Source organism: Paraburkholderia graminis C4D1M (assembly GCF_000172415.1).
Lineage (GTDB): Bacteria > Pseudomonadota > Gammaproteobacteria > Burkholderiales > Burkholderiaceae > Paraburkholderia > Paraburkholderia graminis.
Genome location: NZ_ABLD01000008.1, coordinates 170,166 through 211,074 on the forward strand (window position 1 = coordinate 170,166; position 40,909 = coordinate 211,074).

At 61.1% G+C, this 40,909-nt stretch carries 35 protein-coding genes (1 of these 35 running past the window's edge); 20 read left to right on the forward strand and 15 right to left on the reverse strand.

Features of this window, described 5'->3' with window-relative positions; genetic code table 11:
• The 4 genes in view from BGRAMDRAFT_RS16220 to BGRAMDRAFT_RS16235 are tightly spaced (at most 22 nt apart) and all read left to right on the forward strand, a layout consistent with a single transcriptional unit that may run on beyond the window.
• Nucleotides 1-301, forward strand: partial view of an ArsR/SmtB family transcription factor gene (locus BGRAMDRAFT_RS16220; protein ID WP_006049871.1) — the 3' portion only. Its footprint begins 35 nt before the window's first position; only the last 301 of its 336 coding nucleotides appear in the window; its start codon lies off the left edge, out of view; it ends in the stop codon at nucleotides 299-301.
• Nucleotides 298-858, forward strand: coding sequence for an SRPBCC family protein (locus tag BGRAMDRAFT_RS16225; protein ID WP_006049872.1), 561 nt, complete (start codon nucleotides 298-300; stop codon nucleotides 856-858). The genes BGRAMDRAFT_RS16220 and BGRAMDRAFT_RS16225 overlap by 4 nt, the downstream gene beginning before the upstream one ends.
• Nucleotides 851-1,273, forward strand: coding sequence for a DUF1801 domain-containing protein (locus BGRAMDRAFT_RS16230; RefSeq protein WP_006049873.1), 423 nt, complete (start codon nucleotides 851-853; stop codon nucleotides 1,271-1,273). The genes BGRAMDRAFT_RS16225 and BGRAMDRAFT_RS16230 overlap by 8 nt, the downstream gene beginning before the upstream one ends.
• A 22-nt stretch (nucleotides 1,274-1,295) precedes the next feature.
• Complete coding sequence (locus BGRAMDRAFT_RS16235) at nucleotides 1,296-1,964, forward strand: O-methyltransferase (protein WP_006049874.1); 669 nt, start codon at nucleotides 1,296-1,298, stop codon at nucleotides 1,962-1,964.
• Nucleotides 1,965-1,967: 3 nt separating this feature from the next.
• On the opposite strand, the gene BGRAMDRAFT_RS16240 is transcribed toward BGRAMDRAFT_RS16235, so the two are convergent.
• A complete protein-coding gene (locus BGRAMDRAFT_RS16240; RefSeq protein ID WP_006049875.1) occupies nucleotides 1,968-4,118 on the reverse strand; it encodes a tetratricopeptide repeat protein in 2,151 nt (716 codons plus the stop codon).
• Nucleotides 4,119-4,329: 211 nt separating this feature from the next.
• On the opposite strand from BGRAMDRAFT_RS16240, the gene BGRAMDRAFT_RS16245 reads away from it, so the two are divergent.
• The 3 genes from BGRAMDRAFT_RS16245 to BGRAMDRAFT_RS16255 all read left to right on the forward strand — a co-directional run bounded on the left by BGRAMDRAFT_RS16245 (nucleotide 4,330) and on the right by BGRAMDRAFT_RS16255 (nucleotide 8,713).
• The gene (locus tag BGRAMDRAFT_RS16245) at nucleotides 4,330-4,731 is read left to right on the forward strand and encodes a DUF2946 domain-containing protein (RefSeq protein WP_006049876.1); all 402 of its coding nucleotides are present in this window, start codon (nucleotides 4,330-4,332) and stop codon (nucleotides 4,729-4,731) included.
• A gap of 133 nt (nucleotides 4,732-4,864) precedes the next feature.
• Nucleotides 4,865-7,180: a TonB-dependent receptor gene (locus tag BGRAMDRAFT_RS16250; RefSeq protein WP_006049877.1), complete on the forward strand. Its 2,316-nt coding sequence runs from the start codon at nucleotides 4,865-4,867 to the stop codon at nucleotides 7,178-7,180.
• A 57-nt stretch (nucleotides 7,181-7,237) separates the two neighbouring features.
• On the forward strand, nucleotides 7,238-8,713 hold the full coding sequence (locus BGRAMDRAFT_RS16255) for a PepSY-associated TM helix domain-containing protein (RefSeq protein WP_006049878.1): 1,476 nt from the start codon (nucleotides 7,238-7,240) through the stop codon (nucleotides 8,711-8,713).
• Between the two features lie 59 nt (nucleotides 8,714-8,772).
• On the opposite strand, the gene BGRAMDRAFT_RS16260 is transcribed toward BGRAMDRAFT_RS16255, so the two are convergent.
• The 4 genes from BGRAMDRAFT_RS16260 to BGRAMDRAFT_RS16275 form a co-directional block, all read right to left on the reverse strand.
• A complete protein-coding gene (locus tag BGRAMDRAFT_RS16260; protein WP_006049879.1) occupies nucleotides 8,773-9,105 on the reverse strand; it encodes a DUF2322 family protein in 333 nt (110 codons plus the stop codon).
• Between the two features lie 96 nt (nucleotides 9,106-9,201).
• On the reverse strand, nucleotides 9,202-11,118 hold the full coding sequence (locus BGRAMDRAFT_RS16265; RefSeq protein WP_006049880.1) for an SMP-30/gluconolactonase/LRE family protein: 1,917 nt from the start codon (nucleotides 11,116-11,118) through the stop codon (nucleotides 9,202-9,204).
• A gap of 82 nt (nucleotides 11,119-11,200) precedes the next feature.
• Nucleotides 11,201-11,842: a DsbA family oxidoreductase gene (locus tag BGRAMDRAFT_RS16270; RefSeq protein WP_006049881.1), complete on the reverse strand. Its 642-nt coding sequence runs from the start codon at nucleotides 11,840-11,842 to the stop codon at nucleotides 11,201-11,203.
• Nucleotides 11,843-11,936: 94 nt separating this feature from the next.
• Nucleotides 11,937-12,935: an SDR family oxidoreductase gene (locus BGRAMDRAFT_RS16275; RefSeq protein ID WP_006049882.1), complete on the reverse strand. Its 999-nt coding sequence runs from the start codon at nucleotides 12,933-12,935 to the stop codon at nucleotides 11,937-11,939.
• A 178-nt stretch (nucleotides 12,936-13,113) separates the two neighbouring features.
• On the opposite strand from BGRAMDRAFT_RS16275, the gene BGRAMDRAFT_RS16280 reads away from it, so the two are divergent.
• The 7 genes from BGRAMDRAFT_RS16280 (at nucleotide 13,114) to BGRAMDRAFT_RS16310 (ending at nucleotide 20,693) form a co-directional block, all read left to right on the forward strand.
• Nucleotides 13,114-14,949 carry a thiamine pyrophosphate-requiring protein gene (locus tag BGRAMDRAFT_RS16280; RefSeq protein ID WP_006049883.1) on the forward strand — a complete coding sequence of 612 codons (1,836 nt, stop codon included), beginning with the start codon at nucleotides 13,114-13,116 and terminating at the stop codon, nucleotides 14,947-14,949.
• A 12-nt stretch (nucleotides 14,950-14,961) separates the two neighbouring features.
• Nucleotides 14,962-16,083, forward strand: coding sequence for an enolase C-terminal domain-like protein (locus BGRAMDRAFT_RS16285; RefSeq protein ID WP_006049884.1), 1,122 nt, complete (start codon nucleotides 14,962-14,964; stop codon nucleotides 16,081-16,083).
• 27 nt (nucleotides 16,084-16,110) lie between these two features.
• The gene (locus BGRAMDRAFT_RS16290) at nucleotides 16,111-17,085 is read left to right on the forward strand and encodes a hypothetical protein (RefSeq protein WP_006049885.1); all 975 of its coding nucleotides are present in this window, start codon (nucleotides 16,111-16,113) and stop codon (nucleotides 17,083-17,085) included.
• Nucleotides 17,082-17,747: a gluconate 2-dehydrogenase subunit 3 family protein gene (locus BGRAMDRAFT_RS16295; RefSeq protein ID WP_006049886.1), complete on the forward strand. Its 666-nt coding sequence runs from the start codon at nucleotides 17,082-17,084 to the stop codon at nucleotides 17,745-17,747. Before BGRAMDRAFT_RS16290 ends, BGRAMDRAFT_RS16295 begins: the two co-directional genes overlap by 4 nt.
• Nucleotides 17,737-19,380, forward strand: coding sequence for a GMC family oxidoreductase (locus BGRAMDRAFT_RS16300; protein ID WP_006049887.1), 1,644 nt, complete (start codon nucleotides 17,737-17,739; stop codon nucleotides 19,378-19,380). The genes BGRAMDRAFT_RS16295 and BGRAMDRAFT_RS16300 overlap by 11 nt, the downstream gene beginning before the upstream one ends.
• Nucleotides 19,381-19,451: 71 nt before the next feature.
• Complete coding sequence (locus BGRAMDRAFT_RS16305) at nucleotides 19,452-20,036, forward strand: glutathione binding-like protein (RefSeq protein WP_006049888.1); 585 nt, start codon at nucleotides 19,452-19,454, stop codon at nucleotides 20,034-20,036.
• Nucleotides 20,037-20,081: 45 nt separating this feature from the next.
• Nucleotides 20,082-20,693 carry a hypothetical protein gene (locus tag BGRAMDRAFT_RS16310; protein WP_006049889.1) on the forward strand — a complete coding sequence of 204 codons (612 nt, stop codon included), beginning with the start codon at nucleotides 20,082-20,084 and terminating at the stop codon, nucleotides 20,691-20,693.
• A 3-nt stretch (nucleotides 20,694-20,696) separates the two neighbouring features.
• Here the strand turns inward: BGRAMDRAFT_RS16310 and BGRAMDRAFT_RS16315 are convergent, their stop codons facing one another.
• Both BGRAMDRAFT_RS16315 and BGRAMDRAFT_RS16320 read right to left on the reverse strand, forming a co-directional pair.
• Nucleotides 20,697-21,794, reverse strand: a complete 1,098-nt coding sequence (locus BGRAMDRAFT_RS16315; protein WP_006049890.1) for a lactonase family protein — start codon at nucleotides 21,792-21,794, stop codon at nucleotides 20,697-20,699.
• Nucleotides 21,795-21,833: 39 nt separating this feature from the next.
• Nucleotides 21,834-23,384, reverse strand: a complete 1,551-nt coding sequence (locus BGRAMDRAFT_RS16320) for a methyl-accepting chemotaxis protein (protein ID WP_006049891.1) — start codon at nucleotides 23,382-23,384, stop codon at nucleotides 21,834-21,836.
• A gap of 270 nt (nucleotides 23,385-23,654) precedes the next feature.
• On the opposite strand from BGRAMDRAFT_RS16320, the gene BGRAMDRAFT_RS35865 reads away from it, so the two are divergent.
• Nucleotides 23,655-25,328, forward strand: a complete 1,674-nt coding sequence (locus BGRAMDRAFT_RS35865) for an FAD-dependent oxidoreductase (RefSeq protein WP_006049892.1) — start codon at nucleotides 23,655-23,657, stop codon at nucleotides 25,326-25,328.
• Nucleotides 25,329-25,345: 17 nt separating this feature from the next.
• Here BGRAMDRAFT_RS35865 and BGRAMDRAFT_RS16330 read toward each other — a convergent pair whose 3' ends face one another.
• From BGRAMDRAFT_RS16330 to BGRAMDRAFT_RS16365, 8 genes are all read right to left on the reverse strand, one after another.
• Complete coding sequence (locus BGRAMDRAFT_RS16330) at nucleotides 25,346-26,038, reverse strand: OmpA family protein (RefSeq protein WP_006049893.1); 693 nt, start codon at nucleotides 26,036-26,038, stop codon at nucleotides 25,346-25,348.
• A gap of 45 nt (nucleotides 26,039-26,083) precedes the next feature.
• Complete coding sequence (locus BGRAMDRAFT_RS16335; protein ID WP_006049894.1) at nucleotides 26,084-26,848, reverse strand: flagellar motor protein; 765 nt, start codon at nucleotides 26,846-26,848, stop codon at nucleotides 26,084-26,086.
• Between the two features lie 81 nt (nucleotides 26,849-26,929).
• Nucleotides 26,930-28,165: a Crp/Fnr family transcriptional regulator gene (locus BGRAMDRAFT_RS16340; RefSeq protein WP_044021207.1), complete on the reverse strand. Its 1,236-nt coding sequence runs from the start codon at nucleotides 28,163-28,165 to the stop codon at nucleotides 26,930-26,932.
• A 233-nt stretch (nucleotides 28,166-28,398) separates the two neighbouring features.
• Entirely contained in the window at nucleotides 28,399-29,250 is an 852-nt protein-coding gene (locus tag BGRAMDRAFT_RS16345; RefSeq protein WP_006049896.1) for a carbohydrate ABC transporter permease, read from the reverse strand.
• Between the two features lie 9 nt (nucleotides 29,251-29,259).
• Complete coding sequence (locus BGRAMDRAFT_RS16350) at nucleotides 29,260-30,228, reverse strand: carbohydrate ABC transporter permease (protein ID WP_006049897.1); 969 nt, start codon at nucleotides 30,226-30,228, stop codon at nucleotides 29,260-29,262.
• A 270-nt stretch (nucleotides 30,229-30,498) separates the two neighbouring features.
• Nucleotides 30,499-31,752 carry an ABC transporter substrate-binding protein gene (locus BGRAMDRAFT_RS16355; protein ID WP_006049898.1) on the reverse strand — a complete coding sequence of 418 codons (1,254 nt, stop codon included), beginning with the start codon at nucleotides 31,750-31,752 and terminating at the stop codon, nucleotides 30,499-30,501.
• 89 nt (nucleotides 31,753-31,841) lie between these two features.
• Nucleotides 31,842-33,827: a beta-galactosidase gene (locus BGRAMDRAFT_RS16360; RefSeq protein WP_006049899.1), complete on the reverse strand. Its 1,986-nt coding sequence runs from the start codon at nucleotides 33,825-33,827 to the stop codon at nucleotides 31,842-31,844.
• A gap of 11 nt (nucleotides 33,828-33,838) precedes the next feature.
• On the reverse strand, nucleotides 33,839-34,990 hold the full coding sequence (locus tag BGRAMDRAFT_RS16365) for an ABC transporter ATP-binding protein (RefSeq protein ID WP_006049900.1): 1,152 nt from the start codon (nucleotides 34,988-34,990) through the stop codon (nucleotides 33,839-33,841).
• Between the two features lie 190 nt (nucleotides 34,991-35,180).
• Here BGRAMDRAFT_RS16365 and BGRAMDRAFT_RS16370 point away from each other — a divergent pair, with 190 nt between their 5' ends.
• The 5 genes from BGRAMDRAFT_RS16370 (at nucleotide 35,181) to BGRAMDRAFT_RS16390 (ending at nucleotide 40,798) form a co-directional block, all read left to right on the forward strand.
• Entirely contained in the window at nucleotides 35,181-36,212 is a 1,032-nt protein-coding gene (locus BGRAMDRAFT_RS16370; RefSeq protein ID WP_006049901.1) for a LacI family DNA-binding transcriptional regulator, read from the forward strand.
• 391 nt (nucleotides 36,213-36,603) lie between these two features.
• Entirely contained in the window at nucleotides 36,604-37,608 is a 1,005-nt protein-coding gene (locus BGRAMDRAFT_RS16375) for a sugar ABC transporter substrate-binding protein (RefSeq protein WP_006049902.1), read from the forward strand.
• Between the two features lie 87 nt (nucleotides 37,609-37,695).
• A complete protein-coding gene (locus tag BGRAMDRAFT_RS16380; protein WP_006049903.1) occupies nucleotides 37,696-38,682 on the forward strand; it encodes an ABC transporter permease in 987 nt (328 codons plus the stop codon).
• A gap of 52 nt (nucleotides 38,683-38,734) precedes the next feature.
• Nucleotides 38,735-39,532 (forward strand): ATP-binding cassette domain-containing protein, encoded by a 798-nt coding sequence (locus BGRAMDRAFT_RS16385; protein WP_006049904.1) that lies wholly within the window; start codon nucleotides 38,735-38,737, stop codon nucleotides 39,530-39,532.
• 30 nt (nucleotides 39,533-39,562) lie between these two features.
• A complete protein-coding gene (locus tag BGRAMDRAFT_RS16390) occupies nucleotides 39,563-40,798 on the forward strand; it encodes an ROK family transcriptional regulator (protein WP_006049905.1) in 1,236 nt (411 codons plus the stop codon).
• The last annotated feature ends 111 nt before the right edge of the window (nucleotides 40,799-40,909 follow it).

Sequence of the window (40,909 nt, forward strand, 5' to 3'; positions counted from 1 at the left end):
CCGCCGCGCCATTCTCAGTCTGCTTGCAGCTTCGGAGCAGTCCGTGGGCGATATCGAAGAGCAGCTCAATCTCTCGCAGCCCTCTGTTTCGAAGCATTTGCGTGTGCTTCGTGACGCCGGCTTCGTCGAGTCTCGCGTCGACGCGCAACGGCGCGTCTATCGCATCAAACCGGAGCCGCTCATGGAGATCGACGCGTGGCTCGCTCCGTTCCGCCGTTTCTGGTCGGTTCATCTCGACGCGCTCGAGCGTCATCTCGATCAGACTCATCCCGCACCACGTCGCAAGGAGAAGAAGCGATGAGCAATCGCGATTCATACAGGCCCGGCCCCGCCGCCGGCGCAGAAGTTCAGAAAGACGGAGACCGGTGGACGCTCGTCCTCGTGCGCGAACTGCGTCATTCGCCGGAGAAAGTCTGGCAAGCGCTGACGGACCCGACGAGCCTGCGCGAATGGGCGCCGTTCGATGCGGACCACAGCCTTGCATCGGTCGGTCCGGTCAAGCTTTCGACAGTGGGCACGCCCACGCCGCAAGTGTCGGAGACGCAAGTCACGCGCGCCGACGCGCCGAATCTGCTCGAGTACCGCTGGGGCGAGAACGATCTTCGCTGGCAACTCGAATCGCTAGGCGACGGCACGCGTTTGACGTTGTGGCACAACATCGACCGCAAGTTCATCTCGATGGGCGCAGCCGGGCTGGCACATATGCCTCGACGTGCTCGACCATTTCCTCGCGGGCGATCCGCTGGGACGTATCGTCGCCGGCGATGCGATGAATTTCGAATGGCCGCGTCTGAATACCGAATACGCGAAGCAATTCGGCCTCTGAACCGAACAAGCTCGGGAGAGCACTATGAATAAATCGGCTTCGTCGGAAGCACTGCCGGCCTCGGAACTGATCGACAAAAGAATTGCCGATCTCGCGGACTGGCGCGGCGCCACTTTGAGCAGAGTGCGCAAGCTCATCCACGAAGCCGATCCTGACGTGATCGAAGAATGGAAATGGATGGGCACGCCTGTGTGGTCGCATGATGGAATCATCTGCACGGGCGAGTCGTACAAGTCCGCGGTGAAGCTGACGTTCCTGAAGGGCGCTTCGCTCGCGGACCCCGCAAAGCTTTTCAATTCGAGTCTCGACGGCAATGCGAGGCGCGCAATCGACATTCACGAAGGCGAGGAACTCGACGCGAATGCGTTTAAGGCCCTGATTCATGCGGCAATCGCGCTTAATGAATCGGGCAAGGCATCGAAGGCGAAGCCGAAGCGCGCGAAGTAGTTCACACCATGCGGGAGAAACGATGGACGAGAACCTTTGGAATACGATCGACGAATATCTGACAAGCAGCCTTCTACCCGAAGATGCGTCACTCGACGCCGCATTGCACGCAAGTGCCGAGGCGGGTCTGCCGTCCATCAACGTCGCGCCGAATCAGGGCAAGCTGCTGCATCTGCTCGCGAAACTGCGCGGCGCGCGGCGTATTCTCGAAGTCGGCACACTCGGCGGCTATAGCACGATCTGGCTCGCAAGAGCGCTGCCGCCAACCGGTCAACTCATCTCTCTCGAAGGAAACAGCGACTATGCTCAAGTGGCGCGAGCGAACCTGGAACGCGCGGGCGTGTCGGGCGTTGCGTCGATCGTCGTGGGCGCCGCGGCGCAAACGCTCGCGCAGTTCGTCGCCGATAACGTCGAACCGTTCGACATGATTTTTCTCGACGCCGACAAGAAGAGCTATCCCGAGTACCTGCGCCTGTCACTGCAATTGAGCCGCGTCGGTACGCTGATCGTCGGCGATAACGTGATTCGCCGCGGCCGCATTGCCGATCACGCGAGCAGCGATCCGGACGTAGCCGGCCTGCATGAATTCTTCAGGCTGCTTGGCAGCAATCCGCGCCTCGATTCCACTGCGATTCAAACGGTCGGCACAAAAGGGTGGGACGGCTTTTCGATGACGCTCGTAACCGCGTAGCGGCTACTCGCGCACACCGAATCGCGCGACGCACGCCTGTCTCACTCTTTCGACAACCGCCGTCCACTCCTCGCCCCGCTCGCGGCGAAATAGTCGCAGCGTGTGCGGATACCACGGCGAATCGCTGCGCTCGTGCATCCATCGCCAGTCCACATCTTTCTCCGGCAGTATCACCCAGCAGGGTTTGCCGAGCGACGCAGCGAGATGCGCGATCGACGTGTCGACGCAAATCACCAGATCGAGTTGCGCGACGATCGCCGCGCTGTCGGCAAGATCTGTCACCATCGAACCAACGTGGAGCAACGGCTGATCAGGTGGCGGGTGGCGCGCCTCGTCCTCGCCCTGCCCTTTCTGCAGACTCACGAAGCTGAGACCGGCCACGCTCCACAACGGCGCAAGCGTAACGAGCGACGGAATCGAACGATTGGCGTCGTTATGATGCTTCGCATTGCCCTTCCACACGAGACCGATCTTGCGCCCCGGCGGCAATGCGTCGAGCACAGGCCGCCATTTTTCGACGAGCGACTCTTCGGCCGCGAGCCGGACCGGCCGCGGAATCGTATCGACGGTTGTGCGCAAATGCAGTGGCGCACTCAAGAGACTCGTCCAGCAATCATAATCGGATGCACGCGCCGCTGCCCTCTCGTGATCCAGCACAGAGTCCACACCGTCGACGCGAGTCATCAGCCGATGCAACGCGGGCGCGCAGGCAAACGCAATATGCGCGGCGCCCTGCGCCTTCAGTAACGCGAAATAGCGGCTGAATTGCAGCATGTCGCCGAGACCGTCTTCCTGCCAGACGAGCAACGATCGTCCCGAGAGCGCGTCGCCCTGCCACTGCGGACACGATAGCCGCTGAGCAGTCTGCCGATGCACGAAACCCGTCTGCTGATAGCGGCATTCATAAAGCGGCCAGCCTTCCTCGAAACGTCCCATGCTCAGCAGCAATGTCGCGAGCCCGAAGCGCGCGTCGTCGTAATCGGCGCGTAGCGAAAGTGCGCGACGGTATGCGCTTTCCGCCTCGGGCAGACGCGTCAATTGCGCGAGCGCGGCGCCGAGGTTGTAATGCGCTTCGGCCAGATCGGGATCAGTGGATAGCGCCTGTTCGAAAGCCTCGACGGCCTCGGGCAAACAGTCGAGCAGGCGCAGCACGCAGCCGAGATTGTTATAAGCGGGCGCTATGTCGGGACGCAGGCGAACCGCTTCGCGATAAGCGGCCGCGGCTTCCTCCATGCGTTCGAGTTTGAAAAGCGTGATGCCGAGGTTGTAATGGGCCTCGGCGTAATCGGCGCAAAGCGCGATTGCCTTGCGATACGCGGACTCGGCTTCGGGCAGCCGTGCAAGATCGGTCAGCGCCGCGCCAAGATTGACGTGAGCCTCCGCGTAGTCGGGGCGCATGGTCAACGCAAGCCGGCAAGCGAGTTCGGCTTCGGTCAGACGCTGCGCAGCCTTCAACGCGCCGGCGAGGTTATTCAATGCCTCCGGATAATGCGGCTGGATGCTGAGCGCGTCGCGATAAGCCGCGTCCGCTTCGTCGACACGACCGAGATCCATCAACACGTTGCCCAGATTGTTGTGCGCTTGCGCGTGCGCCGGTAATCGGCGCAGCGTCTCGCGATATGCGGCCTCGGCTTCATGCAGGCGTCGCAACGTTTGCAATACGACGCCGTGGTTATAGTGCGCCTCGGCATGGTCCGGGCGAAGGGAAAGCGCACGCCGATACGACACCTCGGCCTCTTCATGATGGCCTTGCGCATGCAGCACTGCGCCCAGTTGATTGTGAGCGTCCGCATGCTCGGGCCGCATCGCGATGAGTTGCCGATAAATTGCTTTGGCCGCCGACAGGCGACCGCGCGCTTTCAGCAACGCGCCGAAGCTCTCATACACTTCGACATAACCTGGCGCGATACGCAGGCATCGGCGCCAATGGCGCTCTGCATCGTCCGCGTGACCGAGACGGCACGACGAAGCCCCGGCGATGTTCAGCGCGTCGGCCATTGCGTGAATCGCTGCATCGTCGAGCGTGCTTTCGTCGTGCTCGATCGCGGGCATTACCGTCGATAATGCCGCGGCAAATTCATCCGCCGAGTAGAGCGCTATCGCCTGCTGGTTGAGTTGTGCAATTGAAGAGGCGAGCGTCTGCGTGAAAGTCATGAGTCCAGTAACGTTGCGAGTGCGGCGTCCACGCGCGGGATCGCCCATGTTGCACAAAGGCCAACATGTACCACGCAGATTAAGCGATGCGGCCGCGTTGTAACGGCGGGAAATGAGCGGATTTCCGGCTTCAATCCGTCGTTATGCCGGACATCGGGCAGAAAAATGTGCGTGGCAGTGCTAGAATCGCCGCGTTTTCCTGCTCATCGCCATGACTCCACACTCCCGCAACCGTCTGACCGCCTGGCTTGGCCTCATCGCCATGTGGCTCGTCGTGTTTGCGCCGGTCGTGAGTCAGACGCTGGTCTCCAACCGCGCGCAGGAGCCGATTGCCGCGCTATGTTCGGCGCTGCAAACCGTTCAGCCCGGCGCGATGCAGCACGCCAGCCGCGCCGACACATCGGCCGTCCACCTCAGTCACGACGACGCCTTCGGCGCTTGCGGTTACTGTCATCTGTTGCAGCATCATGTGGCCATGCCCACGGTTGCGGCCGCGCAGCCGCCGGTTGTCATCGTCATGACAGGCACGGCGCCGCCCAGTCTCTCCACCCGCTTCACACCACTCGGCGCGTTCCCTTCGGGACGCCCTAGAGCACCGCCCTCCGTTTCCTGATCGTCGTTGTTCCTGATCGCCCGCGCATTGCGTGCATTGACCACATGTGGCCGCGTTAGCCACATGCGGCCGCATTTGCCGCATCTGTCGATGGCGCGCGCGATCGTCCGTTCAATGCATGAAGGAAACGCTCATGTCGATCTTCTCATTGCGAAGGCTGCGCGCCTTCGTTCCCCCAGCCATGACCGCGTTAGCGGTCGCGCCGGCTCACGCCGACACGGCGAGCGCCGACACGACGCTGCCCGCCGTTAGCGTGAGTGCGAATAGCGCTGCAAACGAAAGCGTCGCGCCCCGCGCCGTCGATCCGAATCTGCCGGCTTCGGTCGAAACAGTCACGCGCGAGCAATTCTCCAACTGGAATGTCGTGAACACCGAGGACGTGCTGAAGTACATGCCGAATCTCGCGGTTCGCAAACGCTTTATCGGCGATCTGAATTCGATCATCGCAGTGCGCGGCACGAGCAATACGCAAAGTGCGCGCGGTCTGGTCTATGCGGACGGGCTGTTGCTGAGCAATCTGCTGGGCAACAACTTTTCTTTTCCACCGCGCTGGTCGATGGTGTCTCCCGACGAGATCCAGCAGGTCGATGTGATTTATGGCCCGTATTCCGCGCTCTATCCGGGCAATTCGCTTGGCGCGACCGTATTGATCAGCACGCGCATGCCAAAGAAATTCGAAGCGGAAGCCGACGTGAAAGCATTCACGCAGCACTTCAGCCTTTATGGTGTGAACCGTAATTTCAACGGCAGCGAAGCGAGCGCTTCTATCGGCAACCAGATCGGCAAGTTCTCGTTTCTGCTCGGCGTGAACCATCTGGAAAACACGAGCCAGCCGCTGCAATTCGCGACGCTCGCCAAATCGGGCACGCCCGCGAAGGCCGGCGACACGCCGGTTACAGGAGCGTACTTCTACAACAACCAGACCAATACGCCGACCGCCATACTCGGTATTAACGGCGAAGGCATCGAGCACACCGTCCAGGACCAGTTCAAGCTGAAGATGCAGTACGACTTCACGCCGACACTGCAAGGCGCTTTTACGCTCGGCTACTGGCATCAAACGTATAACAGCGAGACGTCGAGTTTTCTGCGCGACGCGAACGGCAACGCTGTATATGGCGGCAAGGTTTCGATCAACGGCTACGAGTACACGATTCCGGCTTCCGCATTCGCGCCGAGCCTGGGCCATAGCGAGAACTGGTTCTATGGCGTGACGCTGAAAACGCGCAACGCCACAGGCTGGAACGGCGAGGCGATCGCCTCGTATTACGACGTCAGTAATAGCGTCGCGCGTCTTGCAAGTTCCGGTGCGCCCGACAATGGCGCGGGCACCGTGACCTTCGGCGACGGCACCGGCTGGAAGACACTCGACTTGCGCAGTACTTACACGCCAGCGTCGACGCAAGCGGGTCTCGCGAATCATGCGCTCGCTTTCGGCTACCACTACGACAATTACTTTCTCGACAACGAAAGTTACTCGACGCTCAATTGGCGCGACGGCTCCGCGACTTCATTCGCCAACGCATTCGCCGGCAAGACGCAAACTCAGGCGCTCTACGCACAGGACGCATGGCGCTTCCTGCCGCGCTGGAAATTCGTGTATGGCGTGCGTTACGAAGACTGGCGCGCGTACGACGGATCGCAAGCGTTGCCGGGCACAAGGGTTGCACTCGCTAACGCCAGTGAGCAGCACTTCTCGCCGAAGGCTTCGCTTTCATTCGATGTGAGCGACGATCTGACGTTACGCGCGTCGATTGGCCGCGCATATCGCTTTCCCACGGTCAGTGAATTGTTCCAGGGGCAAATCAACGGCTCCTCGATCGTCAACAACAACCCGAACCTGAAACCGGAAGACGATCTTTCGAAAGAACTCACCGCCGAATGGGCGCATTGGAATGGCATCTTCCGTTTCTCGCTGTTTCAGGACGACGTGAAGAACACCATTTTCAGCCAGACGGATACGACCGTGATTCCGAACGTGACGAACTTCCAGAACATCGGCAAAGTGCGTTCGCGCGGCGTGGAAACGAGCTATGCCGGTGAGAACGTATTCATGCGCGGACTCGATCTTCTGGCAAGCGTCGCTTATACGCAATCGAAGATCATTGCCAATGCGCAGAACCCCGCGAGCGTCGGCAAGTACTTTTATCGCATTCCGCTATGGCGCGTGAATGTGGCGGCGACCTATCGCTTCGACGAACGCGCGGCAGTGACACTCGCCGCGCGCTATTCGGGCCGCCAATACAACACGCTCACGAATACCGACACGAATCCGGATGTATTCGGCGGCACGAGTTCTTACACGGTGGCGGACGCGAAGTTCACGTTCAGGCCCACGAAGCTGAGCGAAGTCGGCATTGGCGTCGACAACATTTTCGATGCGCGCTACTTCGTCTATCACCCTTACCCAGGACGCACGTTCTATCTGGAAGCGAAGTTGCGCATGTAGCGCGCAATCGTAGCGTTCTAGCGCAAGAACCAGATCAATCTTCTTCAGGAGGATTCAATGTCCACCATCGCACCGCATAACGCCGTATTAGGCACGACGAGTCCCAGCAGCGGCTATCGCACGCTCTGGCGATGGCACTTCTACGCTGGCCTCTTCGTGATGCCGTTTCTCATCGTCTTGGCAATAACGGGTACGTTGTACTGTTTTCAGCCGCAAATCGAGCCGCTGCTTTATCCGCGGCTTCTCGTCGTCGAACCGCAAACGGCGCCGCGCATGTCAGAAGACGCGCTGCTCGCGCGAGCGCGTGCGGCCATGCCGTCCAATGCAATCGCCGTCACCGCCGCGATCTCGAACACGCCCGAGCGCAGCACGGAATTCATTTTTCGTCTCGCGGACGGCGAAAAGCAGAGTGTCTATCTGAACCCGTATAGCGGAGAAGTACTCGGCACATTGAGCGTCGAGCGTCGCTTGATGCAGGTTGACCGCATGCTTCATCGCAAGCTATTGCTCGGCAAACCGGGCGAATTGCTAATGGAGCTTGCCGCATGCTGGACACTCGTGATGATCGGCACCGGCATCGCGCTGTGGTGGCCGCGTGAAACGACACGCGTGCGGGATGCACTCGTGCCGCGTCTGACGTTAAAGGGCCGGCCGCTGTGGAAGAGCATCCACGCGGTCATGGGCATCTGGCTCGCACTCGGCGCGCTTGCATTCGTGTTGACCGGTTTGCCGTGGTCCGGCTCGTGGGGTCAGCAGTTCAAGGCGCTCGCGACCGCTGCGAATCTCGGCGCTCCGCCTGGCACGTGGGGCGGCTTGCCGTTGCGCTCGGTGCTGCCTGCGGGCACGAGCAAAGAGATCGACGCGAAGACAAAACCAGGCGCACAAGCAGAACACGCCGCGCATATGGACTCCATGCCCGGCATGGTGATGGACGACTTGCCGCTGCCGCAAACGCCCTGGGCCGTCGGCAATGCGCCGGTGCCCGCTTCCGCCGATGCGAAAGCAGCGGCCCCGTTGCCGCTCGGCCACATCGTCGCGCAAGCCGCGTCGCTCCGTGTCACGAGCGGCTACAACATCGCGTTGCCGACATCGCCGACGGGCGTCTATACCGTGTCGTATTTCCCAGCCGATCCACAACTGGAACGCACCATCTATATCGATCAGTACAGCGGCGCGATTCTCAAGGACATTCGCTATGCCGACTATGGCGGCGTATCGAAAGCGGTGTCATACGGCACGTCATTGCATATGGGCCGCTATTTCGGCGTCGCCAATCAGATTCTGTGCGCCGCGATTTCGTTGGGGCTCGCGTTGATGGCCGTGACCGGCTGCGTGATGTGGTGGAAGCGCAAACCGCAGCGCTCGCTCGGCGCGCCTTCGCGGGAAAGAGCCGCACCGCCGATGCGCGGCTGGAAAACCGGCCTCGTCATGCTCGGCATTGTTTTTCCGTTGATGGGCGCAACGCTTGTCGCCGTATGGCTCGCCGACCGCGCGATATTCGGCCGTGCAGCGCACGGCCTTCAACGTCGTTAAAGCAATGCGCGTTAAAGGCGCGCTAAAGCAAGTCGCGTTAACGGCGGCCCGAACGCAGTTCAGTCCGCCGCAATCACGTCGATGCGCAAAGCCGGCGCGGCCGCTGCAATCGCGAGAAGATGGTCGACATTCGGATGAGCGCCGGGCCGGTTGCGCGCGTCGGCGGTATGTTCGCCGAACACCGCGAGGCCGTGTTCGGCGGCTTTGGCGTCGAGCGCATCGAACGTCTGTTGCAGATAGTTGTAGACCGCGAGCGAGCCCTGTTTGCCCGGCTTGTTCTCGATGCTCGCCACAACGGCGCCTTGCGCGTCGATCAGATCGATACGCGCAATGCCGTCGATTGCAGGCATATGCGCGAGGTTTTCCTTGAATACGTTGCTCGGCTGAATCACTGAAACCACTCCTTTAAGCGGGAAAATGCCACGAGGGCCGTATCTTATCCGATGGCCTACGTGATCAGCGCGAAGCCTCACGCACGCCCACGCCGCTTACGGTGTCCAGCGATGCACGATCATGCTCGACCCGTTGTAGTTGTCTTTCGTAATCACGTATTCGCCGCTTGCCCGCAGAAACGCTCGCAGTCCGTACATCGAATCGACATCGTTGCCGACATCCACAGTACCGGGGCTATTGTTGATGAGCGTCGCGTCGAGATTGCCGGTGTTCAGGTTGAACGCGTCGATGTTCGGCACCGTATGCACGTAGCCGACAAAAAGATAATTGCCCACTGCGGTAATCGACTTCGGATTCGCGCTAGTGAGATTGATCACCGGCTGAGGCTGTGTCGTATTGCCCGCGCTCCAGCCGTGATAGACCTCGATGCGCGACTGTATCGCCGTCCAGTCCCAACTGCCTGCCACGCCTTGCGCGAGAATCATCGTGTCGCTTTCGGGCAAATAGATGATGCGCGTCAACGGCCGGATACTCATTGGAATCTTGATCGTGACGGCGGGGCCCCACAACGGCTTACCGTTTCCGTCGAAACCCGTGAGCGGGTAATGATAGATATGGTTTGTTCTGTCGAGACCCGCCCACACATCGCCTCTGCTGTCGATGCAAAAGCCTCCCGTCACCTTCACCGTCGTGTTGAACGCCGGGCCCGGCAAAGAGCCATCCGGTATTGCAATGTAGCCGCTCGCCGAATTGAAATGATAGAAGTTGAAGGTGTCGGGGTTCTGGCCGGACGCGACGAGAATGCGGTTTCCGCCCACCGCGACGAGTTGCCCGAAGTGCTGCCCGCGCTGCGTGTCGTTGATATTCAGGCGCGGGTCTGACGGATAAGTAAACGGGTCGACGGTATTCGCAACGAAGGTGCCGCCCGCGGTGCCCGTATAAATATGCGCGCCGCTATAAAAGTACGCGCCGTCGGTCAACGGGTCCGGTGCCGCGACCGCTTCGAAGTTCAGTGCCTGCAGTTTCCATTGCAGATTGCCGGCGCTGTCGTAGGCATGCAGGTCGGTCGGACCATTGCGGCCCATGTCCCAGCCGCCGCCCCACGGATTGTTTAGCACATACAGGGTGCCCGCTGCGTCCCTGCCGATGCCCGCTACGCGCGTGAAGCGCTTGTCGCCGACCTGCCCTTTGATTCCGGTAGTCGTATCCAGGTAGCCGCCCTGAATGCCGAATGTACCGGCCAATATGGGCGCGCCCGCCACGTTATAGATCTTGATGTTCATGTCGGGACCTTCGTCGCCGACCATGAGCCGTCCCGTCGATGCATCGAAGTACAACGCCGATGGCCGCGAAGCGGCGGGCATCTGGATCGTGTTGAGCGACGCGCCAGCCGCGCTGAATTGCGCTATGACGCCAGCGCTTTTTCGCGCGACCCACAGATTGCCCGCAGCATCGAGTGCGAGCGCGCCGGGACCGGACACCGCTATGTCCTGCTGCCACACGCCGTCAGTCGTATAGACACGCACACGGTTGCCGTAAAAATCGCTGACATAAAGCAGCGTGCCTGCCGTGGCGAGTCCGGTGATGACATCCGCATGAGGGATGCCGGTCCACACGCTGACCGGAATGCGAAGCTCGAGCGCTTTGGTCGCACGGTTATAGCGCCCGACCGAGCCGCTGCCGAACGACCTGTTGTATTGCAGCGCCGTGAAAATCGACGTCGCATTGCCGGTTATCGCGCTGCCCTGAAAGTCGGCGTGCGTACCGATCGAGCCGATGTTCTGACCGTTCTGATAGATCGCGACGCCGCCCTCGTTCTCGTCCCACAACGACGACGTATAGATCACGCCTTCCGGTGCGACCCACATTGAACGCGCGCCGTTGCCGACGTGCGCGGCCAGCGTGCCATAGGTATTGGCGAGCCAATCGGTCGTATATTGCGCATGAGCTACGCATGCAAGCGCCATCAGCGCGAAGCCGAGCAACGCGGCATGGATTCGTTTGGTGACCATGAACGGGGTTCTCCGGCTGTATTTCGTTTACGCCAAAAAAAGGCCTGCTATTGCGCAGGCATTCACATACGAAAGTGCCGGATTATGCTTCGGCCAGAATCTGCTGAATGACCTGTTCGAAGGTTTCGACAGGTTGCCCGCCGCTCACCAGATAGCGGCGATTGAAAATGATTGCCGGCACCGACTGAATGCCGTGCGACTGGAACTCTTCTTCTTCGGCGCGGACTTCGTCGGCATAGTCGCCGCTTTGCAGTACCTTGCTCGCAGCCTCGGCGTCCATTCCTACCGACTGCGCGACTTCGACGAGCACATCATGATTGCTCGGATCGCGGCCTTCCGAATGATAGGCGCGCAGCAGCGCGAGCTTGAGCGGCAGTTGCTTGCCTTCGAGACCTGCCCAATGCAACAGGCGGTGTGCATCGAACGTGTTGTAGACATGCGTGCGCGGACCGAACTCGAAGCCGACGCTTGCGCCGCGCTCGCGGATCATGGCCTGCGTTTCTTCGATCTGCTCGGGCGTGCGTCCGTACTTCTTGCCCAGATAATCGACAATCGCCTGGCCCTCGGGCGCCATCTGCGGATTCAGTTCGAACGGGTGCACGACGATCCGCGCATCCACTGCGTCACCGACGCGCGACAACGCGAGTTGCAGCGACGAAAGGCCGATTGCGCACCAGGGGCATGCAATGTCGGAAACGAAATCGATGGTGAGCGGCTGGGACATGGCTTTCCTAAGGGCTGTGGGATAGGTGTATTGTCACCTATCCTCGTGACTCTTACCTGGTGGCCGGCAAGAACCCTTTGTTACGCCGTCGTATCTATGCGCCGCGATTCTTTCTGATCAAAAATCCGATGCCGCCGACGATCCCTATGCCTGCCAATGCGCATAAAAATCCACGGTGACGAACCGCGCACATCTCCAGGCTCACAGGTTTCGACTCACGGTCGAAACGTCCGTGCGCGCTGTAATCGCCGGGTACGGGATCGAACAGATTGTTAGGCGCGTCGGCAGGAAGCGGCTCGTCGGTGACCTGTCCTGAGTAGCCCGCCTTTGCCAGATATCTGTCGAGCAGTCCGGGCGCGATGAAGTTGGCCAGTATCGCCTTGACCGTCGGAAAACCCACCCATACCTCGCGACGCTTATGCGTTGCAGCGAAATAGATCGCGCGCGCGGCCACTTCCGGCTGGAAAATCGGCGCGACGGGCTTGGCCTTTTTACCCATCTTGTTGAGCGCCCAGTCGAATTGCGGCGTATTCAATGCGGGCAAATCGACCATCGTCAAATGCACATTGAGCCCGTCGTGAATGATCTCGGAACGCAGCGAGTCAGTGAAACCCCGCGCCGCGAATTTTGCGCCGCAATAGACGGATTGCAGCGGCACCGAACGATAACCGAGTGCGGACCCCACATTGACAATCGTCCCGCGATTGCGCGTGCGCATGCGTGACAGTGCGGCCATCGTGCCGTGCACCTGGCCGAGGTACGTCACCTTGGTGCCTCGCTCGAATTCCTGCGCAGTCAGCTTCGATACCGGCGCGAAGACCGTGGCCATTGCAACGTTGACCCACACGTCGATAGGTCCAAGCTCCGTTTCGGTGCGCGTTGCCGCTTCTTCCACGCGCGCGGCGTCGGCGACGTCGGTTGGAATCGCAATTGCACGCACGCCGTATCGAAGACGCAGTTCGGCGGCCGCGCGTTCGAGCCGCGCCAAATCGCGTGAAAGCAATGCGACATCGTAGCCATGTCGCGCGAATTCCTCGGCGGTCGCGCGTCCCACTCCGGCGCCCGCGCCTGTCACAACGACGACTTTATTCATGACGAATCCCTTGCACGACATGCACCGCGTTTTACTCACAAGCGCCCAGCAAAAAGCGAGCCCGCTTCATTCACCGCGCAGCTTCACAAGGAAGCAATTCATTCTTTCTGAGTGAAAGAACGCGGAACGTGGTTTGCAACCTCGCATGTGTGACGATCTTTATTGTGAGGAGCTGTCCATGTCCACAACTGTCGGTGACTTCATCGTCGAGCGACTCCAGGCGTGGGGCGTGCGCCGAATTTTTGGCTATCCCGGCGACGGCATCAACGGCGTGTTCGGCGCGTTGAATCGCGCGCAGAGTGAAGCGAAGAAGCATCACAAGAACACGGACCAGCCGAGGCCCATCGAATTCATTCAGGTTCGTCACGAGGAAATGGCCGCCTTCATGGCATCCGCGCATGCGAAATTCACAGGCGAGCTCGGCGTCTGTATCGCGACGTCGGGGCCTGGCGCATCGCACCTCGTGACGGGACTTTACGACGCCCGCATGGACCATATGCCCGTGCTGGCTATCACCGGTCAGCAGGCGCGCGCGGCGCTCGGCGGCCACTATCAGCAGGAAGTCGATCTCGTCTCGCTCTTCAAGGACGTCGCGGGTGCGTTCGTCGGACAGGCGTCGGTGCCCGCGCAAGTGCGCCATCTCGTGGATCGCGCGATACGTACCGCACTTTCCGAGCGCAAAGTGACAGCGCTCGTGCTGCCGAACGACTTGCAAGACTTGCCGTACGAGCCTCCTGCGCGCAAACACGGCACGCTGCATTCGGGCGTCGGTTATCGCGAGCCGCGTCTCGTGCCTCAGCCTGAAGATCTTCAGCAGGCCGCCGACGTGCTCAACGCCGGCAAGAAGGTCGCGATTCTCGTCGGCGCCGGCGCACTGCATGCAACGGACGAAGTGATCGCCGTCGCGGAAAAACTCGGTGCAGGCGTGGCAAAGGCGCTGCTCGGCAAAGCGGTGTTGCCCGACGATCTGCCGTGGGTCACCGGCTCGATCGGCCTGCTCGGCACGAAGCCCAGTTACGATCTGATGACCGAGTGCGACACGCTGCTGATGATCGGCTCCGGCTTTCCGTACTCCGAGTTTCTGCCGAAGGAAGGTGCGGCGCGCGGCGTGCAGATCGACCTGAAAGCCGACATGCTGAGCCTGCGCTATCCGATGGAAGTGAACCTCGTCGGCGATAGCGTGGAAACGCTGCGCGCGTTGCTGCCTTTGCTCGAACACAAGCAGGACCGCGGGTGGCGCAAGACGATCGAAGGCTGGACCGCCGACTGGTGGAAGACACTCGACGAACGCGCACACGAGCCCGGCAAGGATGCCGTCAATCCACAGCGCACGGTATGGGAACTGTCGCCACGCGTTCCGTCGAATGCAATCGTGACGAGCGATTCAGGCTCCTGTGCAAACTGGTATGCACGCGATCTGAAGGTGAAGCGCGGCATGATGTGCTCGCTCTCGGGTGGCCTCGCGTCGATGGGCGCGGCAGTACCGTATGCGATCGCCGCGAAGTTCGCTTATCCGGAGCGGCCCGTCATCGCGCTGGTCGGCGACGGCGCCATGCAGATGAACAACATGGCCGAACTCATCACCGTATCGAAGTACTGGAAAGGCTGGGCCGATCCGCGCTGGATTTGCATGGTCCTTAACAATCAGGACCTGAACCAGGTCACGTGGGAACAGCGCGTGATGGAGGGCGATCCGAAGTTCGAGGCTTCGCAGGACATTCCTTCAGTGCCGTATCACAAGTTCGCGGAATTGATCGGCCTGAAAGGCATTTATGTCGACGACGCCGAACAGATGGGCGCGGCCTGGGACGCTGCGCTTGCTGCGGACCGCCCTGTGGTGATCGAAGTAAAGGCCGATCCGAACATCGCGCCGTTGCCGCCGCATATCACGCTTGCTCAGGCCAAGGCGTTTGCATCGACATTGTTAAAAGGCGATCCCGACGAAGGCAATGTGATCGTGCAGACCGCGAAGCAGGTGCTTGGCGCAGTGCTTCCGGGCCGTCACGACAAGTAGAGGCACGCGGCGATGAGCAAGGCGGCATCTGCACGAGGCGGCTCGCAACTTCCGGTTAGCGCGGTGCGGGCGAGCGCCTACCGCATTCCCTCCGACGCCCCCGAAAGCGACGGAACGTTCGAGTGGAATGCGACGACGCTCGTCGTCGTCGAGGTCGATGCGGGTGGTCAAACAGGAATCGGCTATACGTATAGCGATTCCAGCATCGTCGCGTTGATCGCGAACACGCTGTCGCCCTGTGTGACCGGCGAGGACGTCGCCGATATTCGCGCGCATTGGAACCGCATGCAGCGTCAGGTGCGCAATCTCGGACGTGCGGGACTTGCGGCCACGGCAATCTCCGCAATCGACTGCGCGTTATGGGACGCGAAAGCGAAACTGCTCGGCGTGCCGCTCGTGCAACTGCTGGGCGCGGCGCGCGAAAGCGTGCCGCTTTACGGTAGCGGCGGCTTCACGACATACAACGACCGGCAATTGCGCGATCAGCTTGCCGGCTGGGTCGAACGCGACGGCTGCCGTTGGGTCAAGATGAAGATCGGCAGTCAACCGCATAAAGATCAGGCGCGCGTGAAAGCCGCGCGCGAAGCTATCGGCGACGCGGGTCTGTTCGTCGATGCCAACGGCGCGTTCTCGCCGCGCGAGGCGCTGTACCATGCGCGCCAATTTGAAGCGCAACAGGTCGCATGGTTCGAAGAGCCGGTCTCATCCGACGATGCAGCCGGCTTGCGCTTTGTGCGCGAACACGCGCCGTCCGGCATGGACATCGCGGCCGGCGAATACGCGTACACGTCCGACGATTTCCGCACGCTACTCGCCGAGGGCTCCGTGGATGTACTGCAAGCCGACGTGAGCCGTTGTGGCGGCATCACCGGATTCCTGCAGGCCGCCGCGCTTTGCGACGCGTTTCACATGCCGCTTTCCGCGCATTGCGCGCCCGCATTGCATCTGCATGTGGCTTGCGCGGTGCCGCGGCTGCGTCATCAGGAGTGGTTTCATGACCATGTGCGCATCGAGGCGATGTTGTTCGACGGCGCACCCCGAGCGCATGACGGCGTCATCACGCCCGACCTGTCGAGGCCCGGTTGCGGCCTCGCATTCAAGCACAAGGACGCGGCACAGTACTTCGTTGCATAGGCGCGAAAAGCGCAGGAGCAGGTATCGATGGGGACGCAACGCATATTTAGCGTGTTATGCGCGGTGGCCGGAGCTGCCGCTTTAGCGCGATTCACCGGGCGCAGGGCAAACGCAAATCGGCGCACACGCGCGACGCCTCGAAGACCAGCGCTGCGCTCAATCGACAGCGTCACCCACGCCGCGCCCGCAACTCAGGCACACGTCGAAGCCGCACGGCGTTTCAACCATAGTTCGGCGCTGCTCGCCTTCTCGGTGCTCACGGACAGTGCGATGGAACACTACCGCGGTTCCTTCGACAATCCGGCGATGTATACGCCGCTCGTCAGCGCGAGTCTTTCGCTGATCGCCGGTTTGCACGGCGGCGCGGACCATAGACAGCAAACGCACCACGCGCGTCATTTGATCTATCGGACCGCGGCTGCGGCCGGCATCGCCGGCACGGGGTTTCACTTGTACAACGTCATGAAGCGCCCTGGCGGCTGGAGCTGGAACAACCTGGTTCATGCGGCACCGGTCGGTGCGCCGATGGCCTTGCTGTTGTCGGGCGCACTCGGCGCGGTGGCCGAGCGATTGCGCGACGAGCCCGCGCACGAGCCGCAACTTCTCGGCATGCCTGCGGGGCGCGCGCTGGGATTGCTCGTGGCAGCCGGACTCATCGGCACGGTCGGCGAAGCGGGCTTGCTGCATTTTCGCGGCTCATTCCAGCATCGTGCGATGTACGCACCCGTCAGCGCGCCGCCGTTTGCAGCGGCGCTGCTTGCGCACGCCGCGCTGGCCGCGCCGCGCGAGCGCTGGTTCACGCGCCTATGGCTGCGCATCACGACCGCGCTCGGTATCGCGGGCGCCGGCTTCCACGCGCGCGGCATCGCGCGGCGCCAGGGCGGATGGCGCAACTGGAGCCAGAACCTGTTCGCCGGCCCTCCGCTGCCGGCGCCGCCGAGCTTCTCGGCGCTCGCGCTCGCGGGCCTTGCCGCGCTGCGGCTCAGGGAGACGGAGAAATGAAAACCGGCAGACCAACGAAAAGAGCGACACGTTACCCCGGTTACGACGTGTTGAGCAAACGCGACACACCGTCATGGGATGAAGTGTCTCGCGTCGTTATCGACGAACGGCTGGCGGTGCCGCGCGAGCCGCGCTTCTTCAATGCGATGGAATGGCTTGCGGTGACGTCGCTCTGCGCGTGCGTCGTGCCGCAGGCAAACGCGCAGCCGCTTGTGCCGGTCGCCGCCATGCTCGATCATCGCCTATACACGAATCAGGGCGATGGTTATCGAAACGCCGCGTTGCCGCCGATGCGCGACGCGTGGCGCACGGGCCTAGCCGCGCTCGATGCCGAGAGCCGCGAGCGGCATGGCCTGCCGTTCGCAAGCCTCGATAGAACCGCGCAGAACGCATTGCTCGAACAGATGCAGCGCGGCGAACTCGTGCATGCGGCGTGGCGCGGCATGCAACCGGAAGTTTTCTTTGCGGAGCGAGTACTTCACGACATCTGCGGTCTCTATTACTCGCATCCGCATGCCTGGAGCGAGATTGGTTTCGGCGGCCCGGCCAATCCGCGTGGCTACGTGCGCATGTATTTCAACCGTCGCGATCCGTGGGAACCCGTCGAGGCGCAATCGGGCAGCGAGGATAAAGCCGCGAGGGAGAATCGCCGTGTTCGATGACGCTCTCTATCATCCACGCGGCAAGCATGGCCGCGCGCCCGATGTGTTCGAACCGCGCGGCTGGGTGCCAATGCGCGAATATTCGAACGACGACGAAGTGGACTTCGCGATCGTCGGCACGGGCGCGGGAGGCGGCACGCTCGCGTGCCGCCTCGCGGAAAAGGGCTTCAAGGTAGTCGCCTTCGATGCGGGCGCATGGTGGCGTCCACTCGAAGAATTCGCGTCCGACGAAGCGCATCAGCAAAAACTCTTCTGGACCGACGAGCGCATCTGCGACGGCGACAACCCGCTCAAGCTCGGCCATAACAACAGCGGCAAGGCAGTGGGCGGCAGCACGGTTCACTTCGCGATGGTCTCTCTGCGCTTCAGGCCCGAATGGTTCAAATCGCGCGCGCTGCTCGGCTATGGCGCGGACTGGCCGCTCGACTGGCGCGAGATGTGGCAGTACTACTCACAGGTCGAGGACGCGCTGAAAATCGCCGGACCCGTCAATTATCCGTGGGGACCGAAACGTCCACGCTATCCGTATCGCGCGCATGAATTGAATGCCGCGGCGATGGTGCTCGCGCGCGGCTGCGAGGCGCTCGGCATCGGCTGGAGCGCAACACCGCTCGCGACACTCTCGGCGCCGCGCGGCAAAGCGCATCCTTGCGTGTATCGCGGCTTTTGCGTGTCCGGCTGCGCGACCAATGCGAAGCAAAGCGCCCTCGTCACGTGGATTCCGCGCGCGTTGCAAGCCGGCGCGGAAGTGCGCGATCTGGCGATGGTCGGCCGCATCGACATGAATGATGCCGGGCTTGTTACGGGCGTCGAGTACATTCGCGAAGGACGCTGGCAATTCCAGCGCGCGAAGAACGTTGTCGTCGCCGGCTATGCAATCGAAACGCCGCGCCTTCTGCTCATGTCCGCGAATAGCCGCTTTCCCGACGGTCTCGCGAATAGCTCGGGTCTTGTCGGCAAGAACCTGATGGTGCAGGCCAACCAGGCCGTGTACGGCACGATGGACGAAGAGATACGCTGGTACAAGGGACCGCCGTCGCTTGCGATTACCGAGCACTGGAACTACGCGGACCAGAACAAGGATTTTTTCGGCGGCTATGCGTATATGAGCCAGGGTCCGCTGCCCAACGCATGGGCAGCCGCGCAAAATGGCCGCGGCCTGTGGGGCGAAGCGCTCGCTGACGAGATGCACAAGTACAACCATCAGGCGGGCCTGAAGATAGTCGGCGAAATGCTGCCGCAGGAACGCAACCGCGTGACGCTCGCCGACGAAAAAGACCAATACGGCTTGCCCGTTGCACGCGTGTCGTACTCGTACTGCGATAACGACAAACGCCTCATTGCCCATTCGCTGAATTTCATGGAGCAGGCGCTCGCCGCCGCGGGCGGCAAGGACATCTGGCGCGAAACCGACGATACGTGCCACCTGAACGGCACCGCACGCATGGGCGACGATCCGGCAAAGAGCGTTGTCAATGCGGATTGCCGCAGTTGGGACATCCGCAATTTGTGGATTTGCGACGGCTCGGTGTTTCCGACCGTGGGCGGCGTCAACCCTTCGCTGACGATTCAGGCCATTGCATGCCGAACGGTGGATCGCATTTCCGCCCTCGCCGCGCGCGGCGAACTATGAGCATGGCCGCCGAGGCACGCGGGATGCTCCATTAAAAAATCGCCAACTGCTGCATGAAGGAGGGCCGCATCATGAAGCTTTACTATTCGCCGGGCGCGTGCAGTCTTGCCGATCACATCGCGATGCACGAGGCCGAGATGCAATTCGACCGCGTGCGCGTCGACCTCAAGACAAAGACGACTGACACCGGCCAGAAGTTCGATGAAATCAATCCCAAGAGCTATGTACCGACACTCGAATTCGACGACGGTCAACGGCTCACCGAAAACGTCGCGATCCTTTCGTGGGTCGCGCAACGCAAGCCCTCGCTTGCACCGTCGGGAGAACTCGGCACTACGCGCCTGATTGAAATGCTCGCCTTTATTTCAACGGAGCTTCACAAACAATTCGGCCGCGTATTCAAGCCGGCGTCGGATGAGGAAGCGAATGCCGCGCGCGAGAAAATCGGCCAGCGTTTCCAGCTCATATCGACAATGCTTAAAGGCAACTATTTGTTCGGCGCAGAAGCGAGCGTCGCGGACGCCTATCTGTTCACCATGCTTCTATGGGCGAACAAAGTAAAGATCGAGGTCCCGCAAAAACTCGCGGAGTTCTCACAACGCATGCGCGGGCGGCCCGCGGTGCAACTGGCGTTGAAACACGAAGGGATCGAGTGAAGCCGCGTGCTCGCGTTGGTCAGCCAGCCGTTCGCCGAGGAAATCATGTCGATCGACCCAACCCTCACGATCCTGATGTACTTCGTTTTGCCTGTGTGGCTTGCGGCCGGTTTCGCGGACTGGCTGTGCCATCGCGCGACTCGAATCGAATCCACGACCGGCGCGAAAGAATCGGTGATCCATCTGTTGATGTTTGCCGAAGTCGGACTGCCGCTACTCGCCGCGATCTTTCTCGAGATCAACGCGGGCATCATTCTATTGATGATCGTCGCGTTCTTCGTTCACGAAGCGACCGCGCTGTGGGACGTCAGTTATGCAGTGAGTGGACGCAACGTGACGCCGTTCGAACAGCACGTTCATAGCTTTCTCGAACTCGTCCCGCTGATGGCGATACTGCTTGTCGTCGCCCGTCACTGGACGCAATTTCTGGCGTTGCTCGGCCTCGGCAGCGAGCCGGCGAGATTCGGATTGACCGCGAAAAGCGAACCGTTGCCCGTCGCCTATATCGCGATTCTGTTCGCGTTGATTCTGCTATTCGAGCTACTGCCTTACTTCGAAGAACTATGGCGCGGGCTGCGCGCCCGCCGACGCAGTGCAGCGTCGGCGGGCGGGCCGGCGTCCGCGTCGCCGCATGCGCGGGGACGCAGTTCGCCGTAGACCTCAATCGTTCGATCCGTTGAACTCGACAATCTCGATCCAGTTCGCGCCCTTGCCGACCGGGTACTGACCGAGCGCGCTCAATGCGCCCGTCTCGCGATTGATCCGGTATGCGCTCAGGTTGGTCGACAACTGACCGACCGCGAGCAGGTAATTGCCCGAAGGATCGATATTGAAGCCGCGCGGCTGCTTTTCGGTCGGATATGTGCCGATGCGCGTCAGCTTTCCCGATGCACGGTCCACGCGATAAGCGGCCAGCGTGCTCGACGTGCGTTCCGATGCATAGACGAAGCGGCCGTCGGGCGTGATGTGAACATCCGCGCCCCACGGTTTGTCGCCGGAGAAGTTGGGCGGCAGAATGGAAACGGTCTGCACCGGCTTCACCGCATCGCGTTGCTTGTCGAATGCGAGTACATGCAGCTTGCCGTCGAGTTCGTCGATCAGATAAACGAAGCGCTCATCCGGCGAGAACACGAAATGGCGCGGACCCGATTTGGCCGGCAGCGAATAGGCGGGCGCCGCGTCTTGAGTAAGCGCGCCGTTCGCCGCGTCGAACTTCAAACGCAACCATGCGTCGGCGCCGAGTACTGACGCGAACACATAACGATTGTCGGGCGCATTGCGAATAGCGTGCGCCATCGGGCCCGTCTTGACGATCTGCTGAACATCGCCGGCAACGCCATTTGCACCGATGCCGTTCACCGCCAGCAGGTTGCCGCCATACGACGCGGAGAACAGATAGCGGCCGCTCGCGTCGGTCGACACATAGGCCATGCTTTCCGCGAGCGGCGCCTTGCCGAGTTCGGTCAGGCGTCCGTCAAGCGGACTGACTGCGAAGCTCACCACGCGAAAAGGCTTTGAACGCAGACCTGCATAGAGCCGCAAATGATTCGGCGAAAAGGCCATCGGCATGACCGTGCCGCCAACGCTCACTGTTTCGACCGGCTTGAGTGCGCCATTCGACTTATCGAGGCTGAAAACCGAAATGTCCTGACTGTCCGCATTCGACACATACGCATACGTGGACGCGTGCACGGTGGCGGACATCGCCACGCCGGCTAACAGAATTGCGACTGCACGCGAGACGGCACTAACGCTCATATTTGTTTTCCGATTAGTTTGGTTTGGAGACTGACGGCGTTATCGCAGACGGAATGCCGACACCGCATCGTTCATCGACTGCGCCTGATGCTCGAGCGCGCTCGCAGCGGCGGCGGCCTGCTCGACGAGCGCGGCGTTCTGTTGCGTGACCTGATCCATCTGGCTGACGGCTTTGCCGACCTGCTCGATGCCCGCGGTTTGCTCGACCGTCGCCGACGTGATCTCCGCCATGATAGTCGCAACGCCCTGCACTGCGCCGACGATTTCGTTCATCGTGTGGCCGGCCTGCGTGACGAGTTCGTTGCCGCTGCGCACGTCATCGACGGAAGCGGAAATGAGCGCCTTGATCTCTTGCGCGGCGCTCGCACTGCGTTGAGCCAGCGTGCGCACTTCCCCCGCGACGACAGCGAAGCCGCGGCCCTGCTCGCCCGCACGCGCGGACTCGACGGCAGCGTTGAGCGCGAGAATGTTGGTCTGGAATGCAATGCTGTCGATCATGCCGGTGATCTCCGCAATCTTGTGCGAGCTTGCGGTAATGGCCGTCATGGTGTGGACCGCGCGCTGCACGACGTCGCCGCCGCGCTGTGCGACGTCGGCGGCGCTCGCGGCAAGCGTGCTTGCCTGGCGCGCGTTATCCGCGTTCTGTCTGACGGTGGAGGTCAGTTCTTCCATGCTCGCCGCGGTTTCCTCGAGCGAAGTCGATTGCTCTTCGGTGCGGCTCGACAAATCGAGGTTGCCCGCTGCAATCTCGCGCGCGCCGCCGTGAATCGCCTCGCAACTGACGCGCACGTTCGACACGGTATGCGCGAGTCCGGCCTGCATCCGCGACATCGACGTGAACAACTTGCCGATCTCGCTCTTGCTGCCTTCAGGAATAGACGCGGTCAGATCATTGCCCGCAATCCGGTCGAGCAGTTTCGACGCCTGCTGCAACGGGCGAATCACAATGGTGCGCAACGCAAAGTGCGTGGCGACGATCAATGCGAGAGCAAGCGCAACACCAGTCAAAACCATTGCGACGATCCACCCGTATTCGCGTTCGGTTCTCGTCGCTGACTCCTTTGCAAGCGCACCCGCAAGGTTCTGGAATTTTTCGACGTTTGCCGAATAGACCTGACCGGCAAGTGTAATGTCGCGATCGTTGATGGCGACGTAGGCGTCGGTATCGCCACGCTGAAGCGCGTCGAAAGCTTTCTTTAAAGTGGCCGCCAATCCATTCGACGAATCGACGAGCTGCTGTTTCAACGCATCGTCCTGTCCCACGAATCGGGACGCTGCCGCAAAAGCGCGCGTCTCGGCATCCGCGCGATCGAGCGTTCGTTGCGCGCTGCCAAGTGCGGAATCGCGCGTGGCGAGATCGTTGCGCTCCTTCAACGCGGCATAAGCGCGCGTAAGCGCTGCCCGCGTGCGCGTGCTGTCCTTATAGCCGTCGTTGGCGAGGATCTCCTGAGTGGCGATCTCCTGAAGCCGCTGGGCGTTTTCATTCGAGCGGCCGAGTGCGAATACGCCGACCACGCCGCCGAACATGATCATCGCGGCAAAGACGACCAGCACTGCAAGTAAGCTGTTTTTTACTGTTAAATCGCGCATGCTTCCTAGACCCTTTTCATTGTCTATTTCTCTAATTCCTCTCGTCTTTTACGGCAAAAGAAGCGCGAACTTGAGCAGAAGCGCTCTCGCGCTGTTCGGCCGCACGTTCTCCGCCTTACGCACTCTTTACTGGCGAGTGGACTCTGGCGCACAATCTCGGCGAAAGCGGCTTCTCCGCGGCCTTTTCTTGCTGCCGATTGTTCGCATTCGCATGCCAATCTGGCGGCGCAGCGACACGCTGCATCGTGCGTCTTTCCAATCGGACCTCTCATGAGCGATAAAACTTCTGGCAAGCGTGAAGATCTGCTGGCAGGCGGCAGCCGTCACCACCAGATCTTCCCCAGGCTGAACGACGCGCAGTTCGCGGTACTCGAGCGCTATGGCGAGCGGCGCAAACTGAACACCGGCGACGTGCTGTTTACCGAAGGCGATCGCCACATTCCGATGTACGCGATCATCTCGGGCACCATCGAGGCGACGCGCGGCAGCGGCGATACGCTGCATGTTCTCGGCACGCACGGGCCCGGCAGTTTTACCGGCGAAGTCGGCACGCTCGCGGGGCGCGGCGCGGTGGCGTCCGCGCGCGCGACGAGCGATTGCGAAGTCATCGTGATCGACGAAGAATCGCTGCGCGCGCTCGTGATTGCCGAAGCGGAACTGAGCGAGACGATCATGCGCGCATACATTCTGCGCCGCGTCGCCTACATACAGGATCAGAGCGGCGGCGTGGTCGTGATCGGCAGCTCGGCTTCTTTTCCGACACTGGTATTGCGGCACTTTCTGAGCCGTAATGCGCAACCGTCGGCGTACTTCGATATTGACGAGCATGAGGAAGCCAAAGCACTTCTCGAACGTTACGGCGCCACGAAAGAAGATCTGCCGGTACTCGTCACCTTGCAAGGTGTCGTGCTAAAGCGCCCGACAAATCGCGCCGTTGCCGACGCAATCGGTTTGAGTCCCGACAGATTGAACGGCGAACGGTTCGACGTGGTCGTGGTCGGCGCGGGACCGGCGGGCCTGGCCGCAGCCGTCTATGCCGCGTCGGAAGGATTGCGCGTCGCGGTTCTCGACACCAAAGCGCCGGGCGGCCAGGCCGGCACGAGTTCGAAGATCGAAAACTACTTTGGGTTTCCCACCGGCATCTCCGGTCAGGCGCTTGCCGGACGCGGCCTTTCGCAATGCCGCAAATTCGGTGCTGAAGTCGGCGTGCCGATCGAAGCGCTCGGTATTGAATGCGACAAAGGTCAGCCGTTCCATATCCGCCTTAGTCACGACGAACATGTGTACGGTCGCGCAGTGGTGATCGCAACAGGCGCGCGTTATCGAAAGCCGGAGCTTGCACGTCTCGAACATTTCCAGGGCCGAGGCGTGTACTACAGCGCGACGTATATGGAAGCGGCGTTTTGCGGCAACGAAGAACTCGTCATTGTCGGCGGAGGCAATTCGGCGGGACAGGCTGCCGTATTTCTCTCGGGCTTCGCGCGCCATGTGCATATCGTGATTCGCGGCGAAGGACTTGCCGCGAGCATGTCGAACTACCTGATCCGACGCATCGAGGCGGCGCCGAACATCACGGTTCATGTGCGAACGCAGATCGTCGCGCTAAACGGTGAAGCGCATCTCGAGTCGATTCAATGGAATCAGCAAGGGCGAATCGAAGAGAAGCCTATCCGCCATGTGTTCCTGTTTCTCGGCGCGCAACCTAATACCGGCTGGCTTGGCGATTGCGTCGAACTCGATAGAAATGGCTTCGTGCTGACCGGTCCCGATGTCGCTCACAAGTGGACGTCCGAGCGCACCGGGCATTTTCTCGAAACGAGCCGGTCGGGTATTTTTGCGGTGGGCGACGTGCGCAGCGGCTCGGTGAAGAGAGTCGCGGCAGCCGTTGGAGAAGGCGCGGCCGCTATTCAGTCGCTTCATCAGTACCTTGCGCTCGGCGTTTGATGCTTCCCGTTTGGCGCTCAGTACTCGACGAGTATCGTCACGCGGCGATTGGCGGCGTTGGCCGCCGCATCGTTGCCGATGATGAGCGGGAAATTGTCGGCACGGCCAATTGCCGCCATGCGGTGCGCTTCTATGCCCTTGTCCGCGAAGAAGCGCACCACCGCGCCCGCGCGCGCGGACGACAGTTCCCAGTTGGATTCGTATTTCGCCGTGGCAATCGGCAAACTGTCCGTATGCCCTTCCACGAGGATATTGTTTTTCGCGCGGTCGCGCAGCACCGCTGCAATGCGATCCAGCACCGCGAACGATTCGGGCAAAAGACGCGCATCGCCGGAATTGAACAGTACTTTCGCATTGATCGCGATTTCCACGCCTTGCGGCGTGTGCGAAATCGTAATCTGGCGATTGTCCTGCAACGGCGCGAGCAATGACAGAAGCTGCTTTTTTGCGGCGTCTTTCGCGTTCGCTGCCGTGATCGGCGGCTCTACGTCGACAGCTTCCTTCACCGGACGATGCTGCAGCGTCTGTATTTGCAACTCGCTGTTCTTCGCGAGCTGCAAGACATAGAGCGCGAGAAACAGCACCATCAGTGTCGTAATCAGATCGGCGTATGAAATCAGCCAGCGGTCCGACTGCTCGCCGCTATCCTGGCCGTCATCGTGCCCGTTCTTGTCCGTCGCGAGACGCTTGCTGCCAGTGGTTGTACTCATACACGCAGTCCGCTATCAGTTGATGCACGACTTCTGTCGACTCGACTAGCCGAGCAATTCGGCAGATCGTTCGCGCACGTCGCCCGCCAAACGCGTTTCGATGGTATGCGGCGATTCCTTGCGCGAGATCGCGAGCAAGCCGTCCAGATACAAGCGCCTGAAACGCAATTCGCTGTCCACCTGCGCGCGGATCTTTCCCGATAGCGGCAGAAATACGAGGTTCGCGAGTCCAAGGCCATACAGCGTGGCGACGAATGCGACCGCAATGCCTTTGCCCAATTGCGACGGCTCGAGCATATGCCCCGTTACCTGAATTAAACCGAGCACCGCGCCGAGAATGCCGAAGGTCGGCGCATAACCGCCCGCCTGTTGCCAGATGCGCGCGGCCGCCATGCAATTGCGCTCATAGGCGTCGACTTCGCGCTGCAATGCGTCTTCGAGTACAGCCGTGGAAACGCCGTTCGCGAGCAGTTCGAGACCTCGCTTGGCGAATGGGCTAATGCCTTTCGCGTCGATCGATTCGAATGCCAGCATGCCGTTCAGTTTCGCCTGATCGCCCCATTCGAGCAGAACGGAAAGGCTCTCGCGATCCACTTGCCGCGCCTTCACGAAAGCGAAGCGCAGCAGCTTCACGCCGTCGTAAAACCGTGCCCATGTGTTCTGGATCATCACTGCGCCCAACGTGCCGCCAAGGACGATGACAAACGCCTCCAGTTGAAGCAACGACGTAAAGTCGCCGCCCTCGAGCGAGAAGCCCGCGACGATCGCCGCGACGCCGAACACTACGCCAAATACCGTCAAAAGATCCATACGTCCTCGCGACCGGCTGCACGAGCCTGCGAATTACAGTTAAAGATTGCGTTCGGCCTTCTGGACCGAACGCAACGGGCGTCAGGATTCGACCGGCGCGGCATGCGCCGCGGGCGACTTCAGTGCGCGGACGGTATCGATGAAACGCTGCTCGATTTCCACAATCTCGACGGGATCGATCTTGATCTCCCGGCGCATCACCCACGACACTTCTTTCTTTCTCGCTTCGGTCATGACGGCCTGCAGGCGCTCGTCCACCGGCTGCCCGGCTGACGCCGACAGCAGTTTCGCGAGATCGTAGGTATCGAACGCACTCACTGCTTCGAACAGGGTTCGCTGATCGACGAACTCGAGATCGTCGAGCGAATTCAATTCACCCGCACCGCGCGCATTGCGGCGCGAGAAATAGCTGAGGCCTTTCTCTTCGACGTAGTTGAGAACCTTGGTCTTGCGGAACGCGAAGAGGTCTTCGGCAATCTCCGAATGCGAGAGCTTGTTCAGAATCACCTTTCTGTCGACGCCGATCAACGCTTCCAGATCGTCGAGTTCAATCAGTTCGAGTTCGCTGCTGATCGAAACGTCGAGATCGTGATTCGCGACCTGCTGCGCGCGCTCGGTGATTTTCACCGGATCGAACGTGACGAGTTGCCTGCCCACTGCACCGTCGCTCGCCGAATAGCGTCCCGACGTATTGTTCAGCCGCTCTGAGCGTCCCGATTCGACGGAGACCAGATTGAGCTTCTCCATGCGCTTGAGCATCGCCATCACATGCGGGCGCGAATGGCCTGCAATCGCGTTGCACTTCTTGATGACTTCGGGAAGCGGAATCGAGACTTCCTCGTTCTGAGGACGGCGAGCGCGTGCATCGAACCGGTCAGTCGCCTCGGCGCCTGCCATCAACGACAGCACATGCGCGTAGGACAGTACGCCTGGGAGAAAATCGGCATGCGTGTTCGTCGCGAGAATGTCGTCCTTCTTCTTGACGCGCCGTATCATCGTGCGAACGATATGACGCAGAAGCGGCGACACGCGTTCCAGTTCTTCTTCGACGATACCGCCTGCGATAGCCGTCAATTGACAGAAGCTCAATGCCTTGGCGGTGTGCGCTCGCGGCTCGGGCGGCAACAACGCCGCTTCGCCGAAAAACTCGCCCTTGCCGAGCGTGGCGAGAATGACCTTTTTTTCATCGCACTGCGTGGAGATTTCGACTTTGCCATCTGCAATGACGTAGATGACTGCGTCGCCCAAGAAGCCTTCCGAATAGATGACTTCCCCCGGAGCCGCGGTGCGAGTCCATGGCGAGCGTTGTTGGTTCACGATTGCTACCCCCGATGAGCTTTGGTCCAGCGCGTGCCTTTTCTCAGGCACGAGTCAGTTCGACGGTCTGACTTATTTCACTAGATAACGACAAGCCCTTCCCGATCTTTAATGAGGGGAAACGTGATGATAATTGCGCAAACGTTTGCCAGCCGTACTGGCAAAGCTGGGTGTGCTTCGCCAGACTTATTATTCTTTTGCCGTGGCTTTTTTAGCGTGAGCCGGTCGCCGGTTTAGCCCTTTGTTGCACCGAACGTCAACCCGGCGACAAAGTGTTTTTGCATCGCAAAGAACATGGCCACCGAAGGCAGCGCAGCGAGAATGGAGCCTGCCGAAACAAGATTCCACGCTGTCGTCCATTGACCCTTCAATGCAGCAACGCCGACTGTGATCGGCGCGGCGTCGTCGCCTTGCGTCAGACATAACGCCCAGAAGTAATCGTTCCAGACAAAGGTGAAAACCAGAATCGCCAGCGCGGCGAGCGCGGGCCGTATCAGCGGAAGCACGATTTTGAAGAACACGGTCCACTCGTTTGCGCCTTCGATGCGCGCGGCCTCGACAAGTTCGAACGGCAACTGCTTGATGAAGTTACGCAGGAAAAGCGCGCAAAATCCGGTCTGAAACGAAACATGAAAGAGGATCAGTGCGCTAACCGTATTGAACACGCCGAGTTGCAACGACAGATCGCGCACCGGAATCATCAGCACCTGCACGGGGACGAAGTTGCCCGCGACAAAGGTGGCGAATAGCGAGGAATTGCCGCGAAAGCGATAGATGGCGAGCGCGAAGCCCGCCATCGCCGCAAGTGCGATCGAGCCGATTACCGCAGGCACGGTAATGAGCACGCTATTCCAGAAGTAATGCAGCATCGGCGAAGTGGTGAGCGCCTCGCGATAGTTGTCGAATAGCGCGAAGTGTTTGGGCCAGCCCCAATAGTTGCCCTCGCTGAGTTCTTCGGTGGACCGCACGGACGTGACGAGCACGGCGATCATCGGCAGAAGCCAGATCAGCAGTGCAATCGGCAAGGTGAGTTTGTAGACGCGGCGCGTGGCCGGTTTCCATTTGTCGATGGGAATTGGAAACATGGTCGCTCCTTATTGCTCGGTGCGCAGCATCCGCCGCAAGTGATAAACGATATACACCAGCATGATGCCGAACAGCACGACGGCCACTGCCGCCGAATAACCGATTCGGTAGTACTTGATTGCCTGGTCGTACATGTAATAGGCGAGTACCGTCGAGCTTTCGAACGGACCGCCGCCCGTCATCACCGAGATCAGATCGAAACTGCGCAATGCGCCGATGATCGTGACAACGATTGCCATGAACGTAGTAGGTCGCAATTGCGGAAGAATGACGTGCCACAGCATCGACCAGCCGCGTGCGCCTTCCATGCGCGCGGCTTCTATCTGCTCGGCATTGAGCGATGTGAGTCCGGTCAGATAGAGAATCATGCAATAGGCGGTTTGCGGCCACAGTGCCGCGAATACGATGCCGAAAGTCGCGTAGCGCGGATCGCCGAGTACCGGCACGCCGTGGCCGAGAATCAGCGCGAGCAGGCCGAATGTCGGATCGTAGAACCACGAGAAGATGAGTCCGACGACGACGCCTGACAAGACGAATGGTGCAAAGAACAGCGATTTGACGATACGGATGCCGGCCACTGCCTGATTCAGGTAGAGCGCGACGGCGAGTCCCATCGGCGGCGCGAGTAGAAATAGCAGCAACCAGATGACGTTGTTCTTCAACGCGGTATAGAACGTTTGCGCGTTGAACAGTTCGACGTAATTGGCGAGACCGACGAAAGTCGGCTCCGTCATGCCGTCCCAGTTGAAGAGGCTCAGGCGTATGGTCGAGAGAATCGGCCAGATCACATAAATGGCCACCATCACGCAGGCCGGCGCGAGAAACAGAAAGGCCGCGCGCCGTTGGCGCCTTGCAGTGGGCGAAGGACGGCGGCCGCGCGTGCGGACATTCGGCGCGCGGTCACGCGATGCGGGCAGCGCGGAGCCGCCCGGCTGAACGGGTCCGTCCACGGTGTGACGGGTGACGGAATGAGACAAAGTGATTCTCCTGTCGACCAGAGTTAGCGCTTTAGCGCTTACTCTGGTCCCATGCAAAGCTGTCGGTGGGAGTTGGTGCTTTAGCACCTACTCCCACCCCATGCAAAGCTGTCGGTGGGAGTTAGCGCTTTAGCTGTCGATCCGGAGTTCGCGCTTTAGCGCGTTACTCCGGTCCCATGCAAAGCTCTTACTCCCACCCCATACAAAGCTGTCGACGCGTGTTATCGGCCAAGCAAAAACACCAAGGCGGCCGCCCGACCGCCCCCTTCCCTACTTTTTATAAATCCGCTTCCGCGTCTGCTCCAACTGCGCGAGCACGGTATCAAGCTTCGACGGATCGGAAATGAACTGCTGCATGCCCTTCATGCCTTCATCGGCCATTTCCTTCGTCATGTCGCGATCATAGAACTGCGCAATGCCGCCCTTCGTATTCGCAAGAATCTGGAAGCCGATCTTCGAAATCGGATCTTCCGGCTCCGGTGACTTGCTGTTCGCCGACAACGATCCAAGCCCCGTGGCGAGCTTCGCGCCGATTTCCGGCGTCTCGACAAATGCGAGGAACGTATGCGCATCCGCCTTGTTCTTCGCTTTCGACGGGATATGCAGCGATTCGACCGGACCATCTTCAGCGGTCGGCACATTGGCGTCGATGATCGGGAACTGGAAGTAGCCCATTTGAGGCTTCACGTTCGCCGGAAAGCCCGCGGTAATGAACGTGCCCATCAGCATCATCGCGGCTTTGCCCTGGAACAGGAACGGCTGCACCGAATCGAGATCGTAAGAGAGCGAGTTGTCGATGAAATAGCCGGCGTCGATCAACTGCTTCCACGTCGTATAAACCTTCTTCACACGCGGATCGGTGTACGCAATCTCGCCCGCCATCAACTTCTGGTGGAATGCGTTGCCGTTCACGCGCAGATCCAGGTAATCGAACCATCCGGCGAGCGTCCATGAATCGCGGCCCGCAACGGCAATCGGCGCAATGCCGGCTGCCTTCAACTTCTTGCAGTCGTCGAGAAACTGCTCCCACGTTTTCGGCTCACCGGAAATGCCGGCCTTCTGAAACAGATCCTTGCGATAGAACATGCCCCACGAGTAGTACACCGTGGGCGCCGCATATTGCTTGCCCTTATACGACGAGGCTTCTTTCGTCGACGCATACATGTCGTTCCAGCCGTTCTTCGCCCAATCGCCGCTCAGGTCTTCAAAAAGGCCGCGCTGCGCGTAATAGGCCATGCGTTCGCCGTCATGCCAGTTCACGATGTCGGGCGCGACGGTGGAGAGCCAGCCGGGCAACTGCACCTTGTAGGCTTCTTCGTCGATAAAGGACACCTTCACGTCGATTCCGGGATGCGCCTTCTTGAAGTCGTCGACCACCGACTGCCACACCGCGCGCTGGCTCGCGCCCTTGAACGCGATGTTCGCAGTCAGCGTGCCGGCCTGCGCAGTACTGACAACGGACGTTCCGAGCGCAGCCGCAGCGAGCGCGAGTGTCAGCAGAACCTTGCGTGGTTTCATTTTCATGCTACCTGTCTCCTTTATTCCTTGATTTTGCGTCGTTGTCGTTACTGCATGGAATTCCGGCTTGCCAATCGTCCCGTTACCCGAACCGGTCATTTCGATCGATACGCTGCCACGCCCTGTGGTTCGACTGCGCGCGAACCGATAATGAACGCGTCGTCTGCCACATCGGCGATCGTGTGTGCGCAATCGCCGTAGTTGAACACATAGGTCAGCGCACCGCGCCGGCTGATGCGTACGCTTTCGCCAAGCGGCATCGTTTGAATGCCTGCCTGCTGTGCGATTTGCGAAAAGAGCCGAACCGTCAGCGCGTCGTCGAACAGGCTTGCAAAGTAATGGAACGCGCCGCTTCGCACATACGCCGGGTGGCCGTCCGCGAAACGCGCGAGCACGTCGAATGAATTCGTGCCATTGCTTTCGATGAAATCGCGCCAGTGACGCGCGACGCCATCCTCAGCATCCGCGTTCTGTGTGCCGAGAAGACGCACAGGTTCGGTCACATTAGGCCGCATCGATTCGACGCGCCATACTCGCAACGGCAATACATCAGCGAGCGGGCCTGGCGGAAGATTCGCCGGGATCTGCAAGTCCTGAGTCTTAGAACCGGTACGCGGCCCGAGCACCACTTGCGCGCCCGACTTCGCGAGGCGCGCGGCAAGATCAGCAGACACGACCGGCAACGGCGGCACGACGATCAGACTGTAGCCGTCCAGCGATGCATCGACCGGCACGACATCCACATCGAGACCTAGTGCGCGCAATGCCGAGTAGTACTCGAATGCAAAGCGCGGATAGTGAAAGTCCGCACCCTGCGGATGAATCTCGAACAGCCACTTCGCCTCATAGTCGTAGACGAGCGCGACCTTTGAACGAATCGCGGCGTCGGCGTCGGCGTTCGCCGCGAGTACAGTGCCGATTTCCTCGGCCACGCGCGCGGCCTCGCTACCGCCCACGTCGAGGCGGTTATCCGGCGTATTCAGACCGGCATGCATCTGCTCCTGCGCAAACGGCGCCTGACGCCAGCGGAAATACGACACGCAACCCGCGCCATGCGCAAACGCCTCCCAACTCCACAAACGCACCATGCCAGGCAGCGGCGCGGGATTCCACATCGCCCAGTTCACTGGACCCGGCTGCTGCTCCATCACCCAGAACGGCAGCTTCGACATGCCGCGGTACACGTCGTGATTGAACGACGCAAAGTCGGGATGACCGCTGCGCAGCCAGCGCGCTTTCACGTCCGGCGCAAACCATTGCTCTTCGAGTGCGCCGAGCGGATAGCTGTCCCACGCGGCAACGTCGAGATCGGCGGCAACTTTGTAGTGATCGAACTCGGTGAAGAGCTGCATGAAGTTGTGCGCGATCGGCCGCCCCGGCGAATGCGCGCGAATGATCTCGACCTGCATGCGGTTATAGCGCGCGACTTCATCGGAAGCGAAGCGCCGGTAATCGAGCCGATGCGAAGGATGCGCTTCGGTCACGGTGGCGACGGGCGCGTCGATCTCGTCGAAACTGCGGTATTCCATGCTCCAGAACACGGTGCCCCACGCGCGGTTCAATGCGTCGACAGTTTGATAGCGCGCTTTCAGCCACTCGCGAAAACGCTCCACTGCCGCCGGCGAATAACTGACCACGGTGTGATGGCAACCGAACTCGTTATCGGTCTGCCAGTAACGAACGGCCGGGTGCTTGCCATAACGCTCGGCAATTGCAGTGCAAATCTTCTGCGACGCCGCGAAATACGACGGCGACGAAAAGTCATAGTGACGACGCGAACCGAAAGCGCGCGGCCGGCCATCGGCGCCAATCGGCAAGATGTCCGGATGACGGTCGATCAGCCACTTCGGCGGCGTCGCCGTCGGCGTGCACATCACGACTTGCAGACCGGCCGCGCCGAGTACTTCGATCGCGCGATCGAGCCACGCCCAATCGTATTCGCCAGGCGTCGGTTCAACGCGGCTCCATGCGAACTCGGCTATTCGCACCTGTTCGATGCCGAGTGCTTTCATCCGGCGCGCGTCGTCTTCCCACATCGACTCTGGCCAGTGTTCCGGGTAGTAGCAGACTCCAAGGCGCATCCGAATGTCCTTTATGCGTAGTGTTCGACGGATTCCAGCGAAGCGGCGGCAAAGCCGTCTTCGGGAAACAAATGCGTGGCGTGGCGCGGCACACGCAAATGCGCGCGATCGCCCGGCGCGAGATGCGTGTCGCCCGGCGCCTTTGCGATCAGCGTGAAGCCGCCTGGCTGATCGAGATGCACGTAGCTGTGTTCGCCGAGTTGTTCGACGAGCGAGACGGTGCGTGTGAGCACCGCTTCGTCCTGAAGCGAAGACGTATCGATGAATTCGAGGTGTTCGGGACGCACGCCGAGCGTCACCGGTTGAGCGACCTCGAGCGCGGCGCCATCCACGGGCACGCGTACGTTTTCGAGCGTCGTGTCGAGCGTGACGATCACGCCTTGCGCGTCGACGGAAGCAACCCGTCCCGGCAAAAAGTTCATGCGTGGAGAACCGATAAAGCCGGCCACAAAGCGGCTTTTCGGACGGTGATACAACTCGAGCGGCGCGCCGATTTGCGCGATGCTGCCGTAGCGCTCAGTGTCTTTGCCCGCATGCAGTAACACGATCTTGTCCGCAAGCGTCATCGCTTCGATCTGATCGTGCGTGACATACACCACGCTCGCCTTCGCAAACTGCTTATGCAGCCGCGCGATTTCAATGCGAGTCTGACCGCGCAGTGTTGCGTCGAGATTGGAAAGCGGTTCGTCGAACAGAAACACGCCGGGCTGGCGCACGATTGCGCGGCCAATTGCAACGCGTTGACGCTGACCGCCCGAGAGTGCTTTCGGCCTGCGTTCGAGCAGTGCTTCGAGTTGCAAAATGCGCGCGGCTTCGCGTACCTTGCGGTCGATTTCTTCCTTGGGAGTTTTTGCGAGCTTCAATCCAAAGGCCATGTTCTCGAACACGGTCATATGCGGAAAGAGCGCATAGCTCTGAAACACCATCGCGACGCCGCGCTGTGCGGCCGGCACGTCGTTCATGATCTTTCCACCGATCGACAAGTCGCCGTCGGTGAGATCTTCGAGCCCCGCGATCATGCGCAGCAAGGTCGACTTGCCGCAGCCCGAGGGGCCGAGAAAAACGCAGAATTCGTTCTCGCCGATTTCCAGATCGACGTCGCGAATCACCGGCGCGCCGTCGCCATACGCTTTCTGTACGCCTCTTAACGAAATGCTCGCCATCGCATCGACTCCGTGATTTAATCGGCTCGACGACGGAGATTAAGCGCTTAATCAGCAGGACCTAAAAAATCGATCGCATGCGATCGCCGGTCCTTGCCTGTCTCCATGTCGTTTTGTCTGTGCGACAGATGGTGCCGTGCCTTGCGCTTTGATGCAAATGCCGGGTAACCATCCCAAATAATGACGATCTATGCCCACACTCAGTGAAGTCGCGCGCCACGCGGGCGTGACGCCCGCCACCGTTTCGAACGTGCTGCGCAATCGCGGCCGCGTCGGCGAGGCGACGCGTCAACGCGTACTCGAAGCCGTCGATGCCCTCGGCTACCGCCCGCATCTTGCCGCTCGCGCGCTGGCCGAAGGCCGCGCGCCGACGCTCGCGTTGATGGTGTCGAGCATCGCCAATCCGTTCTATCCGGAGTTCGCGCTCGCCGTCGAACGCGCGGCGCGTACGAGCGGCCACTTCGTCATCATTTGCAATACTAACGAAGATCCGGTGACGGGCCGCGCCTACCTCGATCAGATTGCCGGCACGCTGTCCGAGGGCGTGCTGGTGACGAACGCGAACCTCGAACTCGCCGACCTTCATGTGACCGAATCGCGCGGTACGCCCGTGGTTTTATGCATGTGGGAGCGGCCCGACGATCCGCCGGGTTTGCCCTGCGTCGCGGTCGATTTTCGTCTGGCCGGCGAACTGGCCGGCAAACATCTGCTCGAGTTGGGACATCGGCGGATAGGCGCGATTGTCGGCAGCAAGGCGTCCGGCGTTCACGCAACGCGCTACGAAGGTTTCGTCGATGCACTGCGCGCGGCCGGCGTGCGCAGGAACCGCGTCCGGCATGCAGCGGATACGATCCACGGTGGCTACACGGCGGCGCGCGCGTTGCTCGAAGCCGACCCGCAACTCACTGCGATCTTCGCGACCAACGACCTGCCGGCGCTCGGCGCGATGCATGCCGCCGCGGACCTGGGGCTTGCCGTGCCGGGGGATTTGTCGGTTGTCGGCATCACCGATATTCAACTCGCGCGCGAATCGCGGCCTGCGTTGACCACGGTCGCGGTGCCGACCGTCGAAGTGGCCGGACTCGCGGTGTCGCTGCTGCGCGAGTTGATCGAGTCGTCGTATGGGCAGAACGCACGCGGCAAAACGAAAGTGCCGATGCGCGTTTCGTCCGCGCCGCAACTCGTGGTGCGAGCGTCGAGCGGCACGCCGCGCTCGCGTTGATTTTCCCCTCGCACCGCTGCAAACCGAGCGAAGCATGCGGGGCTTTTAGTCGCTAACGCATGCCTTTTAGCTTTCAGACAACTTTCACCGCAGCCAGGACTTTCCCCAATCGGCGTCACTCGACGCTGCATCGCATCACCGCCGGAGAGCCCGGCCCCGTATGGCTTTTCGCGCCTAGACGTGACTGGCCGCACTGTCGCCCCCGCTCACGAGATTCCTTGACGCGCCCGTTCGCGCCTGCTGTACTAAATCAACCAAAGTGATTTAGGCGGCTTCTTTCGACCTCACATCACGGTTCGAATCAGCCGCCGTTCAGGTTGCGCCGCGCAGCGTTCGCATGTGCAACCGCCGGCAGTTCAAACGTCGTTGCCAATAACTGGAGGAGCGTCCCATGAATCTGAATTCCCGCAGGCTTCCTGTCGCCAGGAAAATCGTCTCCATGTGCGTCGCGGCGTCGGCGGTCTGGTGCGCGAGCGCGAGCCAGGCAGCCGACCAGCCGGTCGTCGGCCTCATCACGAAGACCGACACGAACCCGTTTTTCGTGAAGATGAAGCAAGGCGCGGAAGCGGCTGCGTCGAAAGACGGCGCGAAGCTGATTACCGCCGCAGGCCGCTTCGACGGCGATAACGCGAGCCAGGTGACCGCGATCGAAAACATGATGACGGCCGGCGCGAAAGCGATTCTGATCACGCCGAGCGACACCAAAGCGATCGTGCCGAGCATCAAGAAAGCGCGCGCCGCCGGTGTGATGGTGGTCGCGCTGGATACGCCGACCGATCCGCAGGACGCCACCGACGCCCTCTTCGCCACCGACAACTTCAAGGCCGGCGTGCTGATCGGCAAGTACGCGAAAGCCGCGTTGAACGGCAAGCCCGCGAAGATCGCCACGCTCGACCTCGCGCCAGGCGTGTCGGTCGGCGTGCAGCGTCATAACGGTTTCCTGGAAGGCTTCGGCGTGAAGGAAGGCGACGCGTCGATCGTGTGCAGCCAGGACACGCGCGGCGATCAGGCGAAAGGCCAGACCGCGATGGAGAACTGCTTGCAGAAAGCGCCGGACATCAACGTGGTTTACACGATCAACGAGCCGGCAGCCGCGGGCGCGTATCGCGCGTTGAAAGCGGCGGGCAAGGACAAGAGCGTGATGATCGTCTCCATCGACGGCGGCTGTGAAGGCGTGCGCAACGTGAAGGCCGGCTCGATTGCCGCGACCTCGCAACAGTATCCGTTGAAGATGGCCTCGCTCGGCGTGACGGCGGGCGTCGACTACGCCAAGACCGGCAAGAAGGTCACGGGCTATCAGGACACGGGCGTGACGCTGATCACCGACAAGCCGATGTCCGGCATCGACAGCAAGGACACGAAGTTCGGTGTCGACAACTGCTGGGGCAACAAGTAACGCGCACTGCACGGCGGCCCACGTAACGGGCCGCCGAACGATTCGCCGCGCGGCGCCTGCCGCGCTCATGTCTCGAGGTCATCCATCATGTCGACTCCCTCCGCGCCCGCGGGCCATCCGCGCCATTTCTCCGACCGTCTGCCGTCGCTCGCCGAAGTCGGGCCGCTCATCGCGCTCGTGCTGGCTTGTGCATTCTTCATTTCGCAAAGCAGCCGGTTCCTGTCGTTCCAGAACCTCTCGCTGATTCTTCAGCAGACGATGGTCGTCGCCGTCATCGCAATCGGTCAGACGCTGATCGTGCTGACCGGCGGCATCGATCTCTCATGCGGGATGGTGATGGCGTTCGGCTCCATCATCATGACGAAGTTCGCGGTCACGCTCGGCCTGCCGCCGGCCGTCGCGATTCTTTGCGGTATCGCCGCGAGCACATTGTTCGGCGTGCTCAATGGCGTGCTGATCACGCGCATCAAACTGCCCGCGTTCATCGTCACGCTCGGCACGCTGAACATTGCCTTCGCGCTCACGCAGATCTATTCGAATGCGGAAAGCGTGTCGAATCTGCCGGACGCGATCATGTTCTTCGGCAACACGTTCAAGCTCGGTCCCGCCGATGTCACGTACGGCACCGTCCTCACGCTGCTGATGTATCTGGCCACATGGTTCGTGCTGCGCGACACGGTTCCTGGGCGGCACCTGTATGCGCTCGGCAATAACGCCGAGGCCGCGCGGCTGATGGGCTTGTCGTCGCAGAAGATCCTGCTCACCGTGTACACATTGGCGGGCGCGATCTATGGCGTCGCGGCGCTGCTGTCTGTATCGCGTACCGGCGTGGGCGATCCGCAAGCGGGGCAAACGGAGAATCTCGACAGCATTACCGCGGTGGTGCTCGGCGGCACGAGTCTTTTCGGCGGACGCGGTTCGATTTCCGGCACGCTGCTCGGCGCGCTGATTGTCGGCGTGTTTCGAAACGGCCTGACACTGATCGGCGTTTCTTCGGTCTACCAGGTATTGATCACCGGCATGCTGGTGATTCTCGCGGTGGCCGCGGACAAACTTTCTCATCGCCGCGGTTAAGCACAGCACCGCCAACATCTTGCATGCAGGTCCGGACCGACAGGAGCCCGTGATGTCGACAACTACTTCCGCTTCTTCCCCGCTGCCCGTTTTACAGGCGCGTGGGCTCGTCAAACGTTATGGCAATGTGACCGCGCTCGACGGCTGCGATTTCGAGGTGCTGCCCGGCGAAATTCTCGCGGTGATCGGCGATAACGGCGCAGGCAAATCGTCGTTGATCAAGGCGCTGTCCGGCGCGACCGTGCCCGACGAAGGCGAGATTCTGCTCGACGGCAAGCCCGTCAAATTCCGCAGCCCGCTCGATGCACGCGCGCAAGGCATCGAGACCGTCTATCAGGAACTCGCGGTCGCGCCCGCGATGAGCATCGCGGAAAATCTCTTTCTCGCGCGCGAATTGGTGAAGCCCGGCTGGCGCGGCTCGATCTTCAAGATGATCGACAAACGCCGCATGCTGGAGGAAGCGACTGCGCATATGAAAGACCTGCAAATCGGCATTCGTTCGATGCGCCAGGCCGTCGAAACACTGTCGGGCGGTCAGCGCCAGGGCGTCGCGGTCGCGCGCAGTGCGGCATTCGCGCGGCACGTCGTGATTCTCGACGAGCCCACCGCCGCGCTCGGCGTGAAGGAAGGCAACATGGTGCTCGAACTGATTCGCCGTGTGCGCGACCGCGGGCTGCCGGTGATTCTCATCAGCCACAACATGCCGCACGTATTCGAAGTCGCGGACCGCATTCATATTCAGCGGCTCGGCCGGCGCGCCGCGCTCGTCAATACAAAAGACGTGCATATGTCCGAGGCCGTTGCAATCATGACGGGCGCGAAAGAAGCCGACGTCAAGGCGATTGCATGATGCAGTCACTTCGCTGAGGGGCTCATCGTCATGGATACCACGGGCATGCGCCCGCCCCTCAAACGCACGGTCGGCTCAAACCAGGTCGGCATGCGGCAATTCAACGAACGCATCGTGCTGCAGGCGATCCGCCTGCACGGGCCGCTGCCGAAAGCCGACGTTGGCCGCCTGACACGTCTTTCGATGCAGACGGTGTCGATGATCGTCGACCGTTTGATCGACGACGGTCTGCTGGAAAAGCAGGCGCGCGTGCGTGGCAGGATCGGGCAGCCGTCGGTGCCGATTGCGTTGCGTGCGGACGGTGCCTATACGATCGGCATCAAGGTCGGGCGCCGCAGCCTCGACGTGCTGGCGATGGATTTCGCCGGCCGCGTTGTGTGCCGCGACGTGTTCGAGTATCCGTATCCCGATCCGCGCACGCTGTTTCCAGCGCTTGAAACAAGGCTCGCGCGCGTGAATCAGACGCTCGGCGCGAGCGCGAGCAAAGTGGTCGGCGTGGGCGTGGCCGCGCCGTTATGGCTCGGCGGCTGGCGCGATCTGCTCGGCGCGCCGCCCGACGCGCTGGATGCGCTCGATGCATGGCACGAGATCGACTTGCGCGCGCGCATCGCGACCATGACGGGCCTCCCGGTGGAATTCTCGAAGGACACCACCGCCGCCTGTGCCGCCGAACTCGTGATGGGCCAAGGGCGCGGCATCCACAATTTTCTGTATCTGTTCGTGGGCACGTTCATTGGCGGCGGACTCGTGATCGACGGCCGCTTGCATGGCGGACCGCACGACAACGCGGGCGCGGTCGGCTCCATTCCGCTGCGCGAAGGCAGCGCGCGCAAGCCGGCCAGGCAACTGCTGCACGCGGCATCGGGCTTCGTGCTCGAACGCCTGTTGAGTGAAGCGGGCAAGCCGGCTGCGGCCGCGCACGATCATCGCGCGTTATCGCCGGATATGTGGCGGCATACCGAGGAATGGCTCGATAGCGCGTGCCCCGCGATTGCCAACGCGCTCACGAATGCGGCAGCGCTGCTCGATCTCGAAGCAGTGGTGATCGACGGTGAACTCGACCGGCAAATGGTGCGCGAAATCATTCGTCGCACCGAGCGCGTGCTGGATCGATTCGAGTGGGAAGGGATGGTGCGTCCGCAACTATTGGAAGGCGCAATCGGCGCCGACGCACGCGCGATGGGCGGCGCAATACTGCCGCTCTATGCGCACTTCGCGCCGGTGCATGAACTCTTTCTCAAGCCGGCGACCGAGCCCGCATATTGATTTGCAGCGACGCGTTCAGTTCATTGCGCCGCGACTCTCTTCACCGAGACCGAAGCGGTCTTTGCGGGCGCGGATTCGAGCAGCGGTTGCAGCGCGGGCGCCATCGACTTC

What these genes read in the sequence shown, in the direction of transcription:
- BGRAMDRAFT_RS16225 (WP_006049872.1), top strand. Translation starts at nt 298, where the DNA reads ATGAGCAATCGCGATTCATACAGGCCCGGCCCCGCCGCCGGCGCAGAA.
- BGRAMDRAFT_RS16230 (WP_006049873.1), top strand. Translation starts at nt 851, where the DNA reads ATGAATAAATCGGCTTCGTCGGAAGCACTGCCGGCCTCGGAACTGATC.
- BGRAMDRAFT_RS16235 (WP_006049874.1), top strand. Translation starts at nt 1,296, where the DNA reads ATGGACGAGAACCTTTGGAATACGATCGACGAATATCTGACAAGCAGC.
- BGRAMDRAFT_RS16240 (WP_006049875.1), bottom strand. Translation starts at nt 4,118, where the DNA reads ATGACTTTCACGCAGACGCTCGCCTCTTCAATTGCACAACTCAACCAG.
- BGRAMDRAFT_RS16245 (WP_006049876.1), top strand. Translation starts at nt 4,330, where the DNA reads ATGACTCCACACTCCCGCAACCGTCTGACCGCCTGGCTTGGCCTCATC.
- BGRAMDRAFT_RS16250 (WP_006049877.1), top strand. Translation starts at nt 4,865, where the DNA reads ATGTCGATCTTCTCATTGCGAAGGCTGCGCGCCTTCGTTCCCCCAGCC.
- BGRAMDRAFT_RS16255 (WP_006049878.1), top strand. Translation starts at nt 7,238, where the DNA reads ATGTCCACCATCGCACCGCATAACGCCGTATTAGGCACGACGAGTCCC.
- BGRAMDRAFT_RS16265 (WP_006049880.1), bottom strand. Translation starts at nt 11,118, where the DNA reads ATGGTCACCAAACGAATCCATGCCGCGTTGCTCGGCTTCGCGCTGATG.
- BGRAMDRAFT_RS16270 (WP_006049881.1), bottom strand. Translation starts at nt 11,842, where the DNA reads ATGTCCCAGCCGCTCACCATCGATTTCGTTTCCGACATTGCATGCCCC.
- BGRAMDRAFT_RS16275 (WP_006049882.1), bottom strand. Translation starts at nt 12,935, where the DNA reads ATGAATAAAGTCGTCGTTGTGACAGGCGCGGGCGCCGGAGTGGGACGC.
- BGRAMDRAFT_RS16280 (WP_006049883.1), top strand. Translation starts at nt 13,114, where the DNA reads ATGTCCACAACTGTCGGTGACTTCATCGTCGAGCGACTCCAGGCGTGG.
- BGRAMDRAFT_RS16285 (WP_006049884.1), top strand. Translation starts at nt 14,962, where the DNA reads ATGAGCAAGGCGGCATCTGCACGAGGCGGCTCGCAACTTCCGGTTAGC.
- BGRAMDRAFT_RS16290 (WP_006049885.1), top strand. Translation starts at nt 16,111, where the DNA reads ATGGGGACGCAACGCATATTTAGCGTGTTATGCGCGGTGGCCGGAGCT.
- BGRAMDRAFT_RS16295 (WP_006049886.1), top strand. Translation starts at nt 17,082, where the DNA reads ATGAAAACCGGCAGACCAACGAAAAGAGCGACACGTTACCCCGGTTAC.
- BGRAMDRAFT_RS16305 (WP_006049888.1), top strand. Translation starts at nt 19,452, where the DNA reads ATGAAGCTTTACTATTCGCCGGGCGCGTGCAGTCTTGCCGATCACATC.
- BGRAMDRAFT_RS16310 (WP_006049889.1), top strand. Translation starts at nt 20,082, where the DNA reads ATGTCGATCGACCCAACCCTCACGATCCTGATGTACTTCGTTTTGCCT.
- BGRAMDRAFT_RS16315 (WP_006049890.1), bottom strand. Translation starts at nt 21,794, where the DNA reads ATGAGCGTTAGTGCCGTCTCGCGTGCAGTCGCAATTCTGTTAGCCGGC.
- BGRAMDRAFT_RS16320 (WP_006049891.1), bottom strand. Translation starts at nt 23,384, where the DNA reads ATGCGCGATTTAACAGTAAAAAACAGCTTACTTGCAGTGCTGGTCGTC.
- BGRAMDRAFT_RS35865 (WP_006049892.1), top strand. Translation starts at nt 23,655, where the DNA reads ATGAGCGATAAAACTTCTGGCAAGCGTGAAGATCTGCTGGCAGGCGGC.
- BGRAMDRAFT_RS16330 (WP_006049893.1), bottom strand. Translation starts at nt 26,038, where the DNA reads ATGAGTACAACCACTGGCAGCAAGCGTCTCGCGACGGACAAGAACGGG.
- BGRAMDRAFT_RS16335 (WP_006049894.1), bottom strand. Translation starts at nt 26,848, where the DNA reads ATGGATCTTTTGACGGTATTTGGCGTAGTGTTCGGCGTCGCGGCGATC.
- BGRAMDRAFT_RS16345 (WP_006049896.1), bottom strand. Translation starts at nt 29,250, where the DNA reads ATGTTTCCAATTCCCATCGACAAATGGAAACCGGCCACGCGCCGCGTC.
- BGRAMDRAFT_RS16355 (WP_006049898.1), bottom strand. Translation starts at nt 31,752, where the DNA reads ATGAAAATGAAACCACGCAAGGTTCTGCTGACACTCGCGCTCGCTGCG.
- BGRAMDRAFT_RS16360 (WP_006049899.1), bottom strand. Translation starts at nt 33,827, where the DNA reads ATGCGCCTTGGAGTCTGCTACTACCCGGAACACTGGCCAGAGTCGATG.
- BGRAMDRAFT_RS16365 (WP_006049900.1), bottom strand. Translation starts at nt 34,990, where the DNA reads ATGGCGAGCATTTCGTTAAGAGGCGTACAGAAAGCGTATGGCGACGGC.
- BGRAMDRAFT_RS16370 (WP_006049901.1), top strand. Translation starts at nt 35,181, where the DNA reads ATGCCCACACTCAGTGAAGTCGCGCGCCACGCGGGCGTGACGCCCGCC.
- BGRAMDRAFT_RS16375 (WP_006049902.1), top strand. Translation starts at nt 36,604, where the DNA reads ATGAATCTGAATTCCCGCAGGCTTCCTGTCGCCAGGAAAATCGTCTCC.
- BGRAMDRAFT_RS16380 (WP_006049903.1), top strand. Translation starts at nt 37,696, where the DNA reads ATGTCGACTCCCTCCGCGCCCGCGGGCCATCCGCGCCATTTCTCCGAC.
- BGRAMDRAFT_RS16385 (WP_006049904.1), top strand. Translation starts at nt 38,735, where the DNA reads ATGTCGACAACTACTTCCGCTTCTTCCCCGCTGCCCGTTTTACAGGCG.
- BGRAMDRAFT_RS16390 (WP_006049905.1), top strand. Translation starts at nt 39,563, where the DNA reads ATGGATACCACGGGCATGCGCCCGCCCCTCAAACGCACGGTCGGCTCA.